Genomic DNA, 57,671 nt, shown 5'->3' with positions numbered 1-57,671 from the left:
CGGGACACCTGAAGACCTCGCCGGGCCAGCTGGTCGCCCTCAGCGACAGCCCCGCCGTCTGGGCCTGGGTCGGCGCGCTGGCGGTCGGACTGATCCTGCTGCCCTATCTGGTCGGCAACTACATGCTGACGCTGGTCGTCTCCGCCATGGCGGCGGTGATCGGGGCGGTGGCGCTCAACATGCTGACCGGTCAGACCGGGCTGATCTCGCTCGGCCAGTCCGGCTTCCTGGCGGTCGGCGCCTATGCCAACGCGATCCTCTTGTCCGACTACGGGCTGCCGGTCTGGCTGACGCTCCCGGCCGCCGGGCTGACCGCGACCGGCATCAGCCTGATCGTCGGCGTGCCGTCGCTTCGCCTGAAGGGCCTCTATCTGGCCATCACGACGCTCGCCTTCTCGTTCATCATCAGCCACATCATCCTCTACTCCGAGGGGCTGACGCACGGGCCGAACGGCATCTTCGTCAAGGGTGCGCGGCTGTTCGGCTACGACGTTCAGCGCGGCTGGCCGCTCTACTATCTGGCGCTGGCGCTGACGGCGGGGACCATTCTGGCGGCGCTCAACCTGACGCGCACCCGGATCGGCCGGGCCTGGATCGCGATCCGCGACCACGACATCGCCGCCCGGGCGATGGGCATCGACCTCGTCCGTTACAAGCTGCTCGCCTTCGCGGTCTCGTCCTTCTTCGTCGGGATCGCCGGCGCGCTGATGTCGCTGCAGCTGCGCTTCGTCAATGTCGACGTGTTCGGCCTGATCCTGTCGATCGAGGCCCTGGCCATGATCATTCTCGGCGGGATGGGGTCGGTCGCCGGCGCCGTGCTCGGGGCGATCTTCCTGTCGTTCCTGCCGGAAGTCCTGCGCATCGGCTTCTCGCTCGTGACCGATCCGAATTCGACCTTCTACACCAACTACGTCTACGAGATCCGGGGCATCGCCTACGGGCTCGTGATCGTCGTCTTCCTCCGCTTCAAGCCCGACGGTCTCGTCGGCATGTGGCGGGACGCGAAGAAATACTGGTCCAATTGGCCGTTGGCCTACTAAAAAACTTACGATACCCGGAGGAAACCATGAAGACGATCGCATCTGCCGTTCTGGGAATGCTCGTCGCCGGTCCGGCCCTCGCGGCCGATCCGGGCGTCACCGATACCACCATCAAGATCGGCGACGTGAACATCATGACCGGGCCGGCCGCCTTCGTCGGGCGCGGCTTCTCGGTCGGCTCCAAGGTGGCGGCCGAAGAGGTCAATGCCGCCGGCGGCGTCAACGGCCGCAAGATCGTGGTCATCACGGAGGATGACGGCTACGTTCCGGCCCGCTCCTTCCAGGCGCTGACGAAGCTCCTGGAGGTCGACCAGATCTTCGCGCTCAACGGCACCTCCGGCACCGCCAACGTGCTCGCCATGATGCCGCTGATCACCGAGCACAAGCTGCCGACCGTGGTCAGCCAGGCGCCGGCGCCGGTGGTCTACACCCCGGTCCGCCCGACGGTGTTCACCTTCGGCGCGACCTATGAGAACGCCTTCTACGCCCAGCTGAAATACATCCACGAGAAGATGGCCAAGCCCGATGCCGTCTATGGTCTCGTCCGCCAGGACGACGACTTCGGCAAGGATATCGAGGCCGGTTTCGATCGCGCCGTGAAGGACTTCAATCTCAAGGCACCGGTGCGCATCCGCTTCAAGAAGGGCACCACCAACTTCTCGGCCGAAGTGGCGCAGATGAAGCAGGCGGGCGTCACCGTGTTGGCCAATGGCGGCATCTTCGCCGGCGCCGCCAACATCCTGTCCGAGGCGCGCAAGCTCGACATGCCGCTGATCCCGGCGGAAGTCTGGAGCGAGGGCATCCCGGCCTCCGCGGCGCTGCTGGCCCCGGCCGGCTACGACTATCTGGTCGGCGACTACGTCTCGCTGAACGGCCCCGCCAACGAGAAGTTCCGCGAACTGGCCAAGAAATACGTGTCGGAAGACGAGCTGAAGAATATCAGCCGTTACACTTACGCGTCCTATATCGGCATGAAGGCGCTGATCGAGGCGATGCGCCAGTGCGGCAAGGACCTGACTCGCGCCTGCACGGTCGAAAAGCTGCGCGGACTGAAAGGCCTCGATACCGGCGGTCTCAGCGCGCCGGTCGACTTCACCAACGACAAGCAGCTCTCGGGCACCGCCGTCGGGGTCTACCAGTACGACATCAAGTCGGCGACCTTCAAGCCGCTGACCGGCTTCGTGCAGTACTGATCCGAGCGGGGAGCGTCGCGATGGCCATTCCGAATTCCCTTGCGGGCCGGCTCTCGGTGCCGGTCATCGCGTCGCCCATGTTTCTGATTTCCGGGCCGGACCTGGTCGTCGAATGCTGCCTGAACGGCGTCATCGGCACCTTTCCGGCCCTCAACCAGCGGACCACCGAAGGCTTTGCGGCCTGGCTCGACCAGATCGCGGAGCGCCTCGCCCCGGCCGGCGCGGGAGCGGCGCCCTACGGCGTCAATCTCGTCGTCCACCGCAGCAATCCGCGGCTCGACCGCGACCTGGAGGTCGCGATCGCCCACAAGGTGCCGCTGATCATCACCTCGCTCGGGCTCAACCGGGATCTGATCAAGGCCGTGCAAGCCTATGGCGGCCTTGTCTTCCACGACGTGACCACGCTCGCCTTCGCCGAGAAGGCCGCCGCCGCCGGGGTCGACGGCCTGATCGCGGTGACGGCCGGGGCTGGCGGGCATGCCGGTCTGTTGAGCCCGATCGCCGCGCTGGCCGAGATGCGCCGCATCTTCGACGGCACGCTGATCCTCGGCGGGGCCATGTCGAACGGCGCCCAGGTCGCCGCGGCGCGGCTGATGGGCGCCGATCTCGCCTATCTGGGCACCCGCTTCATGGCGACCCGCGAAAGCCAGGCCCCCGCGGCGCTGCACGAGATGATGCTCGCCGGCCGCGCCTCCGACATCGTGCTGACGCCGGCGATCAGCGGCGTGCCGGGCAACTTCCTGCGCGCCAGCATCGCGGCGGCCGGACGCGATCCGGACGATCTGACGAAGCCGGCGCAACTCGACTTCGGCACCGGCGAGGCCAAGGCCTGGCGCGACATCTGGGCGGCCGGCCAGGGCATCGGCGGCATCGACGACATTCCGGCGGCGGCCGACCTCTGCCGGCGCCTGGCGGCCGAGTATGAGACAGCCCTGGCGGGAGCGGCCGCTCATTCCATGCGCAATGGGATGCCGTCGATTTCCGGTTGATGGACAGTCGGAATATCGGGCGGAGGGTCAGTCTATGCCTTGGCACCGTTGACAGTGGTAGCTGAGTGCTATTCATTCGAGATCAATACTAAGCGTCGACGTCAAAAAGAACGACGCAGGCTGGGAGGCTAGACTTGAGGTGGAGTGATTTTCACTTCGCGTGCGATACTGTGCGCGATGTCTGCTGCGCCTGCGCGATGCCTTTCAGGCCGAGCGGAGCGTCGGCATGATCGCAACCCCGCCCGTTGCGTCTGGGCCCGCCCCATCGGCAATTGCGTCGCGCCCGGACCGGCCGGTCGTGCTGTCCTGCCAGGGCATCGAGCGCTCCTTCGGCGGTCTGCGCGCGCTGAAGGGCGTGTCGCTGGAGGTGCGCGAGGGCGAGATCCTCGGCCTCGTCGGCCCGAACGGGTCCGGCAAGACCACGATGGTCAATGTCGTCACGGGCTTCTATCCGCCGCAGGGTGGCAGGATCACGCTTTACGGCGACGACGTGACCGGCCTCGCGCCGCACCGGGTCGCCCAGCGCCGCGTCGCCCGGACCTTCCAGAATCTCGCCCTGTTCAAGGGCATGAGCGTGCTCGACAACATCCTGATCGGGCGCCATGTGCACATGCGTCCGAGCGCGCTCGGGGCGCTGTTCTACTGGTGGTGGGCCGAGCGCGAGGAGCTGGCGCATCGGCGCGTCGTCGAGGACGTGATCGAGTTCATGCAGTTGCAGGACATCCGCGACGAGCCCGTCGAGGTCATCCCGCTCGGGCTGCAGAAGCGGGTCGAACTGGCGCGCGCGCTGGTCTCCGAGCCGCGCTTCCTGATCCTGGACGAGCCGATGGCCGGCATGAACCAGGAGGAGAAGGAATATATCGCCCGCTTCATTCTGGATGCGCGCGAGGCGCGCGGCGTCACCATCCTGATCATCGAGCATCACATGGATGTGGTCACCGCGATCTGCGACCACGTCGTGGTGCTGAGCTATGGCGAGATCATCGCCGAGGGACCGCCGGCGGAGGCGATCGCGCATCCGAGCGTGGTCAGCGCCTATCTCGGCGAGCGCGCCGCCAAGCGCCAGCGCGGGGGAGCGGCGGCATGACGGCGTCCGTGGTGCAGACCGGGCTCACCGCCGCAGCGGACCTGCCGCAGACTTTGATCGCCGCCCTGGTGCGCAACGCCACGGTCTATCGCGATCGCATCGCCTTCCGCGAACGGCGCTACGGCATCTGGCAGGAGCAGACCTGGACCGAGGTGCTCGACGAGGTTCTGGCGATCGCCGCGGGACTGGAATCGCTCGGCCTGTCCGCCGGCAGCGCCATGACGGTGATCGGCGACAACCGGCCCCGGCTCTATTACGCGATGCTGGCCGCCAACATGCTGCGCGCCTTCCCGTCGCCGGCCTTCCCGGACATCCCGCTCGAAGAACTGATCGCCGCCACCCGGCACGGCAATGCCATGATTGCCATCGGCGAGGATCAGGAGCAGGTCGACAAGCTCCTGGAACTGCGCGCGGCCACCGGCCGCGCGGCGACGATCCTCTATGACGACGAGCGCGGCTTCGACACCTATGCGGTCGAGGGGCTGATGTCGATCGAGACGCTGGTCGGACGCGGTCGCGAGCGGCTCGCCCGCGAGCCCGGCTTGCGCGATCGCCTGATCGGCGCCGCCCGCCCGGACGATGTGACCGTGCTGCTGCATTCCTCCGGCACGACCGGTCTGCCCAAGGGCATCCCGCTTCTCCACCGCAACGTCACCCAGGGCGTCGCGAATGCGGCGCGCAGCGGCTATTTCCACCCGCACGAGGAACTCTACGCCTATCTGCCGACCGCCTGGGTCGGCGACTTCGTGTTCACGCTCGGCGCCGGGCTGATGATGGCGGCGACCATCAACGTGCCCGAGCGTCAGGAGACGGTGTTGCGCGACCTGCGCGAGGTCTCGCCGACCTTCTATCTCGCCGCCCCGCGGGCCTGGGACCAGATGCTGACCCGCGTCCAGGTCGGCATGAAGAACTCGACCCCGTTCAAGCGCTGGCTGTTCGACACCATCATGCCGCGCGCCATCGAACTGGAGCGCAAGCGCCTGGCCGGCGGCACGCCGACGCTGTCAGAGCGGGTGGTCGACGCGATCGGCAATCTCCTGGTCTACGCGCCGCTGCGCGACTATCTCGGGCTGGCGCGCGCCGAGCGGGCCTTCACCGGCGGCGAGGCGCTCGGCGAGGACACCTTCCTGTTCTTCCGGGCGCTCGGCATCAAGCTGAAGCAGTTCTACGGCCAGACCGAGACCTGCGCGCTGACCGCGGCCCAGACCGAAGGCCACGTCAAACTGCACACGGTCGGCCGGCCGATCGAGGGCGCGGAGATCCGCATCGACGACAGCGGCGAGATCCTGGTCCGCTCGCCTTCGGTGATCGCCGGCTATTTCGACGACCCGGAGGCGACCGCCAAGGCGATCGTGGACGGCTGGCTGCACACCGGCGATGCCGGCCGCATCGACGAGGACGGCGATCTGATCGTGCTCGGCCGCGTCAGCGAGGTGGTGCGCACGGCCGCGGGCGAGCGCTACATCCCGAACTTCATCGAGAACCGGCTGAAATTCAGCCCCTATATCCGCAACGTCGCCGTCATCGGCGCCGGCCGCGACCTCCTGACGGCGATCGTCTGCATCGATTTCGACGCGGTCGGCCATTGGGCGGAGGAGCGCGCGCTCTCCTACACCTCCTATGCCGAGCTGTCGCAGCGGCCGGAGGTTCAGGGCCTCGTCGCCGAGGTCGTCCGGCACGTCAACAAGACCCAGCCGGAGGCCTTGCGCGTCCGCCGCTTCGTCAATCTGCACAAGGATTTCGATGCCGATGACGGCGAGATCACGCGCACCCGCAAGCTGCGCCGCAACATGATCGAGACCACCTATGCGCCGCTGATCGATGCGCTCTACGGCGGCGCGGTCGAGACGGTCTACGAGGCGGCCATCACCTACGAGAATGGCGAGCGGGGCGTCATCCGGCGCACCCTCCGGATCGGCGAGGTCTGACGCGCATGGACTGGATGCTGATCGCCGAACTTGCCGTCAACGGGGTCTTCGTCGGCCTGATGTATGCCCTCGTCTCGCTCGGCATGGTGCTGATCTACAAGACGTCCGGCATCGCCAATCTGGCGCAGGGCGCGATCGCCATGACCGGCGGCTATGTCGCCTGGGTGCTGCTGGCCGGGCTCGGCGCGCCGGTCTGGCTGGCGATCCCGGGCGCGCTGGTCGGCATGTTCGCCTTCGGCATGCTGATCGAGCGCGTCGCATTGCGCCGGATGATCGGCCAGCCGGTGATCATGACCATCATGCTCACCCTCGGCATCGAGATCATGCTGCGCGGGCTCCTGCCGGGCGTGTTCGGGGCCTCGGTCAAGCGGCTCGACATCGGCATCCCGCAGGCGCCGCTGTTCGTCGCCGATCTCCTGATCAACCGCGCCACCCTGATCGGCGGCGGCATCTCGCTGGTGCTGATCGTCGCCTCGCTGATCTTCTTCAATTCGCGCTTCGGCGTCGTCATGCGCGCGGTTGCGGACGACCAGACGGCGTCCTGGTCGGTCGGCATCCGGGTCGAGCGGGCGATCGCGGTCGCCTGGGGGCTCGGTGCGGTCGCCGCCACCGCGGCCGGCATCCTGTGGGGTTCGACGCAGGGCGTCGACTGGTCGCTGTCGCTCCTGCTCATCAAGGCGCTGGCCATCGCCATCCTGGGCGGGCTCGATTCCATCGGCGGCGTGCTGATCGCCGGCGTCATCGTCGGCGTCGCCGAGAGCCTCGCCACCGGTGTGGTCGATCCGCTGGTCGGCGGCGGCACGCGCGACATCGTCGCCGCCGTGATCATCCTGGCGACGCTGCTGTTCAAGCCGCACGGCCTGTTCGGCCGCGAACATATCGAAAGGGTGTAGCCTCGTGTTCTACAGACGCGCCGGCCTCCGGCACACCCGCTACCAGGACGAACGCCAGCTCTTTCCGCTCGCCTTCGACCGCGGCCTCGTCCTGACGGTCCTGGCCTTCCTGATCGCCGCGCCGCTGCTGCTCGACCGACTGTGGCTGACCGGCTACCTGCTGCCCTGGCTGATCTGGACCTCGGCCGCGCTCGGCCTCAACCTGCTGATGGGCTGGGCCGGGCAGATCCATCTCGGCTATGGCGCGGTGATGGGCATCGGTGCCTATGCGGGCGTGCATCTGGTCCGCTTCGGGGTGCCGCTCGAGATCGCCATGATTGCGGGCGGCATCATGAGCGCCGGCATCGGCACGGTGTTCGGCGCCGCCGCGCTCCGGATGAAGGGCATCTATCTGGCGATGGCGACGCTCGCCATGCAGTTCATCGTCGACTTCGTCATCTCGCACAATGCCGCGATCAGCGGCGGCACGCTCGCCACCCTGCAGGTGCCGGCGGTGCGCTTCCTCGGCGTGCCGCTGACCAGCGATTGGGCGACCTACTATTTCGCGCTCTTCGTCTGCTTCGTCATCACCCTCTTCATGCTCAACGTGAAGCGCACCAGCTTCGGGCGGGCGCTCGCCGCCCTGCGCGAGAAGGACTACGCGGCCCAGATCCTCGGCGTCTCGACTTTCCGCTACAAGCTGATGGCCTTCTGGGTCTCGTCCTTCATCGGCGGCGTGGTCGGCACGGTGCTGGCCGTCGCCTATCTGCGCGCCGTCTCGCCCGACCAGTTCCACCTGGAGCTTTCGATCCAGATCCTGGCGATGATCATCGTCGGCGGTCTCGGCAGCGTGCTCGGGCCCTTCTTCGGCACGGCGCTGATCCTGTTCGCCCCGATCGTGCTCAACAACCTGCTCGGCAGCGTGGCCGCGACCTTCGGGCTCGACCTGCCGATCGACATGCGCGCGCATCTGCCGCTGCTCGCCTATGGCCTGCTGGTGATCGGCTTCCTGCTCTACGAGCCGCTCGGTCTCGCCAAGCTCTACGCCAACTTCCGCAACTACATGCTCGTCTGGCCGTTCCGCCACGCCCAGCGGTGACGGCCCCCAACAGAAAAAGGGCTGGAGGAAACATCATGTCGATCGATCGTCGGAGTTTCATCGCCGGCACGGCCGCCGTCGCGGCCCAGTTCGGCTTCGCGTCCCGGGTCTATGCCGAGGACAAGATCGTGCGCTTCACCATCGCGCAGGATTTCACCCGCATCTACACCTTCGTCACGTCCGAATACAACCAGGGCCAGCGCGACTACTTCGCCCTGGTCAACGAGCGCGGCGGCGTCGGCGGCTACAAGATCGTCGCCGATGTCACCGATCACGCCAACGACCTGCCGCGTGCCATCGAGGCCTACGAGCGCGGCAAGCGCGAGGGTGCGGTGCTGATCGATCCGCTCTCGACCCCGGTCGCCCGCGCCCTGGTGCCGCGCGCGCTCGAAGACAAGATCAACATGATCACCGCCTATTCGGGCCGCAGCGACGCCGCCGACGGCACCGCCTTCCCGTATGTGCTGCCGCTGTCGATCAACTACTGGACCCAGGCCGGCCTGATCATCGAGAATTTCAAGAAGACCGAGAAGGGCAGCCTGAAGGGCAAGAAGATCGTCTTCGTCCATATCGACACGCCCTTCGGCAAGGAGCCGCTGTCGATCCTGCAGGTGCTGGCGCAGAAGGAAGGCTTCGAGCTTCTGACCTTCCCCTATACGCCGCCGGGCAACGACCAGTCGGCGATCTGGCCGCAGGTGCGCCGCGCCCGTCCGGACTTCGTGATCTTCTGGGGCGCCGGCGTCGGCCAGACGGTCGCGCTGACCGAGGCGATCCGCAACGGCCTGCCGATGGACCGGGTCTCGTCGAGCGTCTGGCTGTCGGAATCCGACATGGACGTGGTCGGCCGGGACGCCGCCAAGGGCGTGATGAAGGTCGAGCCCTGCGTCGGCGGTCGCGAGCCGAAGGTCATCAAGGACATCCTGGCCGAGGTCGTCGCCAAGGGGAAGGGCGCGGGACCGGAGGCCAAGGTCGGCACCGCCTACTACAATTACGGCGTGCAGATGGGCGCGCTGATGGTCGAAGGCGTCCGGCTCGCCGCCGCCAAGGCGCCGAACGGCCCGGTCACCGGCCCCTGGCTCAATGACGGCCTGCGCTCGATCACCAACTTCACCGCCGAAGGCCTGCTGCCGCCGACGACGGTGACCCGCGAGGACCACCAGGGCGGCGGCATGGGCCGCATCGCGCGCTGGGACGGGGCGAAGTTCGTGCCGGTGACCGACTGGTTCGCGGCCAACCAGGACGTGGTCTGGAGCGAGATCAAGAAGAACTCCGAGACCTTCAAGACGACCGGCAAGTGATCCGGATCGACGCAACCAACCCGGCCGCGCGCAGCGCGGTCGGGGCTCCTCTCGGGGTAGGTCGGAACCATGGCGCTCCTGTCGCTGAACAATATCGAAGTCGCCTACGACCAGGTCTTCCTCGCCGTGCGGGGCGTCTCGATTGAGGTGCCGGAGCGCGGTCTGGTCGCCCTGCTCGGGGCCAACGGCGCCGGCAAGAGCACCGTTCTGAAATCGATTTCCGGCCTCCTGAAGCCGGAGCGCGGCGCGGTCAATCGCGGCGAAATCACCTTCGACGGCCGGTCGATCCTGGCGATCGATCCGCCCGACCGGGTCCGGCTCGGCATCGTCCATGTGCTCGAGGGTCGGCGCGTCTTCGGCCATCTGACGCCGCGGGAGAACCTGATCGCGGCGGCGACCATGCATCGCGACCGCGGCCATGTCTCGGCCCTGATCGACCGGATGTTCCAGACCTTCCCGCGGCTCGCCGAGCGGGCCAAGGCCAAGGCCGGCTATCTCTCCGGCGGCGAGCAGCAGATGCTCGCCATCGCGCGCGCGCTGATGACCGAACCGCGCCTCCTGATGCTCGACGAGCCGAGCCTCGGTCTCGCGCCGTTCCTGGTCGACGAGATCTTCGACATCATCCGCGCCATCAACGAGCGCGACGGCGTCGCGGTGCTGCTGGTCGAGCAGAATGCCACCGCCGCCCTGGAGATCGCCCATTCCGGCTATCTGATCGAGAATGGCCGCATCCTGATGGGCGGCACGGCGGACGTGTTGCGCAGCAACCCGGACGTGGCCGACGCCTATCTCGGCGGCCATCAGAAAGTCGACTATCACGCGGTCAAGCACTACCGCCGGCGCAAGCGCTGGCTGGCCTGAGAGGATGTGAAGGAATGCCCGAAAGGTGCGGACGTGTCCGAAGAATGCCCATGATATCGAAGGGCATTCTTTCGCATCCTCGATCCCTTCACAAACTCTGAGGATCGGCTCCATGGCGAAATTCCACGACCGCCGCGAGACGCAGGCGCCGGCCCGGCGCGAGGCGGATCTGATGGCGCGGCTGCCCGCCGTGGTCGCCGCCGCCCGCGCGCTGCCGGCCTGGCGGCGGCTGCTCGCCAAGGTCGACCCGGCAACGGTGGTCGATCGCGCCGCGCTGGCCCGGCTGCCGGTGTTCCGCAAGTCCGATCTGCCGGCCCTGCAGCGCACGGGCTTGCCCTTCGGCGGCACCATCCCGGGCCGGCCGGGCGACTACCGTCGGCTGATGATGTCGCCGGGCCCGATCTTCGAGCCGGAGGCGCATGAGGAGGATCCCTGGCGGGTCGCCCGGGCGCTGACCGCGGCCGGGATCGGCCGTCGCGGCGTCATCCTGAACACCTTCTCGTATCACCTGACCCCGGGTGCCTGGTGCTTCGACGCCGGCGCCCGCGCGGTCGGCTGCGCGGTGATCCCCGCCGGCCCGGGCAATACCGACGCCCAGCTCGACCTGATCGAGGCCTATCGCCCGGACGCCTATGCGGGCGTGCCGGATTTCCTGAAGCTGATCCTCGATGCCGGCTGCGACCGGGGCCGGGACGTCGCCTCGATCCGCCGCGCCATCGTCTCGGGCGCGGCCTTTCCGCCCTCGCTTCAGGCGGAGTTCCGGGCCCGCGGCATCGACGCCTACCAGCTCTACGCGACCGCCGAATGCGGCGCGATCGCCTATGAGACGCCGGCCCGCGAGGGAATGGTCGTCAACGAGGACATCATCCTGGAGATCCTGCGCCCCGGCACCGGCGATCCGGTCGCGGAGGGCGAGGTCGGCGAGGTGGCCGTGACCATCCTCGATCCGAAGAAGCCGCTGCTGCGCTTCGCGCTCGGCGATCTCTCCGCCGTCCTGCCCGGCCGCTCGCCCTGCGGCCGTACCAATATGCGCATCCGCGGCTGGCTCGGCCGGGCCGATCAGGCCGCCAAGGTCAAGGGCATGTTCGTCCGCCCCGAACTGGTCGCCGCCGTCCTGGCGCGCCATCGCGACGTGGCGCGCGCACGGCTCGTCATCGCCCGGGCCGGCGAGGCGGACGCGATGACCCTGAAGGCGGAATGCGCGGCACCGGAACCGGGCCTTTCGGACGCCTTGGCGGCGACCGTCAGGTCGGTCATGAAACTGGGGGCGGCGATCGAACTCGTGCCGCCGGGCAGCCTGCCCAACGACGGCAAGGTCATCGAGGATACGCGTCCGGTCGGCTGATCGGGTTGGCGCGACCGGGAGGGACGGATATGGAGCACAGGCAGGAAGACGTCGTTTTGGTGTCGCGGCGCGGCTCGACCGCGACCGTGACGATGAACCGGCCGGGTGTGCTGAACGTGCTCGACGACGCCATGGCGGACGGCCTCGTGGCGGCCTTCGCGGCACTGGCCGCGGACGACACGGTGCGGGTGGTGATCCTCACCGGAGCCGGACGGTCGTTCATGGCCGGCGGCGATCTCGCCCGCTTCCATGCCGATCTCGAGGGCGCGCCGGGGACGGCCGCCGGTCTGATCGACAAGTTCCACCGGCTGATGCGCATCATGAAGGACATGCGCGCGCTGGTCATCGCCGCCGTGCACGGGCCGGTCGCCGGCGGCGGCGTCGGGCTCGCCTTCGCGTGCGATCTGGTCGTCGCCGCGGAGGGCACGACCTTCCTGTCGGCCTATACCAAGATCGGCACCAGCCCGGACGGCGGCACGACCTGGTCGCTGACCCGGCTGATGGGACCGCGGCGGGCGCTGGAATTCGTGCTCTTCAACCAGCCGCTGCCGGCCGACAAGGCGCTCGAATGGGGCATGGTCAACCGGGTCGTGCCGAAGGACGACCTGACGGCGGCGGTGGAGGGGTTCGCCGACCGCCTGGTCGCCTCGGCGACCGGCGCCACCGCTTCGGTCAAGCGGCTGATCCAGTCGGCCACCCAGGCGAGCTTCGACGAGCAGCTCGAGCGAGAGAAGGCCTCCTTCGTCGCGGCTGCCGGCACGGCGGATTTCCGGGAGGGCATCTCGGCCTTCTTCGAGAAGCGGCAGCCGTTCTTCTCCTGAACGACGCCCGGGCCGGAGCGATTCAGCCGCCTTCCCATCGGATTGGGGGCGGCTTCCTTGCCCGGCCCGCGCGGATGCGGTTTCATTCCTGACAGTCGGCGGGCCACCGCCGAACGAATCCCGACGGTCAGGATATCTCACCATGCAGACGGACGATCTCGGGCCGAAGCGCCCGTTCGCAGCAGCGGCACTCAATGCCGGAACCCTCCTGACCGCGGCGCTGCTGATTTCGATTGCCTCGGCCGAGAGGCCGGCATGGGCGGCCGGTCCCCAGGTCGCCGCCAGCGACACCGCCGATGGCGGCAAGCGGCCGGCCAAGCCCGCGCGCGGCGAGAAGGCCGGCAAGGCGGGCAAGGCCGGCGCTCCTGCCGCGGCCGGATCGAAGCCGCCCGCGACCCCGGCCACCGATCGCGCCGGCGACGTGATTGCGCCGGCAAAGGGCGGGACGGACGCCAAGACGCCGGAGGCGAACCCCGCCGCCGGTGCGGCGCCCGCCGCCGGTGCGGCACCTGCCGCCGGTGCGGCACCCGCGACCGCCGCGACGCCGGCCGGCGCGATCAAGGGCGCACCGGACGCCAAGGGCACGCCTGACGCCAAGGGCACGCCGGACATCAAAGCGCCGACCGAGGCCAAGCCGGGCGTGCTGCCGGCCGCCGGGGCTGCGGCCGCTGGGGCTGCGGCAGGCGTGGCGGCCGGTGTCGGCGCGGCGTCGGCCGAGGCCGGCAAGCCGGTCACCGGCGGGCCGGATCCGCAGCCGGGTGAGAAGCGCGAACTGGTCTCCGAAAGCGCCGAGCCGTCGCTCGACGAGCTTGCCAAGTCGGGCGAACTGGGCGGCCGGGTGATCGGCGGCGCGCCGGCCAAGCCTGGGCAATGGCCCGGCATGGTCGCCATCATGATGACCAAGCCGGACAAGAAGGCATCGCTGTTCTGCGGCGGCACGCTGATCGACGCCGAATGGGTGCTGACCGCGGCCCATTGCGTGGTGCCGATGAGCAAGGCTGCCGGCAAGGCGACCTTCACGGTCCGCGAAGGCACGGCCGATCTCGACACCGCGCCGGCCGGAGACATCGAGATCGCCTCGATGGTCGCGCATGCCGACTATTCGACGGCGACCTTCGCCAACGACATCGCCCTTCTGAAACTGGCCCGACCGGCCAAATCGGCCCGCCAGACGCTGGTTCGCGGCAGCGAGGTCCCGGGCCTCGTCAAGGACGACGCCAAGGCGACCCTGATCGGCTTCGGCCGCACGAGCGGCGACGGCAGCACGTCGCCGGCCCTTCTGCAACTCGATGTCGGCCTGATCGGCGAGCCCAAATGCCGGGAGGCGCTCGGCGAGCGCATCTCCGGCGCCACGGTCTGCGCCGCGCGGCCGAAGGGCTTCGGCGCCTGCAACGGCGATAGCGGCGGGCCGCTCTTCGCCCTCGATGCGCGCGGCCGCTTCGTCCAGGTCGGCGTCGTCAGCTACGGCCCCAAGGGCTGCACCGACAAGCTGCCCGACGTCTATGCCTCGGTCGGTCATTTCGAAGCCTGGATCAAGGAGCGCGTGCCGGCCGCCGCCTTCGCGCCGCTTCCCGAGGCGACGAAGCCCGCGATGGCGGCCGTCGATCAGGCGCTGGTGCCGCTGACCGCCGGTGGCGCCGCCGCCGCCCCCAGCACGGTCGCCCAGGTCCGCCTGCAGATCGTCCAGGGCGAGCGGCTCAAGATCGGCAGTTTCGCCGATCTGCGCATCCTGTCCTCGACATCCGGCCGCCTCGTCCTGTTCAGCCAGGGACCGGACGGGCAGGCGCACCAGATCTATCCCCTCAAGGGCATGCCGAGCGGGCGCGCCGAAGGGGCTCCGGCCACGATCGAGGCCGGACGCTCGATCTCGATCCCGTCGGCCAAGGCGCGCCAGCAGGGCTACCGCTACAAGATCCTGCCCCCGGCCGGCCCGAACAGGTTGATCGCCGTGGTGGTCCCCGAGCGCGCCAAGGCCGACGATCTGATCGCCCGTCATGCCGATGGCGATCCGATTCCGGACTTCGACAGGTTCGTCGCCGAACTGATCCAGCGCGAGGTGGCGAGCCGGGCGGAGAGCGACGTCAAGGATCTGATCGTCGCCCCGCTGGATCGCGGAACCGCGACCCTCGACTACGAGATCGTGGAATGACAGCCGCCGGCGGCCGCCCGGCCACGGTCCCGGGGCGGCCGCGGATGCAGCGGTGGCTTGCAGGGCTTGGGTGGGTGGCCGCCGCATTGGCAAGCCCGCCGGCGGCCGTTGCCCAATCTCCGGCCGACGGCGGGGCCCCGTCCGTCTTGCCGGGCGCGGTCATGGACCGGATGATCGCGGCGCGAGCCGCCGGACGACCCACGTCGCAGATCGTCACGCCGGCGCAGCCGGGCGAATGGCCGAGCCTCGTTTCGCTGCTCGTCTCCCGCGACGGCGTCGCAACCCGCTTCTGTGCCGGGACGGTCATCGATGCGCGCGCCGTCCTGACCAGCGCCGAATGCGCGCTGGCGTCGCGCGTCGGCGACATCCGTGTCGAGTTGCCGGCGCGGCGCCATGACGAGGCGTCGCGCGACGAAATCCCGATCGCCTCCGTCGCGGTCCACCCGGATTTCGACGCCGCCCGCGGGACCAACGATCTTGCCGTGCTGATCCTGGCGCGGGATGCGGCGACGATCCGCCAGCGCCTGGCAGGCCCCGAGACGCGTCCGGTCTCCGGCCGGGGCGGCCTTGTCGCGGTCACCGCCGGTTTTGCGTCGCCGATCGCCGGCCCCGCCATGAGCGATCGCCCTACCTGGCGCGTGCCGCTTCGCGAAAGCGGCGCCTGCGGCACGGGTCCGCAGCGCGTTGCGGCCGATCCTGTCCTTTGCGCCGCCTTCGAGCCGTCCGAGGCGGCCGGAACGGGGGAACCCGGCGGCCCGCTTTTCGCTGAGACCGGGACGGGCGAGTGGGTTCAGATCGGCGTCCGGTCGCCGGCCACGGGATCGGCGGCCTACGTCGCCATCGCCGGATCTGCCGGCTGGATCCGCTCGATCGCCGCCGGGGCCAACCTCGCACGCGCCGATGACTCGGCGGCGTTTCCCGTCTGGTCCCGGCCGGCCGCACCGGTCGCAAGTCTCTCGCTCGACGTGGTCGACGGCCCGCGGCTCAAGATCGGCACCGGCCTGCGCATCCGCCTGCTGTCTCCCCGCGGCGGCATACCGATCCTTCTGCTGCAGGAGGCGAACGGCAAGGCGAGATTGATCTGGTCGCCCTTCGTTCGGGCGTTCCGCCAGCGCAATGGCCGTGAGCGCGTATCCCCCGGGCAACTGGTCGAAATTCCGACGGCCGAGCAGGCGGAACGCGGAGCGCGGTTGACCGTCACCGGACCGGCGGGACCCGCCCGCCTCGTCGCGGTCATGGCCGACAATCTCGACCGGGATACGCGCGATATCGAAGGCCTTCAGGCCGGCGACGCGATCGGCGATCCGACGCGCCTGATCGAGCGCATGCTGAACGCCGGCAAGGGCTTCCACGGCTTGCAGAGCCATGCGGTGGCGGTCGTCGATATCGAGATCGTCGAGTAGGGCGGCCTCGCCGCCCGATCGCCGGCACCTGCCCGCAATCCGGATTGCGGGCGGGTGCGACGGCATGGCACATGTCGTCGATCCGCCCGCGAGAGGCGGCGAGGAGATGGCCGGGAATGACAAGCATCGATGGGGACTACGATTATATCGTCGTCGGGGCGGGCTCGGCCGGCTGCGTTCTGGCGAACCGGCTGTCCGCCGATGCCTCCAAGCGCGTCCTCGTGCTCGAAGGGGGCGGCTGGGACAACTGGATCTGGTTCCACATTCCCGTCGGCTATCTCTTCGCGATCGGCAATCCGCGCTCGGACTGGATGTTCGAGACCGAGAAGGAGCCGGGGCTCAACGGCCGTTCGCTGCGCTATCCGCGCGGCAAGGTGATCGGTGGCTGTTCGGCCATCAACGCCATGATCTCGATGCGCGGACAGGCGGCCGACTATGACCACTGGCGCCAGCTCGGTCTCTCCGGCTGGGGCTGGGACGACGTGGCCCCGGTCTTCCGCCGCCTCGACGACCACTTCATGGGCGACAGCGAGCATCACGGCACCGGCGGCGAGTGGCGGGTCGAGCCGCCGCGCCTGCGCTGGGACGTGCTCGATGCGGTCGCCACCGCGGCCGAGGAGATGGGCGTACCGCGCACGCGCGACTTCAACACCGGCGACAACGAGGGCGTCGGCTATTTCCATGTCAATCAGAAGCGCGGCTTCCGCTGGTCGACCGCGCGCGCCTTCCTGAAGCCGGTCCTGAAGCGACCGAACCTGCGCCTGCTGACCTCCGTGCTGGTCGAGCAGGTGCTGGTCGAGCAGGGGCGGGCGGTCGGCGTCCGGTTCCGGCAGGGCGGCGAGACGAAGACGGTGCGCTGCCGCGGGGAGGTCATCCTGGCGGCCGGCTCGCTCGGCTCCGCGCAGATCCTGCAACTGTCCGGCATCGGCCGGCCCGACTGGCTGGCCGAGCACGGGATCGAAACCCGGGTCGAGCGGATCGGTGTCGGCGGCAACCTGCAGGACCACCTGCAGCAGCGGGCGATCTACAAGGTCACGGGCGTCAAGACGCTCAACGAGACCTACCATTCGCTGGTCGGCCGGGCCCTGATGGGGCTCGAGTTCGCCGCCTTCCAAAGCGGCCCGCTGACCATGGCGCCGTCGCAACTCGGCATCTTCACCCGGTCCAACCCGTCCGCGGAGCGGGCCGACATCGAGTTCCACATCCAGCCGCTGTCGCTGGAGAAGTTCGGCGATCCGCTGCACCGCTTCCCGGCGATCACGGTCTCGGCCTGCAACCTGCGCCCGACCTCGCGCGGCAGCGTGCGCTTGCGCTCCGCCGATCCCGCGGCCAAGCCGGTGATCGCGCCGAACTATCTGGCCACCGAGGCCGACCGCCTGATCGCCGCCGATGCCATCCGGGTCACCCGCCGGCTGATGAAGCAGCCGGCCGTCGCCCGCTTCCGGCCCGAGGAATATCTCCCCGGGCCGGCCGTCGGCGACGACGATGCCGCGCTCGCCAAGGCCGCCGGCGACATCGGCACGACCATCTTCCACCCGGTCGGCACGGCCAAGATGGGCTTGCCGAGCGATCCGACGGCGGTCGTCGACGAGCGCTTGCGCGTCTATGGCGTGGCCGGGCTCAGGGTGATCGACGCCTCGGTGATGCCGACCATCACCTCCGGCAACACCAACACGCCGACCATCATGATCGCCGACAAGGGCGCCGCCATGGTGATCGAGGATGCGCGCGGCCGCTGAGGTCGTCCCAATCAGGCTTCGCCCCGCGCCGCGCGCCGGGCGAACACCGCCTTGGCGGCGAAGAGGCCGTTGAGGGCTGCCGGAAAGCCGGCATAGACGGCCATCTGCATCAGCACCTCAACGATCTCGGTTCTGGTCAGGCCGACATTGAGGCCGGCCTCGATATGGACCTCCAACTGCGGGGCGGCATTGCCGAGCGCCGCCAGCGCCGCGATGGTGGCGATCTCGCGTTCGCGCAGGCCCAGTCCCGGGCGGGAATAGATGTCGCCGAACGGGAACTCGAACAGATAGGTGGCGAAGTCCGGCGCGATGTCGGCGAGCGCGGCGATCACCGCCGTGCCGGCAGTGCCGTCGATCTCAGCCAGCGCGCGCCGACCGCGTTCGAGCCGGCTTTCGGGTTCCACTGGAAGGGAGCCGGCCGGAAGCGGGGCGGCCGGGCAGGGGGCGTTCGGGCTGGGGGCGTTCGGGATGGAGGGATGCAGCATGGTCGTCGATCCTCGTCTCGGCGTCGGCATAGCCGGCGATCTTGGCGTCGAGGACGGCGAGGCAGGCCTGCCATTCGGCGATGCGGGCGCGGACCGTCTCCCGGTGGGCCTCGAGCAGGTGCTGCCGCTCTGAGCCCGTCGCCGGCCCCGCCGCCCGCAAGGCCGCATAGCGCAGCATCTCGCGGATCGGCATGCCGGTCGTCTTCAGCCGGGAGAGAAACTCGATCCAGGTCAGGATCGAGGCGTCGTAGTCGCGCTGGCGCGAACCGTCCCGATCGGCATAGGGCAGGAGCCCGATCCGCTCGTAGTAGCGGATCGTGTGTGCCGACAGTCCCGAGCGCCGGGCCAGTTCGCCGATCTTCATGAAAGCCTGCCTTCCGTCTCGACACCCGGGACGCTACGGGTTCGAGCGCGCTCGAAGTCAAGGACCATTTTCCGCCCGTCCCGGCGCATCGCCGACCGCCGCCCCGCGCCGTTCACGGCCCCCGGGTACCGGCGTGATGGCGCTGGTATTGGGCGGGCGTGATGCCGACCGATTTGCGGAACTGGCGCGTGAAGGCGGCCTGGTCGGCATAGCCGCAGTCGAGGGCGATGCTGACGATCGGCGCGTCGGTCAGGCGCAGCCGGCTGCAGGCGCGTTCGATGCGCGCCCGGATCAGATATTGGCGCACCGAGAGCCCGAACAGGCTGCGCATGCGCGCATCGAGCTGGTGCGCGGTCAGGCCGGCGCGGGCGGCCAGGTCGTCGATGCGCAACGGCTTGTCCATTTCGGCTTCGATATGATCGATCACCCGCGAGAGATTGCTCATGTCGCGGCCCGCACCGCCGATCGGCTGCAGATCGCGCGAGATGCCGGTCAGCCCGATCACGGCCTGGTCGTCGCCGACGATCGGCTCCTTCCAGGTCAGGCACCAGTCCTCGGCGCCGCCGGGATAGAGATGCAGTTCCAGCTTGCCGTGGATCGGCTCCCGGTCGGCAATGACGCGCCGGTCCTGCTCGGCGATGCGCCGGCCGAGAATGCCGGGAAAGACCTCTGCGGCCGTCAGCCCGATCAGGTCCTCCTTGCGGGCCCGGCCGGAGCGCGCGGCGAGCGTCCGGTTGACCGTCACGTAGCGACCGGCGGCATCCTTCACGAAGAAGACCGTGTCGCCGATCGCGTCGAACAGGTCCTCGCAGACGAAGGGACGGCCGAGCCGCGACAGCAGGGGCGACGGATCGCAGGCAGCGGCGTTGCAGGCGGGGGCGCCCAGGGCAGGGCCTTCGGGGGCGGGACGGGGCTTGGTCTGGGGCCGCTGCACGCTTGTGCCGATTCCGGATTGTGCGGCCCGGGTTCGGACAAGACCGCTTCCCGGCGATGCTGACATGATCGCAGCCATCGAGACAAGCGCGGTGGCCCCGGACGGTCTGCCGCGGCATGGAGGGATGCATGTCGGCCACCATTTTCCGCGGCACGATGCCGGCCTTGATGACGCCCGTGACGGCGGATCGCGAACCCGATTTCGATGCCCTCGTTCGCAAGGGCCGGGACCTGGTCCAGGCGGGCATGTCGGCGGTGGTCTATTGCGGGTCGATGGGCGACTGGCCGCTCCTGACCGACGAACAGCGCATGACCGGCGTCGAACGCCTCGTCGCCGCCGGCCTGCCGGTGGTGGTCGGCACCGGGGCGCAGAACCCGAAGCGGGCGGCCGCTCTCGCCGCCCATGCCCGCGCGGTCGGTGCCCAGGGCCTGATGCTGATCCCGCGCGTCCTGTCGCGTGGCGCTTCGATGGCGGCCCAGCGCGCGCATTTCGACGAGGTGCTGGCCGCCGGCGAGGGCCTGCCGTCGGTCATCTACAACAGCCCCTATTATGGCTTCGAGACCCGCGCCGACCTGTTCTTCGACCTGCGCGCGCGCCATCCGCATCTGGTCGGCTTCAAGGAATTCGGCGGCGCGGCCTCGCTGCGCTATGCGGCCGAGCACATCACCGGCCACGATCCGGACGTGATGCTGCTGGTCGGCGTCGACACCCAGGTGGTGCATGGCTTCGTCAATTGCGGCGCCGTCGGTGCCATCACGGGCATCGGCAACGTCCTGCCGCGCGAAGTGCTGCAACTGGTCTCGCTGTGCCGGCAGGCGGCGACGGGCGATGCCACCGCGCGCCGGCTGGCGGGCGAACTCGACCAGGCGCTCGGCGTGCTGTCCTCCTTCGACGAAGGCGTCGATCTGGTACTCTATTACAAGTACCTGATGGTGCTCGAAGGCAATCCGGAATACGCGCTGCATGTCAATCCGAGCGACGCGCTCAGCGCCAGCCAGCGGCGCTATGCCGAGACCCAGCTGAAGCTGTTCAAGACCTGGTACCGGTCCTGGACCGGCGCGGCGGAGCTCGCCCGATGCGCGTGATCGACTCGCACACCGAGGGCGAGCCCACCCGCCTGATCGTCGACGGCGGCCCGCCGCTCGGCACCGGCCCGCTCGCGCTCAGGCGCGAGCGCTTCGCCCGGAATTTCGACGACTACCGCCGCTTCGCCGTCAACGAGCCGCGCGGCAGCGATGCCGTGGTCGGCGCGCTGCTCTGCGAACCGGAGGATCCGACGGCCGCGGCCGGACTGATCTTCTTCAACAATACCGGCTATCTCGGCATGTGCGGCCACGCCACGATCGGGGCGGCCGTGACGCTCGCCCGCATGGGGCGGATTGGCCCCGGCCGCCACCGGTTCGAGACCCCGGTGGGATCGGTGACGGTCCAACTCGACGGCCCGAACGCGGTCACGATCGAGAATGTGCCGAGCTTCCGGCACCGCGCCGGCGTGGCGGTCGAGGTCGACGGGCTCGGCAGGGTGGTCGGCGATGTCGCCTGGGGAGGCAATTGGTTCTTCCTGGTCGAGACCGCGCCGCTGCCGCTCGAGATGGCCCATATCCCCGGCCTGACCCGTGCTGCCGAGGCCGTCTCGCGCGCACTCGCCGCCGCCGGGATCACCGGCACGGACGGCGCGGCCGTCGATCATGTCGAGTTCTTCGGCCCCCCGGCCGCCGCCGATGCGCAGAGCCGCAACTTCGTGCTCTGCCCGGGCGGCGCCTATGACCGGTCGCCCTGCGGCACCGGCACCAGCGCCAAGCTCGCCTGTCTCGCCGCCGCCGGCAAGCTGGCGCCGGGCGTGGACTGGATCCAGGAGAGCATCGTCGGCAGCCGCTTCACCGCCCGCTACCGCCTGGACGAGGCCGGCCGCGTCATCCCGAGCATCACCGGGCGCGCCTATGTGGTCGCCGAGGCGACGCTGCTGCGCGATCCCGGCGATCCCTTCGCCAACGGCATCGTGTCGCTCGCGGCGTAGAACCGGATCGCGGGCCTCCCGGCCGTTCTGTCGGCCGGGGTCCCGCGGTCGGACGACGATCGCCGCTTCCGGTCAGGGGAGGCCGGCACCGGAACCGAGGCCCCGCCCGCCCGCAGCGACGGCCGCGCGGTTCGGGTGCTGCCTCCTCTGGCCCGAGACGGTGGCCGCCTTGCCGCTGCCCGCCCCCCAAACAGGAGGCGTCGCGCGTCGGCCTATGGCGGGGTCGGACGCGCCGGCGCAGCCGTCCGCCGCATGGCGATGCCATCCGTCAGATGGCGTGTTCGGCCGCGGACGAGAGCCGGTCGGCAGAAGGGGGCTGCCGAAAAGCGAACGCCGGCCGCAATGCATTGCAGCCGGCGCCGAGGTCGTGGCGTTGCGGGGTCGACGCTGGTCAGCCGCCGCCGGCCAGCCGCTTCCAGGCCGGCATTTCGGTGCGCATCTGGCGGATTTCGCGATCGACGATGGCGACGGTCTCGCGGATCTGCGCCTCGTCATGCTCGGCGGTGATGAAGAAGCGCAGGCGGGCCTGCTTCTCCGGCACGGCCGGGAAGATGATCGGCAGCACGTTGACGCCGGCCTCGTAGAGGCGATTGGCGCACATCACCGCCGAGGTGGAATCGCCGATGATCACCGGCACCACGGCGGCATTGATGGCGGTACCGGTATCGAGACCCGCCTCCCGGCAGAGTTCGAGGAACAGCTTGGCGTTGGTGCGGATCTTCTGCGCCCGCCAGGGCTCGCGCTCCAGGAGCTCGATCGACTTGATCGCCGCCCCGGCCAAAGCCGGTGGGAAGCCGACCGAGAAGACGAAGCCCGGCGCGCCCGCCTTCAGGATCTCGATCAGGGCATGGGAGCCGGCGATATAGCCGCCGGCCGCCGCGAAGGATTTGGACAGGGTGCCCATCCAGATCTCGATCTCGTTCGGATCGACGCCCTGCTCCTCGGCGAGGCCACGGCCATGCGCGCCGAGCACGCCGGCCGAATGCGCCTCGTCGACCATCAGCCAGGCATCGTGCCGGCGCTTGATGTTCACGAGCCGCTTCAGGTCCGGCATGTCGCCGTCCATGCTGTAGAGCCCCTCGACCACGATCAGGCAGCGTTCGTGGCGCGAGCGCGTGCGGGTCAGATGCTCTTCGAGCGCGTCGAGGTCGTTATGGGCGAACATCAGCCGCGTGGCGCCCGACATGCGGGTGCCCTCGACGATCGAATTGTGGCTGAGCGCGTCGCACAGGATGAGATCCTTCGGCCCCATCAGGTGGCCGATGGTCGAGACGTTGGTGGCATGGCCCGAGACGAAGACGACCGCGTCCTCGGTGCCGTGCAGGCGCGCCAGCGCCATCTCCAGCTCGTGATGGATCGGCCGCTCGCCGGCGACCAGACGGCTCGCCGAGACGGTCGTGCCGTAGCGGTCGATCGCCGCCTTGGCGGCCGCCGAAACCTCCGGATGGCCGTTCAGCCCGAGATAGTTATAGGACGCGAAGTTGAGCAGCGTCCGGTTGCCGCACAGCGTGGTCGCGCCGGCCCGGCCCTCATGGACGTGGAAGAACGGGTTGGCGATGCCCGAAAGCTCCGCCGCCGCCGCCATCATGCGCAGTTGCTTGTGCTGCGGCATGGTCGAGAAATCGAACGCCCTGGGACCGACCGGCGCCGTCTCGAGCATGGCGGGCTCATCGCCGTCGCGTTCGCGTCGATTTTGAGCCTTTGCTTTCAAGTCCGCGAGAAGCTTCGACTTCTCGTTCTTCGCCAGACCTTCGATTCCGCGCGGAGCCGTCATCAGAACACCTTCTTGATCGTCTGGCCGCGCCGCTCGATCGCCTCGGCCACGGCGGCGAGATCCTCCGCCGTCGAGCCCTGGAAGTCGGTATGGCTATTGGCCAGCGTCTCCGTGTCGCTGGTCGCCGACATCGCATCGCCGCCCTGGATCCGCGCCACCATCTTGGTGGCGATATCGTGCAGCGTAGCGCCGTTGGCAAGCGACATGAGCGGGATTTCCACGCCGAGCCGGCTTTCGGCGGCCATGCGCAGTTCGAGCGCCATCAGCGAGTCCATGCCGATTTCGGAGAGCGGCTTGTGGCGGTCGATATCGTCGCCCGGCATGCGCAGAATGCGGCCGATCTCGGCTCCGAGCAGGCGGATCACCCGCTCCAGCGCCTCGGCCGGCGGCAGGGCCATGATCTCCTCGCGCGCGGCCTGGTCGCCGCCCTCCGCGCTTTCCGTCGCGCCGAGGTCGCCGAGATCGGCGAAGAGCGGCGTCGAGACCAGCTTCAGTTCCTTCGAGGCCGACGCCCAGTCGATGCGGGCAAAGCCGATCGCGGCCTTGTCCATGGCGGTCGGATCGAGCGCCATCAGGGCCTCGAGGCCGTCGAGCGCCTCTTCGACCTTCAGGGCACTGCGGCCGAGTTTGCGCGCCAGCATCTCGTTGACCTGCGTGTTGCGGGCGAGATAGCCCGCATCGCCGATCGCGCCCCACGCCACCGCCAGGCCGGCAAGGCCCTCGGAGCGGCGCTTGCGCGCCAGGGCTTCGAGATAGGCGTTGGCGGCCACGTAGTTGGCCTGACCGGGATTGCCGACGATGGTCGTCGCCGACGAGAACAGCACGAAGCAGTCGAGATCGAGCCCGCGCGTCGCCCGGTCGAGGATCGCCGCCGAGGCGACCTTCGGGTGCAGGACGGTGCGGATGCGTTCCGGAGTCAGGTTCTGCACCAGGGCATCGTCCAGCACCATGGCGGTGTGGAACAGGCCCTTGAGCGGCGGACCGCCGGCGGCGAGCCGGGCAAGCAGCGCCTCGACGGCCTTCGGATCGGCCGCATCGACCGCCATGGTCTCGACCGTGGCGCCCATCTCTTCGATCTCGCGCACGATCTCGATGGCATCGCCTTCGACGAGCCCGCGCCGGCCGATCAGGACGAGGTGGCGCGCGCCGCGCTGGGCGAGCCGCCGGGCGAGGCCGAGGCCGAACCCGCCCAGGCCGCCGACGATCAGGTAGCGGCCCTCGGCCGAGACCTGGAAGCCCGGCGCCGTCGGCGTGGCCGAGACCGCCGGCACCGCCGGCGGGGTGATCACGATCTTGCCGATATGGCCGGCCTGCTGCATCAGCCGGAAGGCTGCCGTGGCATCCTCGGCCGCGAAGGCGCGGAACGGCAGCGCGGTCAGCGAGCCGTCCTCGAACAGGCGCATCAGGTTGCGGAACAGCCGCTCGGCCAGCTTCAGCTGACGGGTCAGCAGCTGGTCGGCGTCGATGCCGAAATAGCTCAGATTCTGGCGGAACGGCCGCAGGCCGAGCCGGGTGTTGCCGTAGAAGTCGCGCTTGCCGAGTTCCAGGAAGCGGCCGAACGGCTTCAGCACCTGGACCGAACGCTCCATCGCCTCGCCGGCGAGCGAGTTCAGCACCACGTCGACGCCTTGGCCGCCGGTCAGGCGCATCACCTCGTCGGCGAAGGCCAGACTGCGCGAATCGAGCACATGGTCGGCACCGAGCGTCTCCAGCAGCACCCGCTTCTCGCGGCTGCCGGCCGTGGCGATCACGGTCGCGCCATGCGACTTGGCGATCTGCAGGGCGGCCAAGCCGACGCCGCCGGCGCCGCCATGGACCAGCACCGTCTCGCCCTCTTCGAGGCGGGCGAGATGCACCAGCGCATAGTAGGAGGTCAGGAAGGCGACCGGGATCGTCGCCGCCGCCTCGAACGACATCTGCGCCATCAGCGGGGCGACCGCATGGGCCGGCACCGTGACATGGCCGGCAAAGGCCGCCGCCGCGAAGGCGACGCAGGGGTCGCCGACCTTGAAGCCGGTCACGCCCGGGCCGACCGCGCTGACCACACCGGCGCATTCCATGCCGAGCGTCGGGCCGGCGAAGCCGTCCTCGAGCGCCTCGGGCGGCAGCAGGCCCATGGCCCACATCACGTCGCGGAAGTTGAGACCGGTCGCGCGGATCTCGATCTCGATCTCGCCCGCGCCGGGCGCGGTCCTCGCCACGGTCGACCAGGTCAGACGATCGAGCGAGCCCTGGCCGGCGATGTCCAGGCGCCGGGTCAGAGGACCGCTGACGCCGGCAAGGCTGGTCTCGCCGATCAGGCCGCCGCGCACCACGCGCAGCGCCGAGCGGCGGTCGGCGTCGAGCACGATCTCGTGCTCCGCACCGGCATTCTCGATCTCGTGGGCGATCCGGATCGCCGTCTCGGACGGCGCCAGCGACGGCGACGGGTCGATCTGGCGGATGTCGAGATTGGGATGCTCGTTGGCGACGACGCGGGCGAAACCCCAGAGGCCGGCCTGGGCCGGACGGTGGGTCGCGACGCCGACGATCGACTGGGCGGCACCCGGTGCGATCGTCCAGACGCGCACTTCGCGCGTGCCGAGCGCACGGGCGAGGGAGCCGAAAGCCGCGGTGCGCGCCAGCACGGCGGCTTCCGCGTCATCCTCGGGGGCCGAGGCGCCATAGGCGAAGACGACCTCGAAGTCGCCCTCCGGCAGGGCATCGCGCAGTTTCGCGTCGGCTTCCGGCGTGCCGTCGAGCGGCACGACCTTGGTCGAATAGGCGGCCGGCGGATGCGCCTCGTCGGACGGCAGGTGATCGATCAGGATCTTCACCGGACGACGGCCGCCGTTCAACTGGGCGACCAGGGCATCGGAGAGGGCGCGACCGCGACCCTCGCCATTGGTGACCAGCACGACCGGCTTGCGCACCGGGGCCGGCGCCTCGGTGGCGGCCGGCGCCTCCGGTGCGATGCCGGTGATCAGGAACGCGGCCGTGGCCCCGTCGAGCGCATGATCGACATGCACGTTGCGGAAGCCCGCCTGGGCGGCGACGTTGGACCAACGGTTGCGACGGTCGGGCAGGCGACCGACCGGGCGATCCGGATCGGCCGACGAGCGCCACCAGTCCGCCGAGATGCCGCGCAGGGCATCCACGAAGGGCCGGCCTTCCGGTTCGCACAGCGCAATGGCACCGCCGGGCGCGATGCCGCGGCCGAGCAGCGACAGGGTCGCGGCCAGATCCGGCCAGCGATGGGCCGCATCCGCGGAAACGGCGAGGTCGTAGCGGATGCCGTTCTCGCCGTCGAAGCTCGCCCATTCGGCGGTCTTCAGAAGCGTGTGATGACCGATCAGCAGGCGCGCACGCTCCAGCACCGACGGATCGGGATCGGTCAGCGTGACCGAACCGGTCTCCGGGTCGAGCGCGGCCAGAATGCGGCGGACGAGACCCTGGTTTTCGGCACCGAGCACCAGGATCGACAGCGGCCGGTCCTTCGGGGCGGTTGCGACGAGATCCTCTACGAGGCGGGCGACGGTCGCGGCGATCGGCGCGAAGCTCGGCGAGCCGCTGGCCAGATGATCGCGCATCGCTTCCGAGCCGATCGGATCGCTGCCGCCCTCGACCAACCGCCGCTCCAGGACATCGGCGAGGCGCGACAGCATGGTGGCTTCGGCGATCCAGGCCGGCTGGTCGGCGACGATGGTCCGGATCAGACTGTCGACCGAGGGATTGTCGGACGCGTCCTCCAGGCGCCAGCGTCCATCGGACTGGCTGGCCTGACCGTCCTCTTCGAGCGCGGCGAGCAGGCGGGCAAAGAGCGGGCGCATCTCGGCGTGGACGCGGCCCTGGCCGACCAGGTCGGCGATCTGGAAGCCGTCGCGATCGGCGCCGACGATGCGGCCGATGACGGCGGCCGCCAGATAGGTGAGGGCGGCATCGACCAGGATGCGGCCTTCCGCGGGATCGGAGGGGCCGTCCTCCGCGGCGAGGCGGAGCCGTTCGGCCGCGGCCGCCGGGCCTTCCGGCCACGCGGCTTCCACCGCCGACGCCAGGCCGTCCTGCGGCAACCGGACCGGCACGGTGCGGTAGACGAAGTCGTCGAGGGTCGCTTCGCGGGACAGCTGGACGGCGGAGAAGCGGGCACCGGTCAGCGAGGCGACCACGGCGCCGGCCGCATCGACCAGCGTAAAGGCGGCCTCGATCGACTTGACCGAGCCCTTGGTCAGTTCGAGGCGCGCCGAGGCGACCGGCGCGCCGGCTGCGAAGATGCGCAGGGAGCCGAGCCGGGTCGGCAGGAAGCTCTGCTGGCGGCCGCCCATGCCGCGCTCGGCGAGGAGCGCGAAGAGGCCGTGGAAGGCGGAATCGAGCAGCGTCGGATGCAACAGGTATCCCTGCTCGTCGAGCGGGGCCTGCGGACCGGCGAACCGGATGGTGGCGGTCTTGTCGTCGATCACGTCGACGCTGGCGGCGCGGCGGAAGGCCGGGCCGTATTGCAGGCCGAAGGTCTCGGTCAGACGATAGAGCTCCGCCGACGCCATGGTCCGCCGTGCCGGGCCGGTCGCGGCCGGGGCCGGCATGGACTCGACCGGAACGCTGGTCAGCGCGCCGCGGGCATGCAGGCTCCAATCGTCGCCGGTCAGCCGATGGCGGCTCAAAATCTCGACCACCATGCCGTCGTTCGAAACCCGCACGGCCACTTCGCGCGGCTCGGACGGCTCGATTACCAGGGCCCGAACGATGTCGAAGTCCTTGAGCTCGATCCGGTCGGTGCCGATCAGTTCCCGTCCCGCGGCGAGCGCCATCTCGGCCAGGCCTGCGGCCGGCACCACGATGGCGCCGTCCACCTTGTGGTCCGCCAGCCAGGGCTGCAGTTCGGTATCGAGGTGATTGAAGAAGACCGGGCCACCCTTGCGGTCGGACAGGCCGATCAGCGGATGGGCGGTCGGCCGGTAGGTCGACAGGGCTTCGGGCGTCAGGTCGAGCTTGTAGGCCTGATTCTGCCAGGCATAGGCGGGCAGATCGGCCGTGCGCGGGCCGGACCCGAACAGCGCACGATCGTCGACCGCCGCACCATGGGCGACAACGCCCGCCGCGATGCGGGCGATCGGATCGACGGCTTCGGAATCGGCGCGGTCGAGCGATGACAGGGCGGCGCCGGTGAGGCTCGCCTCCTTCAGGATGTCGTTGACATAGGCGCCGAGCACCGGACGCGGGCCGATCTCGAGGAACACCCGATAGCCGTCTTCGGTCAGCGCCTTGACGCCGGCCTCGAAGGCGACCGGCTGGCGCACGTTCTCCCACCAGTACTGCGCGTCGAGCGCCTCGCCGGGCACGATCCCGCCCTTGACGGTGGAATAGAACGGAATCTTCGACGCATGCGGGCGGATATCGGCCAGCGTCTGCATCAGCGGCTGCCGGATCGGATCGACCAGCGCGCAATGGAACGGATAGTCGAGATCGAGCCGCTTGAAGGCCCAGCGCTTGGAGCGGGCGAATTTCAGGAACTGGTCGAGAGAGTCGATCCGGCCCGAAATGGTCACGCCGCGCGGGCTGTTGATGGCCGCGATCTCGATGCCCGGGTAGCCGGCTTCCGCGATCGCCTTCTCGGCCTCCGCGGCCGGCATCAGCAGGGCGGCCATGCCGCCGAGATGGCGGGTGATCTCCTGGTGGGTCGAGCGGGCATGGATGACCTTGACCGCGTCCGAAAGATCGAGGGCGCCGGCCGCCCAGGCGGAGGCGACTTCGCCCACGCTGTGGCCGACGACCGCCCGGGGGCGGATGCCGCGCATGGCGAGCGCCTCGACCAGCGCGACCTGCACGCCGAACAGAAGCGGCTGCGCCACTTCGGTCCGCTCGATCTCGTTCTCGATCTCCTCGGAGAACATGGTGGTCAACAGCGACCAGCCGGCGCGGCCCATGAACACCCGGTCGACCTTCTCGAAGGCCTTCTGGAAGTCCGCATTGACCCGGTAGGCGACGCGCCCCATGCCGGCCCATTGCGAGCCGTTGCCGGAGAAGACGAAGGCCAGGCCGCCCTCGCGGACCGGCGCGCGGGCATCGACGATCTGCGCCGAGCGGTTGCCGGCGAGCCATTCGTCGAGCGCGCCGACCATCTGGTCGCGCGCCATCGGCAAGGTGACGATGCGGTGCTCGTGGCGGTCGCGACCATGGGCGGCGGCGGCCAGAAGGGCCTGCGCGCCGGCCGGCGTCGCGGCGGCCAGACGGTCGCGATAGCCCGCAACCAAGGTCTTCAGCGAGTCGCGGCTATGGGCGGAAACCACCAGCGGCGTCGGGCCGGACGCCGTCTCGGCCGTGCGGACCGGTTCGCCCTCGCGGATGACCACATGGGCATTGGCGCCGCCGAAGCCGAACGAATTGATGCCGGCGTGGCGCGGACGGCCACCGCGCGGAATGGCGACGGGCTCGCTGGCCACGGAAAGATTCAGGTCGCCGAAGGGGATGTCTGGGTTCGGGGTCTGGAAGTGCAGCGACGCCGGCAGCACTTCGTTCTCAAGCGCCAGGATCGACTTCAGCATGCCGGCCACGCCCGAGGCCGGCTCAAGATGGCCGACATTGGTCTTGACCGAACCGACCGGCAGAACGCGCTGGCGCCGCTGGCCGAGCTTGCGGCCGAGCGCGCCGGCCTCCGCCGGATCGCCGACGCGGGTGCCCGTGCCATGGGCCTCGACGAAGGCCAGGTCTTCCGGATCGATGCCGAAGCGGGAATAGACCTCCTCCAGGAGGGCGGCCTGCATGTCCGAGGAGGGCAGCGACAGGCCGACCGTGCGGCCGTCGGAATTGATGCCGGTGCCGACGATGGTCGCGCGGATGCGGTCGCCGTCGGCACGCGCCTTCGGGGCGGCCTTCAGCACCATGGCGACGGCGCCTTCGGAGCGCACATAGCCGTCCCCGGCCGCGTCGAAGGCGCGGCACAGGCCGGTCGGCGACAGCATCGAGGCGCGGGCGAAGCCGATGAAGGGCACAGGCGAGCCGAGCACGTTCACGCCGCCCACGATGGCGGTATCGATCCGGCCGGAGCGGATGGCCTCGGCGGCCTCGTGCATGGCGACGAGCGAGGAGGAGCAGGCGGTATCGACCGTGAAGCTCGGGCCACGCAGATCGAATATGTAGGAAATCCGGTTCGAGATGATCGACAGCGTGTTGCCGGTCATGAACTGGGCATCGATCGCCGCCGGATCGAAATAGAAGCGGTTCATGTAGTCCGACGACGAGGCGCCGATATAGACTCCGACGCGCTCGCCGGTCAGGCGCGACGGCCGCATGCCGGCATGTTCCAGCGCCTCGTAGGTCACCTGCAGCAGCATGCGCTGCTGCGGATCCATCTGGATCGCCTCGCGCGGGCTGATGCCGAAGAAGCCCGGGTCGAAATCGAACACGTCTTCGACGATACCCGCCGAGAACGTGTAGCTCTTGCCCCAGACATTCTTGTTCGGATGCAGAAAGCGTTCGGTCGCGAAGCGATCCGAGCTGATCCGGGTGACGGCGCAGCGGCGTTCGTTGAGGAGCGTCCAGAACGAAGGCACGTCCGGTGCCGAAGGCAGCCGGCATGCGTAACCGACGATCGCGATTTCGGTTTCTCGGTCAGCCATGGTCAATCGGTTCGCCGTCATTCGCTCTCATTCGCGTCCGCCAAGGGACGTCAGTCTCGCCGCCGTCCCATCCGGGCCGAGCGAATCGACTGCCGGACCCTCGGGCGCCCAGTTCGCCACCGTCCGACTGTCCTTAACCGCCGATCCGCGCGAAGGAATCAGCGTCCCGTCACTGGGTTTTCGATCAAGTGCGCATGGACCCCGTCCGGGTGATACCCCATCGGGTGCGATGGTCGCAACTGCGGACTGATCACGGTTTCTATCGAAACTGTAATGGTCCCCAGCAATGTTCGGTTTACGGTGCCGTCGTTTTCAGAGTTCCGAATCCGCACAGGCGGTACGGCACCCCGGGCGACGTCGGGGCTGCCGTCGCTGTCGGCGATCGACGGGGGATGCATCTCTGGCGGAAGCATCGTCCGACTATGGCGGACACCGTCGGGTACGGCCGGGTTTGCCGACCCGGCTTTCGAATCCGTGCGGAATGCGCGTTCCTGCCAGACCGGCGCGACCACGATCTGCGTTCCTGAGCTCGCCTTTGACCGAAACGATATTGGCGCCTCCCGGCGACACGTCACATCATCGATTCTGCAAATTTGCATCTTCTGATATGTGATCCTTTCCCCCTCTCGCGCCCTTTCCGGGTGTGGACGCGTCGCTGGCGGCAGATTAAGTTCGGCCCGATTGTCGGCCGTTCGTCAGGTTCGGGACTTCGCCAAGGCCTGCTTGCAGGACGACACACAAAGGGAAACGGGTGCTGTGACGACCGGACTGGAGGCGTTGAAGCTACGGCGCGTCACGGCTTTTTCACGTGGGATCATAGAGATCCCGACTCTCGGAATACTGCTCGGGGTCGAGACGTTCGTGCCCCGACCGCGAGCACGTGCAAACCCGTCGGACCTGGATGCGGTGGTCGGCTGGGGATTCAAGGCCACGGCGACCCGGGCGCGCGGCTTCGCCTCGCGCAATGGGTTGCGCTACATCGCCCTCGAGGACGGCTTCCTCCGGTCGGCCGGCAACAGCGTCGTCAAACCGCCGCCCATCTCGGTCGTGCTCGACGATCTCGGCATCTACTACGAGGCGCGCCAGCCCTCCCGTCTCGAAGCGCTGATCGCGCAATCCGCTGGCGATCCGGGCCTGATGGAGACCGGTCGCGAGGCGCGGCGGCGCATGGTCGATCTGGGGCTGACCAAGTACAATACGCTCGGCAAAGGCCACCCGGCCGACCGTCTCGGTCGACGGCGCCGCGTGCTTCTGATCGACCAGACCTTCAACGATCAGTCCGTGGCCGGGGCGGGGGCCTCCGCCGTCACGTTCCAGCGCATGCTGTCGGAAGCGCTGGCCGCTTACGAGGCCTCCGACATCGTGGTCAAGTCCCATCCGGACGTGATTGCCGGCCGCGCGCGCGGCTATCTCGACCAGGATGCGGCCCGTCACGGCGTGGAGGTGCTGCGCGAGCATCTCGGCACCTATGAACTGCTGCCCTGGTTCGACGAGATCTGGACGGTTTCGAGCGGCTTCGGCTTCGAGGCTTTGATGGCCGGCGCGAAGGTGTGCTGTTTCGCGGCCGCCTTCTACGCCGGATGGGGCCTGACCGACGACAGCCGGTCGGAGCCGCGGGCGCAGGCCTGGATGAAGCGCAGAACGCACGGCATTACGGCCGACATGCTGGCCGCCGCCGCGCTGGTCGCCTATCCGCGCTATGCCGATCCGGTGCGCGACGAAACGTTGTCGGCCTTGACGGCCATGGACCGGCTGGCGGCCTGGCGCGACCGCTATCTCGTCGAGACGCGCAATTTCGTGGCGGTCGGCTTTTCGACCCAGAAGCGCGTGGTGGCGCGCAACTTCTTCGAAGCCGGACCCGGCCATCTCAGTTTCTGCGAACCGGCGGAAGCGATCGAACTGGCGACGGCGCTCTCGGCCGGACTGCTCGTCTGGGGCGACCGGATCGATCCCCAATTGGAGGAGACCGCCCGGCGGAGCGGACTGGCCGTGACCCGGCTGGGCCCCGGTGCGATGGACGCGCGGGCGGTGGCGACCGAGGCCGTCCCGCTTCCGTCGATCGCCCAAGACGATTTGGGCATCGACTATGATGCGACGCGCGCATCGAGTTTCGAAGACCTGGTCAATACCGCCGCGTTCGACCCGCTCCTGGTCGCCCGGGCGGCGTATCTCGGCGAGCGCCTCGTCGCGCTGGATCGTGCCGCCGCGGCCAGCGGCGGGGACCTCAAATCGAGCGTACTGGCCCGTGCCGAGGGGCGGCCGGTCGTGGTGGTGGTCGGCGATCTGCTCAACAAGGCTCAGACGCGACTGGGCCAGGCGGCGATCCGCAACAACCGGGCGCTGCTGCGCGCGGCGCGCCGCGAGGCACCCGACGCCTATGTGGTCTTCATGGAGCCGCCGGGGCTGGAATCGCGCCGTCGCGCCGGCTGGGTCCCGCATGCCGCGCTGCGCCCCTACGCCGATCTCATCCTGTGCGACCCCGACATGTCGGCTTTGTTCGAGATTGCGGCGGAGGTGCATGTCAACACGTCATCGCTCGGGCTGATGGCCTTGCTCTACGGCGCCAAGGTGGTCTCCTGGGGTATGCCGGCCTATGCCGGCTGGGGGGTGACCGAGGACCGTGCGCCGATCCCGCGTCGCAGCCGCCGGCTCAGCCGGGACGAACTGCTGGCCGCAATCTTCCTTCTCTATACCCGCTATCTCGATCCGCAGACCGGAATTCCCTGCGAGGCGGAGGATCTGGTGCGGCGGATCGAGGCTCTCGGGCCGGGGCCGGCCCGGTCCCTGACCGGCGGCCGCCGACTGCGCAACCACTTGATCCGGCTCGAGGCGACGGTGCGCCATATCCTGTTCGGATGGATGGGCGACAAGTCCTGAAGGGGTCGTCGGCCGGTGGCTTCGGCAGCCGGTCGGTCCGCTCTAGAGCATCACCCAATCTGAAGAGCATCCCCCGATCCGAAGGGATCGGATGAAGCTCTGCATGTTTTTGTTTGCGCAAGCGTTTTCCGATCAGAGCGGGCCGCTCTGATCGGACCTTGCTCTGGCCCAGCTCGGCCCAGCCCCGGCGCGCCGATGGCCGACGGTCCGTCCGAGCAGGCCGTGGCCTCAGACCACGACCGTCAGGGTCTCGGCCGCCCGGGTCACCCCCGTATAGAGCCAGCGATCGCGGTGCTCCCGGAACGCGAAGGCCTCGTCGAACAGGACCACGTCGTCCCATTGCGAGCCCTGCGCCTTGTGCACCGTCAGGGCGTAGCCGTAGTCGAATTCGTCGGAGGAGCGGCGCATCTGCCATGACAGGTCGCCCTCCTTGCCTTCGAAGAAATCCGGCAGGACCGAGACGTGGATGCGCGCCCGCGTGCCGGCCTCGTCGGGCGCGACATCGTATTTCAGGTAGCCACCCTTCGGCTCCTTGCGCCGGTTGACCCGGAAGATGCCGCCGTTCTGCAGACCCTTGGACTTGTCGTTGCGCAGGCAGACCAGCTTCTCGCCGACCTCGGGATGCGGGCTCGTATAGCCGCGCAGTTCCCGGATGCGCTTGTTGTAGCCGTGCCGGGTCCGGTTCAGGCCGACCAGAACCTGGTCGGCGGCCAGAATCCGTTCGGCATCGATGTCCCGCCGCCGTATCACGCTCGATTGGCCATAGTGCCCGATTTCGAGCGGCCGGCCCTCCCGGATGTCCATCGACATGCGAACGATCGGATTGTCGGCCGCCTGACGATGGACCTCGGTCAGCATCACGTCCGGCTCCGCCTCGGTGAAGAAGCCGCCGCCCTTGATCGGCGGCAATTGGGCCGGATCGCCCAGCACGAGCGTCGGCTTGCCGAAGGAGAGCAGGTCGCGGCCCAGCTCCTCGTCGACCATCGAACATTCGTCGATGACGATCAGCTTGGCCTTGGAGACGTCGCTTTGATGGTTGATGGCGAACGAGAAGGTCTCCTCCTCCTCGTCCTCGGCCGATTTGCGGCGCGGGCGGTAGATCATGCTGTGGATCGTGGTCGCGCCTTCGCAGCCCTTCTGGCGCATGACCATCGCGGCCTTGCCGGTGAAGGCGCCGAAGCAGACATCGCCGTCGATCCCCTCGGCGACGTGGCGGGCAAGCGTCGTCTTGCCCGTGCCGGCGAAGCCGAACAGGCGGAAGACCTGCGGATGGCGTCCCTTCAGCCAGTCCTTGACGGCCTTGAGCGCCGCATCCTGTTCGACAGACCAATCCAAGGGCGCGTCCGACACTGGAACGAAACGAGAATCATCGGCACGGTACCGGCTCGCCGATAACTCTGCAACCGAAGCCGCCAAACGCGCCGATCAGGATCGGACCGACTTTGCGCTCGGAACAGCCCGGCAATCCTTACGCCTCGACGGCGGCGAGCGGCCGGCCGCTGGCGGGCGCCAGCCGGAGGGCTTCAGCGGGCGAGCGCCATGGCCCGGTCGACGGCCGGGCCGAAGCCTTTCAGGGCGACCTTGAGGACGACGTTGCCGCCGGATGCGGCCTCGGCGGTCAGGTTCAAGCTCTGCGCCTTGCGCAGGGTCGCCACGGCCTTGGCGTCCAGGCTCAACGGCACGACGCATCCGCCCGGCAGGCAGGTTCGGAATTTCGCCGTCGCGAGCGGCGCCGCCGCCTCCGGCTGGAGATCCACACCCCGTTCGATGACCAGGCCGAACGGCAGGATGGCGGTCCCCTCGGTCTTTTCGGCGCCGGACAGCCGCAGTTCGATCGCCAGGATGCGCTGCCGGGTCGTCCCGTCGAACTGCTGCAGCACGACCGAGCACCGGCGCGGGCCCGGTCCGACCCGTCCCGGGGCGGGGGCCGGTTCCTGCAGGCAGATCACCCTCCAGCCGTCGTAGGTCTCCTCGATCGTCGACGGCGTCGCATCCTGCGATGACGGCACCGCCATGCCCGAGGGCGACGGGGCAGGGGCCGCCGCAGCGGAACTGCCCGCCGCAGGGCTGCCGGGTGTTGCAGGGCGCTGATTGGCGGCCGGCCTGATCGACTGCGCCTGTACGGCCGCCGCGCCCGCCAGCACGGCGATCGCCGCGATCCCGATCGCCACGATCTCGGCGACAGCAGGTCCGACCGGCCGAGGTGCAAGGCGCCTTTCCGGGACAGGCACTCGCGGACGGTCGGGAGACCGGTTCAGGCGCATCGGCCGCACTCGCCGCTCCGGCCGCTCAGAAGGCCACCTTCATGCCGCCGCGCACCGAACCGGCACGGGCATGATCGGAGGTGAGGGTGCCGTCGATATCCGAGAAGATGCTGACATTCTTCATCAGGACGATATCGAAGCCGAGCCCGACCGTGGTTCCGTAGACGGTCCGATCGCCGAGCGCGCGCACGGTGAAATCGGTGTCGAGCACGGTGGCGCCGTAGCCGGTCTTGCCGATCGTCTCTTGCGCGAAGCCCGCGGCCTTGAGCCAGTAGTTCATCGGGCGGCCTTCGGAACTGGTCTGATAGTTCAGCTTCGCCTCGAAGCGCTGCTCCAGGCCCTGCGCGTTGTGGGCGTCGTAGCTGACATTCTGCGACGAGCCGCGTTCCTTGTAGCCGTCATAGGCGGCGGCGACGTAGCGCGCCTTCAGGCTCGGCGTCAGCGACCAGCGATCGCCCAGCGCGAAGCGGGTGGCGAGCGCCAGCTCGCCCGCACCGAACCAGCCGTCGAAGCTGCCGGTCGCGGTTTCCCCGCCGGTTCCGATCCGGCGCTTGGTCTCGGTCCGGATATAGCCGCCGGCCAGCACCGCATCGAGCCAGGCGGTGCCGAGCGTGCGCCGGGCATAGCCGCCGGCAAGGCCGATATCGCCGCTCGACGAGCCGGAACCGCCATCCAGCGTGGCCGAGGTCTTGCCGCCGCCGCCGAAGGCGCCGAAGCGCCAGTCGTCATGCTGGTGGTCGATGCCGCCGGCCATGCCCCACTGGCGCGATTGCAGGGCGCCCTGGCCGCCGCTGGCATCCTGTTGCCGCGCGGCGGCGAGGCTGCGCAGCCAAACGAGGTTGCCATAGGCGTCGTAGGTGGTGCCCTGGCCGATCGAACCGGTCTGGATGTCGGTCGGCGACGGCCGGCCGGTGGTGTCGGCATAGCCGAGTGGCGCGCCGGAGGTGCGGGCCGGGCGGGGCGCATCGATGTCGACGATCTCTCCGACGAGACCGAGGATGCCGCCGGCGAAGTCTCTCACCATGTTCGGGCTGGCCGAGACCGCCTTGTTGTCGACGACCACGATGTTGCCGGCCTTGGTGTCCGGATCTATCCCTGAGGTGATCAGCGTCAGCGACTTGTCCTTGACGTTGATCTGGTTCGAGTTGACCAGATAGTCTTCCACCGCCAGCGTATACGAGCCGGTATGGAAATTGATGGTGTTCCCGGTCGTCGAATTGAAGTCGACCGCGCCGTTGAAGCGCGCCGAATTGTAGACGTTGAGCGTGTTGTTCGAGCCGTTATACCAAATGGCCGCGGAACCGCCGGAGATGCGGCCGCCGGCATTGATGGTGCTACCGGACCCGCCGATCTCGATGCCGTAGGTCCCGCCCGAGACCCGGGCGCCGGCCCCGACGGTGATCGCCGTCACGCCGCTGTCGTTATAGGCATAGATGCCGCGGCGCGTCCCCCCGGAGACCTTGCCGTCGACCGAGATCGTCTGGATACCGCCGAAGGCGTGGGAGTTGATGCCGTCCTCGCCGCCCGTAATCGTGCCGCCGGTCTGCACGATGGTCTGGTTGCCGCCGAAGGTGGTGGCGTTGATGCCTGTGATCGTGCCGGTGAGGGTGCCTGCCGTCCGGACTGTGGTATCGCCCGTGCCCAGGTGGCTGACCTCGATGGCCACCTTGCCGGAGATCGTGCCGGCGTTTTGGACGACGGTGAGGCTCCCCGTGCTGCCGGGAGCGTTGGCCGCATAGAGAGCGCCGGCATAGGGACTCGTCGATGCGATCGTCCCGGATACCGACACGGACGTGTTGCCCGTGCCCAAATTGAACAGATGGACACCGCCTCCGGCCCCGGTGATCGAACCGCCAGTCTGATTGAAGGTCAGGTCGGTGCCACCAGCGCCGGTCAGCGCGTAGATCCCGTAACCACCGTCCCCGAGGGACTGAATGGTGCCGGATGTCGTGACGTTCGTGTGTCCGGTGCCTGAATTGTAGGCATAGATTCCGTAGGAGCCGCCCGTGATCGATCCACCATTCTGGACGATGTCGAGGTTCTTGGCACTCGGGTTGTTGTTGACATAGACTGTGTTGACCGTCCCCGCCACCGTAACCAAGGTGTTTCCGCTGCCGGAGTTGTAGGCCTCAATTCCATTAAGACTGCCGGAGATCGTGCCTGCCGACTGAACGATGGTCAAATCGGTCGTACCGGAACTGGTCGCGACAAGGACACCGGTCGTGCCGCCCAAAATTTCGCCGGCGAGCGACACGGTCGTCGCGCCGGTGCCGTTGTTTTCGATCTGCAGCCCATAGCCGAAGGCAGAGATCACGCTGCCCGCCTCAGTCGATACGGTCATGGCGCCGGATTCGCTGATGACATAGGCGCCGAACAGTTCTGGCGCCCCGACAGTCTTGTAGGTCTTGTCGAACAGCACCGATCCGCCCAGGAAGTTGTTGCCGAGCATCTCCCCAGAGCAAACGGTGATACCGCCGTCCGGCACGCAGCCGGCGCGGGCCGGGTCGATGGCGACGAGCAGACCGACGCCAGCCAGGATCGCGCTGACCGCCACGCTGCCGAGCAGTCGCTCGATCGTCCGGCCCCGATCCGACACATCCATGGCGGGCATCGCGGCGGGTGAGTCGGTCCGACGGAACGGAGACCTGAGGGCACAGGCAGGCGCATGGCGAACGAAGCTGAGCATCAGCATCTCCGGCCGAATCGGGCGGTTCAATCGGTGGAAGTCCAACGAATCATTGGGTGAATCGCATGGTTAATCGGTATCGTAATGTTGATTAATTCTGCAATAACGAAACAATCAAAATCCTGCAGTTCTGCCGCCTTCGCGGCTTCGGCAGTTGCATTTCGAACCGTTCGGGGACATGCCCGCTCGACCATGGTTCCTCCGGCCAGGGTCGGGCTGATTTGAATTCAGGGTGACGAATATATCGGGCGGCATCCGTCCCCAGGCGGTGCCTTCGTCTGGTGCGATGCCGTTGTCTTCCGGGCCGGTCGGGCGCAGAACCTGCGGCGACGTGAACAAGGCTTGCCGTCGAGGTGGAGATACTGTGATGGACGATCGCGCATTGAACCTGCGCCTGCATGCCGCCTGTTCGATCGCCGCCGAGGCCGGCGCCCTGGCGCGGCACCTGTTTCTGAACCGGCCGCAGGGTGACTACGCGCTGAAGGGCCCGCAGGACTACCTGACCGAGGCCGATGGCGCCGTCGAGGCGCTGGTGCGCGAGCGGCTGGCGACCGTGTTCCCGGACGACGGCATGATCGGCGAGGAGACCGGAGGGTCTTCGGCGGCGGCGACCTGGATCGTCGATCCGATCGACGGCACGGCCAATTTCGCGCGCGGTGTGCCGCATTTCTGCGTCTCGATCGGGCTTCTGGTCGACGGCCGGCCCGAACTCGGCGCGATCGCCGCGCCGATGCAGAACGAGCTCTATGCCGCCCGACGCAGCCGCGGCGCGACCCTGAACGGGCGCCCGATCCGCGCGGCGGCGACCGGCGCGCTGTCGGAGGCGGTGGTCGAGCTCGGCTGGTCGCCGCGCCGCCCGGCGGCCGACTATCTGACCATGACCGAACGGGTGCTGGCTTCGGGCGCCAGCGTCCGCCGGGCCGGATCCGGCACGCTCGGCCTCGCCTATGTGGCGGCCGGGCGCTCCGATGGCTATGCCGAACTGAACATCCGGGCCTGGGACGTCCTGGCCGGCCTGGTGCTGGTTGCCGAAGCCGGCGGCCTCGCCAACGATTTCTTCGCCGCGCCCGACTGGCTGAGCGGCGCCCCGGTGCTGGTCGCGGCGCCGGGGATCGGCGCGGCGCTGTCGGAGATCGTCGGGATTCCGCTTTCCGCTGCGCGATCATGACCTTGATCGCGGGCTACGTCGGTGCGCAACGGCCGGGAGCCTGTCCGATATAGTCGCGCTCAAGAACCGATCCGACCGATACTTGTCGCATCCGAACAATTTGGGGCATCCGTACAATATCGAAGTCACGATCCCGGTTCTTTACACAAAAGCAAGACTTCGATGTGATCGTAATCGTGGCGGGTGATTCGTCATCGCCCTTGCCGCTCGCCCTTCGGGCGTTTCCTCCCAAGACTGGGCCGCCGTTGTGACGGCCCTTTTTTTTGCCCGAACCCCGCCTCGGTTCGAGCCTCGGCCGATGGACGCCGGACCAGAAGCCGGGAACGGGCCGTCGGCATCGCCGCACGACGAAGCGCTGGCATCCGCAAACGAACGGCGCCATAACTGGACATGTCGCGCCAGGAGCGCCGGTCGGACGGGCTGAACGACAAACATATTCAAGAAGTTAAGTGTTCGGCCGCAGCCGGGGCCGAAGGCGGGGTCTGCCATGCTGATTTCCGAAATCGTCGCCGAAGAGAACGACTTCGTCGCGCTGCGCCGGCAGCTGCACAGCCGCCCGGAGCTCGGCTACGAGGAGCATGAGACCAGCGACCTGGTCGCGCGCCTGCTCGGCGACTGGGGCTATACGGTGCATCGCGGTCTGGGCGGGACCGGCGTCGTCGGCACGCTCACGGCCGGCAACGGCACGCGGCGGATCGGCATTCGCGCCGACATGGATGCCCTGCCGATCCTGGAGGAGACCGGCCTTGCCTATGCGAGTGCCGTTCCGGGGAAGATGCATGCCTGCGGGCATGACGGCCACACGGTCATGCTGCTCGCCGCCGCCCGCCATCTCGCCCGCTCGCGCAGCTTCGACGGCACGATCCACCTGATCTTTCAGCCCGCCGAGGAAGGCCTCGCCGGCGCCCGGCGGATGATGGACGAAGGCCTGTTCCGGCTGTTCCCCTGCGATGCGGTCTTCGCCGTCCACAACTGGCCGAACCGGCCGGTCGGCGATTTCCTGTTCCGGCCGGGCGTTCTGATGTCCGCCGCCGACAACGTGACCATCACCATCGAGGGCAAGGGCGGCCATGGCGCCCATCCGGAAATGGCGGTGGATCCGATCGTCGCCGGCGCCTCGACCGTGATGGCGCTGCAGACGATCGTCTCGCGCAACATCGACCCGCAGGAGCCGGCGGTGATCACGGTCGGCGCCTTCCAGTCCGGACAGGCTTCCAACGTCATCCCGGGCGCCGCGACCTTGCGACTGTCCGTGCGCAGCTTCGCCGAGGCGGTGCACGACCAGTTGCAGGACAGGATCACCGCCGTCGCGCGACTGCAGGCGGAAAGCTACGGCTGCACGGCGACGGTCGACTATCGGCGCATCTATCCGGCACTGGTCAACACGCCCGAGGAAACCGCCTTCGCCCATGCCCTGGCGGTCGAGCTCGTCGGCGCCGACCGGGCCCGCATCGTGGCGCGCCCGACGCCGGGCAGCGAGGATTTCGCCTTCATGCTGCAGGAGAAGCCGGGCTGCTACTTCCTGCTCGGCGCCGGCGACGGGCCGATGCTGCATCACGCCAGGTTCGACTTCAACGACGCCATCCTGACCCGCGGCGCGAGCTTCTGGGTCCATCTGGCCGAGCGCTATCTGGCGAAGGCGGCGTAGGCCCGCCTCGGCGCCACGGGGGCGCGGCGCCGGGATAGAGCCATCGGCGGACGCGGGGCGTCGGCAGACGAGGGGAGGCCGCCGTTCAGATGCGGATCATCGCCCCCATATCCGCGGCGTCGGCCGGGGCGTCGTCGTCGTCCGACGGCGCGGCGATGACCTCGCTCCAGGCGCGGATCGTGTTCAGATAGGTTTCCATGATGCGGGCCAGACGGGCACCGTTGAGGCCGCGCCATCCGATCGGCAGGGTCAGGATGACCCGGGGCGTCTCGTCGCCGGACAGGCTCAAGGTCGCGCCAAGGGTCGCATGCCAGAAATGGTTGCCCTTGAGCAGATCCTCGTAGACCGCGGGCCCGTTGGCCGGCACGCCGAGATCGGTGATCAGCCAGAGGGTGTCGGCATCCGCGCGATACTGGAAATTGATCTGCACCCCGCCGTCGAAGGCGAGGGCGGTCGCGCCGTCCGCGTCGAGCGCCAGGGCCGGCAGGCCGATCTGACCTCCGAACTCGGCCAGCAGATTGGTCAGCGCCGGATCGATGTTCATGGCAGTCCCCCCATTCGGATGCGTTAGAGCAAGGTCCGATCAGAGCGGCCCGCTCTGATGGGAAAAAGCTTGCGCAAACAAAAACATGCAGAGCATCTTCCGATCCCTTCAGATCGGATGATGCTCTGAGGTCCGCCGAGGCGGATCGAGTCCCCCCTCGGTTCGGCCGTGGCCTCGCCGTCAGGCCAATGTCCGGCGGGCGGCAAGAAGATCGTCGAGCGCGGCATTGACGGCTTTCGAGACCGGCACTTCGGTCGAGAAGTCGACCGCGTCGCGATTGTCGACGCTCCCCCGGACGAAGCCCCAACGCGAAAGATCGAACTCGGTGACCACGGCGACGAGCCGCCAATCCTTCGGCAGGGCGCCGACCGCGCGGGCCTCGCGGATGCGGCCGCGCAGGCCGCCGACCCAGGCGAAGGCGCGCTCGATCATCCCGCGGGCGTCGTCGACATCCGTGTAGGCGCCGCCCCAGCCGATCTGAATGAAGACGGCAAGTCCGTCTTCGACCAGGAAGTAGTGCAGGGCCGAACTGGCGAGACCGCCGCCATCGAAGCCGAACAGCGTGTACGGAACCGGTGCGGCACCGGCGAGCGCTTCGTCCAGATAGATGTCCAGCGTGTAGGGCGGCGTCTCGATGGCGCGCGTGGCGAACAGGAATTCGCCGTCGGACCGCAACCGGGCCGTCTCGTCGGCCGTGAGCGGCGGCATGGGCAGGCCTTCGGCCTCGAAAACGGCGCGGGCCTTGTCGATCGGGCTGGCGGCCGTGATGACATCGGTCATGGTTGCAACCTCCGGAAGCCGTTAGATGATCTGGTTGGTCCGCTGCAGCGCACGCTCGTAGTCGCGGCCGACATAGCTGTTCTCGTTGCGGAACTCCGCCCCGACCCAGTCCTGGCCCCACTGGTCCGGCTTGATGATGCGGTTCTTCATCTGCAGATCCGCGACATGCACCTTGAGGCCGACGAGGCGATCCTTGGCGGCACGGATTTCCTCCGGCTTCAGCCCCTTCAGGCAATCGGCGAGATCGGTGTCGGACATGCCGCGGATCATGTCCGCCATGTCGGTGTCGACGAGCGGCGGCATCTTCCGGCCGCGGAAGCCCTTGTCGAGCGGCGAGGTTCCCTGGGCGATGCCGTTGGGATCATGCAGATCCTTGCCGAGGCATTGGTCGTTGTCGATGCCGGTGACCACGGCCTGGCCGTTCTTGTCGATCGCGATGAAGTAGTTGTTGCCGTGCCGGTCGCCCTGGCCGACCAGGTGGTCGAGCAGCTGGAGCTTGACGATCTCGCGCCGCACGTCGCCGCGTTCGAAGAGCTTCGGATCCGTCTTGGCCGCCGGATCGCCGGGGGCGCGCGACATGACGATGCCGAGTTCGCCGCCGCCCATCGACGTGCCGCGGAGGCCGATCTCGGTATGCGGCACCACGTCGAAGCCGAGCTTCTTGGCGACCGCGCAGGTCGCAACGTTGCGCAAAGCGATCTGCGGATTGTAGGGGTCGATGCCGGTGCGCGCGGCCACCCAACCCTTCTCGACCTTGGTGGTCCGGGTCGGATCCGGCGGGCTCAGGGGCTTGAACACGGCAGAATAGTCGCCGCCGCCGGTATCGTAGTCCACCGAATACACCGTGTTGAAGGCGCCCGAACCGAGCTTGGTCATGCCGCTCGTGCGCGTGGTGTCGTCGAAGCTGGTGACGATGGTATCCGGTCTGATCGGAATATCCATCTTGCGGTAGAGAAGGCCACCTTCGAGCCCGATGCCGGACTTCTCCAACAGGATCGCCTCGCCGCGGTTGAAGCCGGCATCGGAATAGGTCTTCAACTGCGTCGGCGTCAGGTTGCGGTCGAGCAGATTGTTCTCGACCATATGCCGCGCCTGGTCGGGCGTCAGGCCATGCAGGTCGTGCATGTTGTCGAGCGTGAAGCCGAGACGGGCGAAATCCATGATCTCGGAGAGGCTGCGGTCCGGCGGGAAGGTGCCTCCCTTCTTCATCTGCGACAGCAGGCTTTCGACCAGCTTCTGTTCCGCCTTGATCTGCTCGCGCACCTGACCGATCTCGGTCTTGTGGCTGTGCGAGCTCCCCTTCATGTATTTGTTCGCCGACGCCAACGCGAAATCGAGATTGTTCTCCAGTTCGTGCAAGCGCCCCGAGTCGGTATAGGATTTAATCGGCGACCGGTAGTGCGGCGGCATGCTCATCTCATGCGCGTCGTCCGACAGGAACTGATGGACATCGTCCATCTTGGCGAGCATGTCCTTGTATCCGGTCGACATCTTGTGGACGCCGAAGATGCCGAAGCTCTTGTCGGCCTTCGGATCGCCCGCCCGGCCTTTCAGGGTCGCGCTGGTTTCCACGCCGGGCGCCCGTTCGGCCAACCGGGTCAGACGATAGTCCGGCGTGCGCGGCTCGACATTCCGTCCGGGCAGCGGCTGCGGCGCGCGGTCGAACGTCTTGGGCTTGGGGGGAACGGTCGGCTTGAACGAAGCCACCTTGACGCCCGTGCCGCCAAACTGGCCCGTTACCGAACTCGGTCCGGTCGACTTCGACCCCGTCGTGCCGATGATCGGCTGGTGAAGCGTAGGACCGCTGGTCTGACTGATGGCCATGGCGCGCTCTCCCTTGCGGCTCGTCCATGCGCTGAGTATGCACTCAGGGAAAGTCCGGACTGTCACAAACGGCACTGGGTACTGCCGTAACGGAAAAGCCGAGGCGCGGCGGCCGGCGAAATCGGCCGCTTCCAGACCGATTGTCAGCGGCGCACGGTCAAGGCTGCGTCGAACGCGGCCTCGGCCCGGCTGCCGATCGGCGCCTCCGTGTCGAGCGTCACGCGGTCGGTCGGCGCGGCGGCGTCGAGCCAGGCCCAGCCGGACGTGCCGAAAGGCGAGAACACGAACAGAAGCGTCTTCTCGAACGGCAGCGTGCCGGCTTCACGCGCGGCGGCGGCCTTGTCCTGCATCCGCGCTGCCCAGGCGAACAGCCGCTCGGCCAGGGCCTTGGACATCTCGGCATCGGTATAGGCGCCGCCCCACTCGATCTGGATCAGGAGCGCGAGACCCGGCATGACCCGGTAGTAATGGGCCGCCCAGCTGTTGATGCCACGGCCGGCGAAACCGATCAGGGCATAGTCCGACGGTGCGCGGCCGCGGGCGAGTTCCCGCGTATAGACCTCGATCTGGTAGGGCGAGGCCGGCAGGTCGGCGCGGGTCGAGAAAACCGTCGTCTCGTCCGCGTCGCGCACCAGTCGGGCGGCGAGTGCGTCGGGCAGCGGCGGAAAGGCGAGGCCATCCGCGGCGAACAGGGCGCGGGCCGCCTCGGCGGGCGAAAGGAGGGTCGCGTCGATTTCTGACATGGCAACGGCTCGCAATATCGAGGGGCAGGGCTGCGGAACGGCAGTCGTCAGTCGAAGAGCAGAGCCAGGTTCTGTTGAAGCATCCGCTGGCGCTCATCCAATTGCTGGACCTGCGACGGCGTACCGCGCGGAGCGTCGTGACGATCGCGGCCGAGATAGCTGTTGTCGCTGTTGAAGCGTTTCATCACGTCCTTGTCGCCCCACTTGTCCGGGTCGATCACTCGGCCTTTGGTCCGCAGCTCGCCGATATGGTCCTTGATCGCCTGCAGGCGATCCTGGGCGGCCGAGATTTCGGACGGACGCAAGCCCTTCATGCTGACCGCCAGACCTTCCTTGGTCATCGTCTCGAAGGCCCGCGCCATGTCGCTGTCGATCACCGGCGGCAGGGTCGTGCCGCGGAAGCCGTCATTGTGGTCTTCGTAGCCCTGCGCGATGCCGTTCGGATCGGTCAGGTTCTTGCCGAAGCATTGGTCGTTGTCGATCCCGGTCACCGTGACCTTGCCGGTGCCCTTGTCGACGTTGATGAAATAGTTGTTGGCGTGCCGGTCGCCCTGGCCGACCAGATGGTCGAGCAGCTGCAGCTTGACGATTTCGCGGCGAACCTCGGGATTGTCGAACACCTCGCGCGGGGTCGATGCCGCCTGCTTGCCCTGCGCCCGCGCCATGACCAGCCCGAGGGTCTCGCCCTTGCCGATATCGGTGAAGCCGATCTCGGTGTGGGGGACGACATCGAACTTGAGCGCGTTTGCCACCGAGCATGTGGCCAGATTGCGCAGCGCGATCTGCGGGTTGTACTGGTTGACGCCGGTCTGCTTCGCCACCCAGCCATGTTCGGGCCGGTGCGAGCGGTTCGGATCGTTGGCGGCCAGCGGCTTGAACACGCCATCGAAGGTCTTGCCGCCGTCGAGCTTGAACTGCGTCTTGTAGACGGTGTTGCAGGCCCCCGAGCCCAGCTGTTCCACCTTGCCGGTCCGGGTCGACTCGCTGAACGTGCCCGTCACCGTCTCCGGCGTGATCGGAATGTCCAGGGAGCGGTACTTCATGCCGCCGAACAGGCCGAGGCCGGTTTGCTCCAGAGGAACGGCCTCGGATGCCCGGAAGCCGTGCTCGGTATATTCGGTCTTGGTCTTCTCCGGGATGTCCTTGCCGATCGTCTGATATTCGATGTGGTTGCGCGCCTCCAGAGGCGTCATGTCCTTCACGGTGGCCATGTCGTTCAGCGAAATGCCTTCGCGGGCGAAAGCCAGGACCTTCTCGAAGCTCATGCCGGCCGGAATCTTGCCGCCATCCGCCAGTTCCTTGTCGAGCCCCGCGAGCACCTCGCGATCCTGCTCGACCTGCATCTGGACTTCGTTGACCATGCCCTTGTGCGAGTGCTTCGCCTTTGCGGCATAGCGATCGGCATTGTCGTAGATGCGGTCCAACTGACCCATCAGCGACTTGACCGTCTCGCGCGGCGTCTTGCCGGAGGTATCCGCGTTCTTGACGGTGCCGTGATAGTCCTCCAGCGCGCCGAGGACGGCCTTGTAGCCGGTGGACATCTTGTAGAGGCCGAAGAAGCGGTCGTCCTTGGGGCGGCCCGATGTCGTGATCAGTTCGTCCTTGGTCGCGACGCCGGCCGCGGCGGCCGCCCGCACCAGCTTCGGCACCGGCGGTTGCTGCTCAACCTGGCGATCGGACAGCGGCACCCCTTCGCCGGATTTCGTCTTCGGCGGCGGGGGCACGGGATCCTGGCCCTTGGGCATGACCTGGACCAGCCTGGTCTGCAGAACGCCGGTGGCCGCCTCCGCGCCGCCGGTGGGCGTCCCGAGCGGACCGGTGCCGGTCTGGATCTTCGACGAAGCGCGGCCGGAATCGACGATGGCCATGGATTGCGTTCCCTTGAGACCGGGCCCTGCGGCCGTGGCTCGGACGATAGAGGGTTGTGGTCGGCCCCCTGTCACAAAAGCTACTCGCAGCGCGGGTGCGACGGTTCGGGGGCGCTCAAATGCGGATGAAGGTCATCGGCTCGTTCCCGGTGGCGAGGGACTCGGAGGCCGTCGAGCGGCCGTCGCCCGGATCGGCGATCACCTCGGCCCAGTCTTCCGCAGTGTTGACGAAGCTTTCCAATTGCGTCGCGAGACGGGCACCGTCCAGGCCGCGCCAGGCGACCGGCAGGGCGATGATGGCATGCGGCGGCTGATCGCCGGAGAGGCTGAGGGTGGCGCCCAGCGTCGAGCGCCAGAAGAAGTTGCCGCGCAGCAGGTCCTCGTAGGCTGCCGGACCGGCGGCCGGGACGCCGAGATCGGCGAAAAACCACAGCATGTCGCGATCGGGACGGTACTGGATGTTGACCACCGAGCGCCGGTCGAAGCGGAGCGCGCAGCTGAGGTCGCCGTCGAGTGAGAGACTGGGCAAGCCCATCCGCCCACCGAGTTCCGCGATCAGGGTGGCCAGCGTCGGGTCGATACTCACGAAGCGTTTCCTCCACCGGACGCGTCGCCGGCTTGTCGGATCATTGTGACGCAGCCGCTCCGGCGATCAAGCCAACGCGAAGGCGGCCGGAGGGGCGGTCTCGGTTCGGCCTTCCTCGACCGCATGGCAGGCGACGCGGGCGCCGCCGTCGCGGGTATAGCCCGGCGCCTCGCGTCGGCAGCGGTCGTCGGCGAGCGGACAGCGCGGATGGAAGGTGCAGCCGGGCGGCGGATCGATCGGGTTCGGGATCTCGCCCGTGATGGCCCGGCGCGGCCGTCCGCCGGGACGCAGGTCCGGGACGGCGTCGAGCAGCATGCGCGTATAGGGATGGCGCGGCCGGGCGAACAGTTCCTCGGTCGGCGCGACCTCGGCGAGACGGCCGAGATAGAGCACGCCGACATCGTCGGCCATGTGCCGGACGACCGCGAGATTGTGGGTGATCAGCAGGTAGGTCAGCCCGAACTCGTCCTGAAGGTCGCGCATCAGGTTGAGGACCTGGGCCTGGACGGAGACGTCGAGCGCCGAGGTCGGCTCGTCGCAGACGATGAATTCCGGATTGGCGGCGAGCGCCCGGGCAATCGCGATGCGTTGGCGCTGACCGCCGGAGAACTCGTGCGGATACTTGCGCCCGTCCGCAGGGTCGAGCCGGACCAGCTTCAGGAGATCGGCGACCCGCGCTTCGATCTCGGCGCGATCCGACATCAGCCCGAAGGCGGTCAGCGGCTCGGCGATGATGGCGTCGACCCGGAAGCGCGGATTGAGGCTTGCGAAGGGGTCCTGGAAGATCATCTGGAACCGCCGGCGCAGGCGCGCGACATCCGCGGTGCGGCCCGGATCGGCGATGTCGACATTGTCGAACAGGATTCGCCCGCGCGTCGGCCGGATCAGGCCGACCACCATGCGGGCGATGGTCGATTTGCCGGACCCGGATTCGCCGACCAGAGCGAAGGTCTCGCCCTTGGCGATCGAGAAGGAGACGCCGTCGACAGCCTTCACGAAGCGGCGCGGCTCGCGCTCGATCATGCGGGCGAGCCAGGGTTTCGAGACGTCGAACACCCGGGCGAGGTCTTCCACGCGCAGCAGCGGCGGCGCGTTGCGATCGATGGTCATCGGGCGGCCTCCGCCGGGCTCATGGCGGGATCGAGCAGGAAGCAGGCGGCCTCGGACGCATCGGCCCGATAGGCCGGCGGACGTTCGGCGACGCAGCGCGCGAAGGCCTGCAGGCAGCGCGGATTGAAGGCACAGCCCGGCGGAATGTGCGACAGGCGCGGCATCGAGCCGGGGATCTGTTCCAGCCGGTCGCGGCCGCCGTCGAGCGACGGGATCGAACCCATCAGACCGCGCGTATAGGGATGATGCGGCCGGCTGATCACGTCGGCGACCGGGCCGATCTCGGCCAGACGGCCGGCATAGAGCACGGCGACCCGGTCGGCGGTCTCGGCGATGACGCCCATGTCGTGGGTGATCAGGATCACGGCGGTGCCCTTGTCGCGGCAGAGGTCCTTCAGCACCGCGATGATCTGCGCCTGCACCGATACGTCGAGGGCGGTGGTCGGCTCGTCGGCGATGATCAGTTCCGGGTCGGCGGCGAGCGCCAGCGCGATCACCACCCGCTGGCGCATGCCGCCGGAGAATTCGTGCGGGTAGGAATCGATGCGCGCCCGGGCGGCCGGAATGCCGACGGCCTCCAGGAGGGAGGCGGCGTGCAGCTTGGCTTCCCAGGGCGTGCGGTCGGTATGGGTGACGATGGTTTCGACCAGCTGGTCGCCGATCCGGATCAGCGGATTGAGCGAGGTCAGCGGGTCCTGGAAGATCATGCCGATGCGCCGCCCGCGGATGCGCCGCATGGCTTCGGCCGGCAGGTTGTCGATCCGCTCGCCCTTCAGCCGGATCTCGCCGCCGGCGATGCGGCCGGGCGGTTCCAGGAGGCCGATGATCGCCGAGCCGGTCATCGACTTGCCGGCGCCGCTCTCGCCGACGAGGCCGAGCACCTCGCCGGGCGCGAGATCGAAGGAGAGGCGGTCGACGGCGGTCAGCAGGCCGCGCCGGGTCGGGAACTGGACCGTCAGGTCGCGAACGGAGAGCAGCGGTTCGGTCATCACCGGAGCCTCGGATTGAGGGCGTCGCGCAGCCAGTCGCCGAGCAGGTTGACCGACAGGGCGATGGCGACCAGGGCGATCGCCGGGAAGAACAGGATCCACCATTCGCCGGACGCGATATATTCCTGACCGATGCGCAGGAGGGTGCCGAGCGACGGGCTGGTCGGCGGCACGCCGACGCCGAGGAAGGACAGCGTCGCCTCGGTGATGATGGCCAGCGACAGGCCGAGCGTGGCGATCACCAGCACCGGGCCGAGCACGTTGGGCAGGATGTGGCGGCGCATGATCTTGCCGGCCGGCAGGCCAACCACGCGGGCGGCCTGGACATAGTCCTTGCCGCGCTCGACCATGGTCACGCCGCGCACCGTGCGGGCATATTGCGGCCACTTGGCGATGCCGATCGACAGGATCAGCACGGGGATCGCCATGTGCTCCTGCGCCGCGATCGGCAGGGCGCCGCGGGCGATGCCGAAGATCATCAGGGCGACCAGAAGGTCCGGGAAGGTCAGCTGCACGTCGGCGACGCGCATGATCACGCTGTCGACCCAACCGCCGCGATAGCCGGCAAGCAGCCCGAGCGCGATGCCGATCGCCATCGAGACGACGACCGAGGCGAAACCGACCAGCAGCGAGATGCGCGCGCCGTAGAGGATCGCCGAGAAGACGTCGCGGCCCTGGTCGTCGGTGCCGAGCAGGAAGGTGTGGCCGGTGAATTCGTTCGGCTTCAAGGGCGGCGTCTTGCCGTCCATCAGATCGAGCGACGACGGATCAAACGGATCGGTCGGCGCGATCCAGGGCGCCAGCAGGGCGGCGAGACCGATCACCAGGACGACCACCGCCGCCACCACGGTCAGCGGCGAGCGCCGGAACGAGTAGAACAGGTCCGAGTCCAGCGCGCGCCGGAGGCGGCCGGCTCGAACGGCATCCGCGGCGGCCATCTCAGTGCCCTCCCGTGGTGGCGCTGCGCAGCCGCGGATCGACCGCGAAATAGAGAAGATCGACGACCAGGTTCACGAATACGAAGAAGCCGGCGACGAACAGCAGGTAGGTGGCCATCACCGGCACGTCGACGGCCTGGACCGAGGAGATGAACAGCGAGCCGACGCCGGGCCACTGGAACACGGTCTCGGTGATGATCGCGAAGGCGACGATCGAACCGAGCTGCAGCCCGGTCACGGTGATCACCGGCACCAGCGTGTTCTTGAGCGCATGGCCGAAATGGATGGCGCGGGTGGTCAGGCCGCGGGCACGGGCGAAGCGGATGTAGTCGGTGCGCAGCACCTCCAGCATCTCGGAGCGCACGAGGCGCATGATCAACGTCATCTGGAACAGGCCGAGCGTGATCGAGGGCAGCACCAGCGATGCGAGGCCGGAGCCGGTCAGGAAGCCGGTCGTCCAGCCGCCGATCCTGACCGTCTCGCCGCGACCGAAGCTCGGCAGCCAGCGCAGTTCGACGGCGAACAGATAGATCAGCGCGATGCCGATCAGGAAGGTCGGCAGCGAGACCCCGATCAGCGAGATGGCCATGATCGCGCGCGACAGGAGGCCGTCGCGTCTCAGCGCCGTATAGACCCCGAGCCCGATCCCGCCGACGAGGGCGAACAGGCCCGAGATCAGCGCCAGCTCGAGCGTCGCCGGCAGCCGTTCCTTGACCAGATCGATGACCGGCCGGCCGACCCGGAACGAGACGCCGAAGTCGCCCTCCGCGACATTGCCCAGAAAGGCGGCGAACTGCACCGGGAACGGCTGGTCGAGGCCGAGTCGCTTGGTCATGGCTTCCCGGTCGGCGATGGTCGCATCCGGTCCCATCATGTTGGCGACCGGGTCTCCCATGAAGCGGAACATGGAGAAGGCGAAGAACGCGACCACCACCATCACCACGAGGGCTTCGGCGATGCGGCGGATCAGGAATGCGAGCATGCGGTCACCGGCAAATCGTGAACTCTGACACTAGCAGGATTTGGACCGGTCGACCCGACCCAGGCCTGCCCCGGGTCGAGGTCACGGCCACCGCCCCTCGATCCGATCGGTGCGGCAATCCGAATTGTTTCGATGCCGGTCGGAATCCGCAAGAGGCCGTCGCCGATCAACCGCCGGAGAGGGGGCCGTCGACAGGGGCGGTCAAGAATGTCTTCCGGCTCCTTCGCCTTCTCTCCAAGGGAAAAAAGGAAGGTCGGGAGATCGGGCCGCAGGAAGCACGCACGCCCCAGCCACAGAACTCCCGGCTCCATCCCCTTCGCCCCCCGTGGGGGGAGAAGGTGCCCGAAGGGCGGATGAGGGGGACGGTCCGGCGTCCAGTCCATGAATCTTCGGTTCGGCTCCCGTCGCGCGGACCGCAGGCGCGGGCGAAAATGGCTGCGTTCGGCCCCGTCTTCCGGCTTTCGGCCCCCTTCTCCCCGCGGGGGAGAAGGGGAAGGGATCGGGCATGCTGGGCGGACAGAATGCCGGCGCAGCCGCACGTCCTCGTCACCGGTCACGCCAGCCTCGGAGCCGGAAGACGGGCCGGGACCCATCGGGCGGCATGAAGCCGGCCGACCGGGCATCATTCAAACCGGCCCGATCGCGCTGCGTGAAATCAGTCGATCTTGACGTATTTCACGTAGAGCTGGTTCTCGGGCTGCACCTTGACCTCGATGCCCTTCTTCATGCCCCAGGCGAGCAGCTGGTTGTGGATCGGGATGAACAGGGCCTCGTCCTTCACATGGGCCAGGATCTCGGCGAGCAGCTTGTCGCGCTTGGCGGTGTCGGTTTCCGTGCCGAGCGCCTCCATCTTCTTGTCCCAGTCCGGCTCGACGACGCGGGTGGCGTTGTAGGCGCCATAGACCTTGTCGCGGCTGTGGTAGATGGAGTCGAGCGTATAGGCCGCGTCGAACGAGGCGACGCCCCAGCCGAGCATGTAGAAGTCGGTTTCGTTCTTCAGGATGGTCGGCGTGTGCTGGGCCATCGGGCGGGCATCGAGCGTCACCTTGATGCCGATCTGGCCGAGGAAGCCGACCGTCGCCTGGCAGATCTTCTCGTCGTTGATGTAGCGGTTGTTCGGGCAGTTGAGCTTGACCCCGAAGCCGCCGGCATAGCCGGCCTCGGCCATCAGGGCCTTGGCCTTGGCGATATCCCACTTCGGATACTGGTCGAGCTCCTTGGAATAGCCGTTGACGCCCGGCGGGATCAGCGTTCCGGAAGGCGCGGACTGGCCGCCCATGACCACCTTCTGGATCGCCTCGCGGTTGATCGCCATTTCGATCGCCTTGCGGACGCGCTTGTCGGCGAAGGGATTCTTGCCCTTCACGTCCGACGAGGCGAGTTCCGGATCGCCGGCATTGAGTCCGTAGAAGATCGAGCGGACCTCGGGGCCGGTATTGACCTTGAGGTTCGCGGTCTGGGCGACACGGTCGATATCCTGGACCGGCATGTCCTGGACGAAATCGAGTTCGCCGGAGAGCAGGGCGGCGATGCGGGTCGGCGCCGAGGTGATCACGCTGTAGACGACCTCGGTCGCCTGCAGCGGGAACTGGCCCTTGCCCCAATAGCCCTCGTTGAGCTTCATGACCGTCTTGGAGTCGGGCTCACGCGAAACCAGAATATAGGGACCGGTGCCGTTGGCATTGCGGACCGCGAAGGTCTCTTCCTTGTTCTTGAAATCCTGCGGCCGGGTGACCTTGTTGGCCTCCGCCCATTTCTGGCTCATCATGAAGATGTTGGTCAGCTGGTTGACCAGAAGCGGCATCGGCTCCTGCGTCTTCACATGCACCGTCAGGTCGTCGACCTTGACCACGTCGATGACGCCCGCCAGCGTCGTACGCACGCCGGCCAGCGGGTCCATCGCGCGCTTCAGCGAGAAGACCACGTCGTCGGCCGAAAAGGCGTCGCCGCTGTGGAACTTGACGCCGGGGCGGAGCTTGAACTGCCAGGTCTTGGCATCCGTGGGCAGCAGGCCCCAGGACAGCGCCAGCGCCGGAACGATCTTGCCGTCCTGGTCGCGGTGGATCAGCGGCTCATAGATCTGGTGCAGCAGACCGAAGACCTGATTGGAATTCTCGGTATGCGGGTCGAGCGTCGGGGCATCCTGGCCGCGGGCCCAGCGGAACGGCTTGGCATCGGCCGGATCGGACAGGATCGGAGCGGACAGGGCCGTCCCGGAAAGTGCGAGCGCGAGAACTACCGAAAGGTTGCGGATCATCACACAGGGCTCCTGACCGAGGAAGCGCGGTGAATTTGGACGCAGCCCGGAACCGCGTCCAAATGCATCGCGCTTCATGCAGAATTTTTGAGGGCCAAACCTGCGTGCCGGCATGCCGCCTGTACGCGCCCGCCCCCGACCGCCTCAGGGATCGTCCCGAGGCGCCGGCGACAGGCTAGCCTGAAGTCGAACCCGGCGGCAACCCTCCGTGCGTCGTCGCCCTGGTATTTCTTCAGTCCGAACACACGCTTGGGCCGGACAGGTCAGCGACGTGTCAGGCGTTCCGTGCCGATCTTGGTGCCACCCGTATAGGTCCAGGCCCCCAGCCACCCGTCGCCGTCCTTGCCGTAGACGGCGATGCCGGTGGAACTGCCGGAACGGTATGCAACGGCAAAGAAGTTCTCGTTGCCGACGGCGGTGCCGACGAACTTCTCGCGTGCGATCACCCAGGTGACCTTGAAGGCGTCGCCCTGCGGCTCGATCACCGCCACGCCGGAATAGCCGCCGCCGTCGGGGCCGCGCCCCTCGACGGTATATTGCCCGACCGGATCGGCATGGGCCGCAGCCAGCGTCAGGGCGCCGAACACGAGGGCCCCGGGCAGGGACTTTCCGGTCATGCGGGCTGCGGATGCAAACAGGCTCTTCATGGCGGTTCCCCCTCGCGGTTGCCTCGGTCTGTCGGAATCGCGCCGAGCGCCAGCCGGATGGGAAACGTCGCGCGAACCGGATCGGTATGCAATCGCGGCGCCTTCCGGAAACCCGCCGTCGGCCGGATTCACGTCCCGTTGAGGCTGCCGCAAGGATGTCGGCCGGTTGGACCGTCCCGCAAACCCGATGGCAAGGCGCGCAATGGTAGCGGCTTCAGGCGGAGGCCCGCGCGGGCCGCCCGGCTATTCCATGGAGTCAGCATGTCGTTGCGCCATCGCCTTCTCGCGTTTGCGGCCTTCCTCGCCACCGCGGCGATCGTCGCGGCCATCGTCTGGCGCGGTCTGCACGAGCCGGCCGACACCAATAGCTTCACGCTGCTGGCCGACGCCTTCCTGAATGGCCGGTTCGACTTCAAGGGCTGCTACGATTTCGAATGCGTGCGGTCGGGCGGCAAGACCTACCTGATCCAGCCGCCGTTCCCGGCGGTCCTGTCGATGCCGCTGGTCGCCGCCTTCGGTCTGCACGTCCACTTCTACATCTTCTATGCCGCCGCCCTGACGGCGCTGACGCTGCTCGTCTGGTGGCTCATCTTCCGGCGGCTCGGCACCGAGTCGGCGACCGCCGGCTGGCTGCTGGTCGCCATCTTCGCCTCCACGCCGCTCGCCTATTCGGTCGTGCGGTCCGACGGCGTCTGGCTGTTCGCCCATGTGGTCGGTTTCCTGATGGCCTCGCTTGCCGTCCACGAGGCGCTGGCGGGCCGGGTCGTAATGGCCGGTCTCGCCCTCGGCTGCGCCTTCCTCAGCCGGCAGATGACGCTGTTCATGTTCCCGTTCGTCTTCGCCATCGCGCTGACCGTGCAGGCCCGGCTGCTGCCGCCCTCGCGCGAGACCGTCGTCAAGGGCCTGAAGATGGGGCTCGCCTTCTCGCTCGCGGTCGGCTTCTACCTCTTCTACAACTGGTCGCGCTTCGGCCTGCCCATGGAAACCGGCCACAACATCCTGGCCGCCCAGGCCGCGACCAGCCCCGACATCACGCCGCTGGTCTACCGGCTGCGCGACATCGGCGTCTTCTCGAAGGACTATGTGGTCTTCAATTTCTTCTACATGTTCCTGCAGGGCTTCCACGCCCAGTTCACCGGCCCGACCATGCTCAAGCTGGAGGGGCTCGACCCGTTCGGCGCCTCCTTCCTGGCGGCGAGCCCGTTCCTGCTGTTCCTGTTCTTCTGCCCGCGCGACCGCACCATCTGGTTCGGTGCGCTCGCCGTGCTGCCGGTGGTGCTGTGGCTGCTGTTCTACCATTCGAACGGGTTCAAGCAGTATAACGGCATCCGCTACATGCTCGACTTCCTGCCCGTGCTGATGGTCTTCCTGGCGCGCGCGGTCCGGCCCGAGCTGCGGCCGGCCTTCGGGCTGCTTGTCACCTGGGGCGTCCTGCTCAACCTCGCCACGATCGGTGTGCTCGCCGTCACGCGCGGCTGATTTTTGTACGAGGAATGGTGGGTTCGCGCCGGCTGCCCCCTTGCGGTCCGGCGCGTCCTCGGCTCCGATGGCGGTCCCGAACGACAAGAAACTCGGAAACGCCTCATGAGCGACTATGTCATCCTGGATCCGCGCTTCAATGCCCTGATCATCGGCCATGTGAAGCTCGAGAAGCTCTATACCGGCTGCCGCTGGGCGGAGGGCCCGGTCTATGTCCCGCTGTCGCGCCAGTTGATCTGGTCCGACATCCCGAACGATCGTCTGATGCGTTACGACGAGGCCGACGGCTCGGTCGCCGTGTTCCAGACCCCGTGCGGCTATCACAACGGTCATACCCTCGACCATGAGGGGCGGGTGATCGCCTGCGAGCATGGCGGCCGCCGCGTGTCGCGGCTCGGCCATGACGGCCGCTGGACCGCGCTCGCCACCCACTATCAGGGCAAGCGGCTGAACTCGCCGAACGACGCCATCGTCAAGTCGGACGGCTCGATCTGGTTCACCGATCCGAGCTACGGCATCGACACCAATTACGAGGGCTTCTGGGCCGAGCCGGAGATCGGCGGCTGCTACGTCTACCGGCTCGATCCGGCGTCCGGCGAAGTCACCGCCGTGATCACCGACATGGTGCGCCCGAACGGCCTCGCCTTCTCGCCGGACGAATCGATCCTCTATGTCGCCGATACCGGCGCAACCCATGTTGCCGGCCATCCGGCCGAGATCCGCGCCTTTACGGTCGCGGCCGACGGCCGTTCGGTCGTCGCGGGGTCCGGCCGTCGCTTCTCGCTCTGCGGCTTCGGCCTCTATGACGGCTTCCGGGTCGACCGGGGCGGCCATATCTGGACCTCGACCGGCAACGGCGTCGACTGCTACCACCCGGACGGCACGCTGCTCGGTCAGATCCCGATCCCGGAACTGGTCTCCAACGTCGCCTTCGGCGGCCCCAAGCGCAACCGCCTCTACATCACCGCCCAGACCTCGCTCTACTCGATCTTCCTGAACGCCCATCCGGCCGGCTGGCAGGGCTAGCTCAAGCGACGGCGGCCCGGCGGCGGGGATTGCTTGGGGCATTGACCGTCTCTTGCGTCGGGCGACGATGCCGGGAAGGCCGAAGTCTGAGCCGGCCAGCGGTTTGTGCACTCTCCCAACGGGTTAAACCCTTCTCCCCCCTTTCAGGGGGCGAAGGGGAAGGGGCCGGGGGTTGGGGAGCGTCGATTTCCTCGATCCCTCAACGCGTTATCCCTTCGCCCCCCAAGGGGGGGAAGGTGCCCGGAGGGCGGATGAGGGGGGCGAT

The 57,671-nt window shown here is 68.3% G+C and carries 42 protein-coding genes (1 of these 42 only partly in view); 21 read left to right on the top strand and 21 right to left on the bottom strand.

Annotation, left to right across the window (positions count from 1 at the left end; genetic code table 11):
* The 14 genes from ABB55_RS02245 to ABB55_RS02180 all read left to right on the top strand — a co-directional run.
* Window positions 1-1,040 carry the 3' portion of a branched-chain amino acid ABC transporter permease gene (locus ABB55_RS02245; RefSeq protein WP_054357345.1) on the top strand. Its footprint begins 7 nt before the window's first position, so 1,040 of the gene's 1,047 nt are visible here — the last part of the coding sequence; its start codon lies beyond the left edge, outside the window; it ends in the stop codon at window positions 1,038-1,040.
* A 26-nt stretch (window positions 1,041-1,066) separates the two neighbouring features.
* Window positions 1,067-2,233, top strand: a complete 1,167-nt coding sequence (locus ABB55_RS02240; RefSeq protein ID WP_054357344.1) for an ABC transporter substrate-binding protein — start codon at window positions 1,067-1,069, stop codon at window positions 2,231-2,233.
* A gap of 20 nt (window positions 2,234-2,253) precedes the next feature.
* Window positions 2,254-3,222, top strand: a complete 969-nt coding sequence (locus ABB55_RS02235) for an NAD(P)H-dependent flavin oxidoreductase (RefSeq protein ID WP_054357343.1) — start codon at window positions 2,254-2,256, stop codon at window positions 3,220-3,222.
* Window positions 3,223-3,520: 298 nt separating this feature from the next.
* Window positions 3,521-4,309 carry an ABC transporter ATP-binding protein gene (locus ABB55_RS02230; RefSeq protein WP_317131816.1) on the top strand — a complete coding sequence of 263 codons (789 nt, stop codon included), beginning with the start codon at window positions 3,521-3,523 and terminating at the stop codon, window positions 4,307-4,309.
* Window positions 4,306-6,237: an AMP-dependent synthetase/ligase gene (locus ABB55_RS02225; RefSeq protein ID WP_054357342.1), complete on the top strand. Its 1,932-nt coding sequence runs from the start codon at window positions 4,306-4,308 to the stop codon at window positions 6,235-6,237. The genes ABB55_RS02230 and ABB55_RS02225 overlap by 4 nt, the downstream gene beginning before the upstream one ends.
* 5 nt (window positions 6,238-6,242) lie before the next feature.
* Window positions 6,243-7,130 carry a branched-chain amino acid ABC transporter permease gene (locus ABB55_RS02220; protein ID WP_054357341.1) on the top strand — a complete coding sequence of 296 codons (888 nt, stop codon included), beginning with the start codon at window positions 6,243-6,245 and terminating at the stop codon, window positions 7,128-7,130.
* Between the two features lie 4 nt (window positions 7,131-7,134).
* Window positions 7,135-8,208 carry a branched-chain amino acid ABC transporter permease gene (locus tag ABB55_RS02215; protein WP_054357340.1) on the top strand — a complete coding sequence of 358 codons (1,074 nt, stop codon included), beginning with the start codon at window positions 7,135-7,137 and terminating at the stop codon, window positions 8,206-8,208.
* Between the two features lie 35 nt (window positions 8,209-8,243).
* Window positions 8,244-9,506: an ABC transporter substrate-binding protein gene (locus ABB55_RS02210; RefSeq protein WP_054357339.1), complete on the top strand. Its 1,263-nt coding sequence runs from the start codon at window positions 8,244-8,246 to the stop codon at window positions 9,504-9,506.
* A 69-nt stretch (window positions 9,507-9,575) separates the two neighbouring features.
* On the top strand, window positions 9,576-10,367 hold the full coding sequence (locus ABB55_RS02205) for an ABC transporter ATP-binding protein (RefSeq protein ID WP_054357338.1): 792 nt from the start codon (window positions 9,576-9,578) through the stop codon (window positions 10,365-10,367).
* A 112-nt stretch (window positions 10,368-10,479) separates the two neighbouring features.
* Window positions 10,480-11,712: a phenylacetate--CoA ligase family protein gene (locus ABB55_RS02200; RefSeq protein WP_054357337.1), complete on the top strand. Its 1,233-nt coding sequence runs from the start codon at window positions 10,480-10,482 to the stop codon at window positions 11,710-11,712.
* A gap of 29 nt (window positions 11,713-11,741) precedes the next feature.
* Window positions 11,742-12,533 carry an enoyl-CoA hydratase/isomerase family protein gene (locus ABB55_RS02195; RefSeq protein ID WP_054357336.1) on the top strand — a complete coding sequence of 264 codons (792 nt, stop codon included), beginning with the start codon at window positions 11,742-11,744 and terminating at the stop codon, window positions 12,531-12,533.
* 142 nt (window positions 12,534-12,675) lie between these two features.
* Window positions 12,676-14,682, top strand: coding sequence for a trypsin-like serine protease (locus tag ABB55_RS02190; protein WP_054357335.1), 2,007 nt, complete (start codon window positions 12,676-12,678; stop codon window positions 14,680-14,682).
* 161 nt (window positions 14,683-14,843) lie between these two features.
* The gene (locus ABB55_RS02185) at window positions 14,844-16,085 is read left to right on the top strand and encodes a S1 family peptidase (RefSeq protein WP_054357334.1); all 1,242 of its coding nucleotides are present in this window, start codon (window positions 14,844-14,846) and stop codon (window positions 16,083-16,085) included.
* Window positions 16,086-16,201: 116 nt separating this feature from the next.
* Window positions 16,202-17,824 carry a GMC family oxidoreductase gene (locus ABB55_RS02180; protein WP_054357333.1) on the top strand — a complete coding sequence of 541 codons (1,623 nt, stop codon included), beginning with the start codon at window positions 16,202-16,204 and terminating at the stop codon, window positions 17,822-17,824.
* Between the two features lie 11 nt (window positions 17,825-17,835).
* Here ABB55_RS02180 and ABB55_RS02175 read toward each other — a convergent pair whose 3' ends face one another.
* The 3 genes from ABB55_RS02175 to ABB55_RS02165 form a co-directional block, all read right to left on the bottom strand.
* Complete coding sequence (locus ABB55_RS02175) at window positions 17,836-18,228, bottom strand: carboxymuconolactone decarboxylase family protein (protein WP_054357332.1); 393 nt, start codon at window positions 18,226-18,228, stop codon at window positions 17,836-17,838.
* Window positions 18,182-18,673 carry a MerR family transcriptional regulator gene (locus tag ABB55_RS02170; RefSeq protein WP_083463285.1) on the bottom strand — a complete coding sequence of 164 codons (492 nt, stop codon included), beginning with the start codon at window positions 18,671-18,673 and terminating at the stop codon, window positions 18,182-18,184. Before ABB55_RS02170 ends, ABB55_RS02175 begins: the two co-directional genes overlap by 47 nt.
* A 112-nt stretch (window positions 18,674-18,785) precedes the next feature.
* Window positions 18,786-19,607 carry an AraC family transcriptional regulator gene (locus ABB55_RS02165; RefSeq protein WP_054357331.1) on the bottom strand — a complete coding sequence of 274 codons (822 nt, stop codon included), beginning with the start codon at window positions 19,605-19,607 and terminating at the stop codon, window positions 18,786-18,788.
* A gap of 128 nt (window positions 19,608-19,735) precedes the next feature.
* On the opposite strand from ABB55_RS02165, the gene ABB55_RS02160 reads away from it, so the two are divergent.
* On the top strand, window positions 19,736-20,692 hold the full coding sequence (locus ABB55_RS02160; RefSeq protein ID WP_054357330.1) for a dihydrodipicolinate synthase family protein: 957 nt from the start codon (window positions 19,736-19,738) through the stop codon (window positions 20,690-20,692).
* Window positions 20,683-21,624, top strand: a complete 942-nt coding sequence (locus ABB55_RS02155; protein ID WP_054357329.1) for a 4-hydroxyproline epimerase — start codon at window positions 20,683-20,685, stop codon at window positions 21,622-21,624. The genes ABB55_RS02160 and ABB55_RS02155 overlap by 10 nt, the downstream gene beginning before the upstream one ends.
* Before the next feature lie 391 nt (window positions 21,625-22,015).
* Here ABB55_RS02155 and ABB55_RS02150 read toward each other — a convergent pair whose 3' ends face one another.
* Window positions 22,016-23,284 carry an aminotransferase class I/II-fold pyridoxal phosphate-dependent enzyme gene (locus ABB55_RS02150; RefSeq protein ID WP_244471952.1) on the bottom strand — a complete coding sequence of 423 codons (1,269 nt, stop codon included), beginning with the start codon at window positions 23,282-23,284 and terminating at the stop codon, window positions 22,016-22,018.
* Between the two features lie 113 nt (window positions 23,285-23,397).
* Window positions 23,398-30,990 (bottom strand): type I polyketide synthase, encoded by a 7,593-nt coding sequence (locus ABB55_RS02145; protein WP_083464038.1) that lies wholly within the window; start codon window positions 30,988-30,990, stop codon window positions 23,398-23,400.
* A 906-nt stretch (window positions 30,991-31,896) separates the two neighbouring features.
* On the opposite strand from ABB55_RS02145, the gene ABB55_RS02140 reads away from it, so the two are divergent.
* Window positions 31,897-33,867 (top strand): capsular polysaccharide export protein, LipB/KpsS family, encoded by a 1,971-nt coding sequence (locus ABB55_RS02140; protein ID WP_054357328.1) that lies wholly within the window; start codon window positions 31,897-31,899, stop codon window positions 33,865-33,867.
* 228 nt (window positions 33,868-34,095) lie between these two features.
* On the opposite strand, the gene ABB55_RS02135 is transcribed toward ABB55_RS02140, so the two are convergent.
* From ABB55_RS02135 to ABB55_RS30165, 4 genes are all read right to left on the bottom strand, one after another.
* Complete coding sequence (locus ABB55_RS02135; protein WP_054357327.1) at window positions 34,096-35,202, bottom strand: ATP-dependent DNA helicase; 1,107 nt, start codon at window positions 35,200-35,202, stop codon at window positions 34,096-34,098.
* Between the two features lie 188 nt (window positions 35,203-35,390).
* Window positions 35,391-36,038, bottom strand: coding sequence for an invasion associated locus B family protein (locus ABB55_RS02130; RefSeq protein ID WP_054357326.1), 648 nt, complete (start codon window positions 36,036-36,038; stop codon window positions 35,391-35,393).
* 118 nt (window positions 36,039-36,156) lie between these two features.
* Complete coding sequence (locus ABB55_RS02125; RefSeq protein ID WP_054357325.1) at window positions 36,157-38,733, bottom strand: autotransporter family protein; 2,577 nt, start codon at window positions 38,731-38,733, stop codon at window positions 36,157-36,159.
* A 110-nt stretch (window positions 38,734-38,843) separates the two neighbouring features.
* Window positions 38,844-39,011 (bottom strand): hypothetical protein, encoded by a 168-nt coding sequence (locus tag ABB55_RS30165; protein ID WP_160321141.1) that lies wholly within the window; start codon window positions 39,009-39,011, stop codon window positions 38,844-38,846.
* Between the two features lie 173 nt (window positions 39,012-39,184).
* On the opposite strand from ABB55_RS30165, the gene ABB55_RS02120 reads away from it, so the two are divergent.
* Together ABB55_RS02120 and ABB55_RS02115 are read left to right on the top strand one after the other, a co-directional pair.
* Window positions 39,185-39,985 carry an inositol monophosphatase family protein gene (locus ABB55_RS02120; protein ID WP_054357324.1) on the top strand — a complete coding sequence of 267 codons (801 nt, stop codon included), beginning with the start codon at window positions 39,185-39,187 and terminating at the stop codon, window positions 39,983-39,985.
* Window positions 39,986-40,472: 487 nt separating this feature from the next.
* A complete protein-coding gene (locus tag ABB55_RS02115) occupies window positions 40,473-41,633 on the top strand; it encodes a M20 aminoacylase family protein (RefSeq protein ID WP_054357323.1) in 1,161 nt (386 codons plus the stop codon).
* An 85-nt stretch (window positions 41,634-41,718) separates the two neighbouring features.
* Here ABB55_RS02115 and ABB55_RS02110 read toward each other — a convergent pair whose 3' ends face one another.
* From ABB55_RS02110 to ABB55_RS02055, 12 genes are all read right to left on the bottom strand, one after another.
* A complete protein-coding gene (locus ABB55_RS02110; RefSeq protein WP_054357322.1) occupies window positions 41,719-42,177 on the bottom strand; it encodes a type III secretion system chaperone in 459 nt (152 codons plus the stop codon).
* A gap of 180 nt (window positions 42,178-42,357) precedes the next feature.
* Window positions 42,358-42,957: a hypothetical protein gene (locus tag ABB55_RS02105; protein WP_054357321.1), complete on the bottom strand. Its 600-nt coding sequence runs from the start codon at window positions 42,955-42,957 to the stop codon at window positions 42,358-42,360.
* A 21-nt stretch (window positions 42,958-42,978) separates the two neighbouring features.
* Window positions 42,979-44,781 carry a hypothetical protein gene (locus tag ABB55_RS02100; protein WP_054357320.1) on the bottom strand — a complete coding sequence of 601 codons (1,803 nt, stop codon included), beginning with the start codon at window positions 44,779-44,781 and terminating at the stop codon, window positions 42,979-42,981.
* Window positions 44,782-44,924: 143 nt separating this feature from the next.
* Window positions 44,925-45,524 carry a hypothetical protein gene (locus tag ABB55_RS02095; RefSeq protein WP_054357319.1) on the bottom strand — a complete coding sequence of 200 codons (600 nt, stop codon included), beginning with the start codon at window positions 45,522-45,524 and terminating at the stop codon, window positions 44,925-44,927.
* Between the two features lie 47 nt (window positions 45,525-45,571).
* Complete coding sequence (locus tag ABB55_RS02090; RefSeq protein ID WP_054357318.1) at window positions 45,572-47,392, bottom strand: hypothetical protein; 1,821 nt, start codon at window positions 47,390-47,392, stop codon at window positions 45,572-45,574.
* A gap of 115 nt (window positions 47,393-47,507) precedes the next feature.
* Window positions 47,508-47,978, bottom strand: coding sequence for a type III secretion system chaperone (locus ABB55_RS02085; protein WP_054357317.1), 471 nt, complete (start codon window positions 47,976-47,978; stop codon window positions 47,508-47,510).
* 66 nt (window positions 47,979-48,044) lie between these two features.
* Window positions 48,045-49,088 (bottom strand): ABC transporter ATP-binding protein, encoded by a 1,044-nt coding sequence (locus ABB55_RS02080; RefSeq protein ID WP_054357316.1) that lies wholly within the window; start codon window positions 49,086-49,088, stop codon window positions 48,045-48,047.
* On the bottom strand, window positions 49,085-50,077 hold the full coding sequence (locus tag ABB55_RS02075; RefSeq protein WP_054357315.1) for an ABC transporter ATP-binding protein: 993 nt from the start codon (window positions 50,075-50,077) through the stop codon (window positions 49,085-49,087). Before ABB55_RS02075 ends, ABB55_RS02080 begins: the two co-directional genes overlap by 4 nt.
* Complete coding sequence (locus tag ABB55_RS02070) at window positions 50,077-51,015, bottom strand: ABC transporter permease (protein WP_054357314.1); 939 nt, start codon at window positions 51,013-51,015, stop codon at window positions 50,077-50,079. The genes ABB55_RS02075 and ABB55_RS02070 overlap by 1 nt, the downstream gene beginning before the upstream one ends.
* 1 nt (window position 51,016) lies before the next feature.
* Window positions 51,017-51,997: an ABC transporter permease gene (locus ABB55_RS02065; protein WP_054357313.1), complete on the bottom strand. Its 981-nt coding sequence runs from the start codon at window positions 51,995-51,997 to the stop codon at window positions 51,017-51,019.
* A gap of 655 nt (window positions 51,998-52,652) precedes the next feature.
* A complete protein-coding gene (locus ABB55_RS02060) occupies window positions 52,653-54,254 on the bottom strand; it encodes an ABC transporter substrate-binding protein (protein WP_054357312.1) in 1,602 nt (533 codons plus the stop codon).
* 263 nt (window positions 54,255-54,517) lie between these two features.
* On the bottom strand, window positions 54,518-54,901 hold the full coding sequence (locus tag ABB55_RS02055; RefSeq protein ID WP_054357311.1) for a hypothetical protein: 384 nt from the start codon (window positions 54,899-54,901) through the stop codon (window positions 54,518-54,520).
* A gap of 261 nt (window positions 54,902-55,162) precedes the next feature.
* Here ABB55_RS02055 and ABB55_RS02050 point away from each other — a divergent pair, with 261 nt between their 5' ends.
* Both ABB55_RS02050 and ABB55_RS02045 read left to right on the top strand, forming a co-directional pair.
* A complete protein-coding gene (locus ABB55_RS02050; RefSeq protein WP_054357310.1) occupies window positions 55,163-56,380 on the top strand; it encodes a hypothetical protein in 1,218 nt (405 codons plus the stop codon).
* Between the two features lie 105 nt (window positions 56,381-56,485).
* Complete coding sequence (locus tag ABB55_RS02045) at window positions 56,486-57,406, top strand: SMP-30/gluconolactonase/LRE family protein (RefSeq protein ID WP_054357309.1); 921 nt, start codon at window positions 56,486-56,488, stop codon at window positions 57,404-57,406.
* Window positions 57,407-57,671: the final 265 nt, after the last annotated feature.

This window comes from Prosthecodimorpha hirschii (assembly GCF_001305515.1).
GTDB lineage: Bacteria > Pseudomonadota > Alphaproteobacteria > Rhizobiales > Ancalomicrobiaceae > Prosthecodimorpha > Prosthecodimorpha hirschii.
Note: the sequence above shows the minus strand (reverse complement) of the source record. Positions and strands in the feature narration are given on the sequence as shown.

Excerpts from the sequence above, each read along its gene's own strand:
- ABB55_RS02145 (WP_083464038.1), bottom strand. The coding sequence starts at position 30,990 with ATGGCTGACCGAGAAACCGAAATCGCGATCGTCGGTTACGCATGCCGG.
- ABB55_RS02045 (WP_054357309.1), top strand. The coding sequence starts at position 56,486 with ATGAGCGACTATGTCATCCTGGATCCGCGCTTCAATGCCCTGATCATC.
- ABB55_RS02100 (WP_054357320.1), bottom strand. The coding sequence starts at position 44,781 with ATGGCCATCAGTCAGACCAGCGGTCCTACGCTTCACCAGCCGATCATC.
- ABB55_RS02080 (WP_054357316.1), bottom strand. The coding sequence starts at position 49,088 with ATGACCATCGATCGCAACGCGCCGCCGCTGCTGCGCGTGGAAGACCTC.
- ABB55_RS02220 (WP_054357341.1), top strand. The coding sequence starts at position 6,243 with ATGGACTGGATGCTGATCGCCGAACTTGCCGTCAACGGGGTCTTCGTC.
- ABB55_RS02190 (WP_054357335.1), top strand. The coding sequence starts at position 12,676 with ATGCAGACGGACGATCTCGGGCCGAAGCGCCCGTTCGCAGCAGCGGCA.
- ABB55_RS02180 (WP_054357333.1), top strand. The coding sequence starts at position 16,202 with ATGACAAGCATCGATGGGGACTACGATTATATCGTCGTCGGGGCGGGC.
- ABB55_RS02120 (WP_054357324.1), top strand. The coding sequence starts at position 39,185 with ATGGACGATCGCGCATTGAACCTGCGCCTGCATGCCGCCTGTTCGATC.
- ABB55_RS02095 (WP_054357319.1), bottom strand. The coding sequence starts at position 45,524 with ATGTCAGAAATCGACGCGACCCTCCTTTCGCCCGCCGAGGCGGCCCGC.
- ABB55_RS02070 (WP_054357314.1), bottom strand. The coding sequence starts at position 51,015 with ATGGCCGCCGCGGATGCCGTTCGAGCCGGCCGCCTCCGGCGCGCGCTG.
- ABB55_RS02150 (WP_244471952.1), bottom strand. The coding sequence starts at position 23,284 with ATGCTCGAGACGGCGCCGGTCGGTCCCAGGGCGTTCGATTTCTCGACC.
- ABB55_RS02115 (WP_054357323.1), top strand. The coding sequence starts at position 40,473 with ATGCTGATTTCCGAAATCGTCGCCGAAGAGAACGACTTCGTCGCGCTG.
- ABB55_RS30165 (WP_160321141.1), bottom strand. The coding sequence starts at position 39,011 with ATGGTCGAGCGGGCATGTCCCCGAACGGTTCGAAATGCAACTGCCGAA.
- ABB55_RS02240 (WP_054357344.1), top strand. The coding sequence starts at position 1,067 with ATGAAGACGATCGCATCTGCCGTTCTGGGAATGCTCGTCGCCGGTCCG.
- ABB55_RS02105 (WP_054357321.1), bottom strand. The coding sequence starts at position 42,957 with ATGACCGATGTCATCACGGCCGCCAGCCCGATCGACAAGGCCCGCGCC.
- ABB55_RS02200 (WP_054357337.1), top strand. The coding sequence starts at position 10,480 with ATGGCGAAATTCCACGACCGCCGCGAGACGCAGGCGCCGGCCCGGCGC.
- ABB55_RS02155 (WP_054357329.1), top strand. The coding sequence starts at position 20,683 with ATGCGCGTGATCGACTCGCACACCGAGGGCGAGCCCACCCGCCTGATC.
- ABB55_RS02075 (WP_054357315.1), bottom strand. The coding sequence starts at position 50,077 with ATGACCGAACCGCTGCTCTCCGTTCGCGACCTGACGGTCCAGTTCCCG.
- ABB55_RS02195 (WP_054357336.1), top strand. The coding sequence starts at position 11,742 with ATGGAGCACAGGCAGGAAGACGTCGTTTTGGTGTCGCGGCGCGGCTCG.
- ABB55_RS02125 (WP_054357325.1), bottom strand. The coding sequence starts at position 38,733 with ATGGATGTGTCGGATCGGGGCCGGACGATCGAGCGACTGCTCGGCAGC.
- ABB55_RS02185 (WP_054357334.1), top strand. The coding sequence starts at position 14,844 with ATGGACCGGATGATCGCGGCGCGAGCCGCCGGACGACCCACGTCGCAG.
- ABB55_RS02065 (WP_054357313.1), bottom strand. The coding sequence starts at position 51,997 with ATGCTCGCATTCCTGATCCGCCGCATCGCCGAAGCCCTCGTGGTGATG.
- ABB55_RS02235 (WP_054357343.1), top strand. The coding sequence starts at position 2,254 with ATGGCCATTCCGAATTCCCTTGCGGGCCGGCTCTCGGTGCCGGTCATC.
- ABB55_RS02050 (WP_054357310.1), top strand. The coding sequence starts at position 55,163 with ATGTCGTTGCGCCATCGCCTTCTCGCGTTTGCGGCCTTCCTCGCCACC.
- ABB55_RS02160 (WP_054357330.1), top strand. The coding sequence starts at position 19,736 with ATGTCGGCCACCATTTTCCGCGGCACGATGCCGGCCTTGATGACGCCC.
- ABB55_RS02210 (WP_054357339.1), top strand. The coding sequence starts at position 8,244 with ATGTCGATCGATCGTCGGAGTTTCATCGCCGGCACGGCCGCCGTCGCG.
- ABB55_RS02090 (WP_054357318.1), bottom strand. The coding sequence starts at position 47,392 with ATGGCCATCGTCGATTCCGGCCGCGCTTCGTCGAAGATCCAGACCGGC.
- ABB55_RS02060 (WP_054357312.1), bottom strand. The coding sequence starts at position 54,254 with ATGATCCGCAACCTTTCGGTAGTTCTCGCGCTCGCACTTTCCGGGACG.
- ABB55_RS02225 (WP_054357342.1), top strand. The coding sequence starts at position 4,306 with ATGACGGCGTCCGTGGTGCAGACCGGGCTCACCGCCGCAGCGGACCTG.
- ABB55_RS02205 (WP_054357338.1), top strand. The coding sequence starts at position 9,576 with ATGGCGCTCCTGTCGCTGAACAATATCGAAGTCGCCTACGACCAGGTC.
- ABB55_RS02055 (WP_054357311.1), bottom strand. The coding sequence starts at position 54,901 with ATGAAGAGCCTGTTTGCATCCGCAGCCCGCATGACCGGAAAGTCCCTG.
- ABB55_RS02110 (WP_054357322.1), bottom strand. The coding sequence starts at position 42,177 with ATGAACATCGATCCGGCGCTGACCAATCTGCTGGCCGAGTTCGGAGGT.
- ABB55_RS02170 (WP_083463285.1), bottom strand. The coding sequence starts at position 18,673 with ATGAAGATCGGCGAACTGGCCCGGCGCTCGGGACTGTCGGCACACACG.